Genomic DNA, 53975 nt, shown 5'->3' with positions numbered 1-53975 from the left:
ATGTACGGGATGCTGTCGACCGCGTTGCCCGCCACCGCGGAGGGTTCACAGATGCTGCTCTGGAGCGACCTCACCACGCGGGGCGATTCGGAGCCCGGTACGGCGGGGTTGGTGATCGCGAAGCTGAGGGCCCCGTCCGAGGCCGTCCAGAACCACGCCGTGTCCCCGCCCCCGGCGTTCCAGGTACGAACCGGTCCGCGTGACCCGGCGATGAACTTGAGCGGCGAGGCGGCGCCGAAGACCAGATCGCCGGTTTCGTCGGCGACGACGACGCGGCCGTACTGGTCCACGACATTGACCTCGAGGCGGTAGTCGGGCCCGGTGATGAACGCCGGTGCCGACATGCCGCTCACCGTGTCCCCGGCGACCAGTACATGGCCGGTCTTACGGCCGGTGAGCCGCCAGGTGCTGGTGTTCACTTCCAGGTCGGCCACGTTCAGCGAGTGCCCGCCGTTGATGCCCGTCCACGCGAGCTGCGCGGAAGTACCGCCCGAGAGGGAGGACATGAAGGCGGGGGCGTTCTCCGACGCATCGGCCAGAATCGTCTTCTCCAGCGTGGATCCGGCGAACTGGCTCGGCGGTCCGGTCAGATTGGCGATCGTCAGATTACGGCTGTTGCGGTTGCCGCGCCACGCGATGACGGTCGAGTACAAGAACTGGGCCACGGCGGGTCCGGCCGTGCTCGTCGCCTCCCACCACGTCATCTTGTCGTAGGTGCCGGCCGCCACGACGCGGGCGCCGCCCTGGCGTGATAACGACGGCGACGGTCTGGGAGATCTGCTCGCCCCGGGTCGGGGCGTGGGTCTGGTGCCGGGTGCCCCTTCGGCGTACGCGGGCGCGGCCCAGCCCAGGGCGCCGGCGGCCGCCACCGCTCCGCCGACGGCTTTCATCACGGTACGGCGCGAAGGTAATTGCTCTGTCATGGCTTCTCCCTTGATCGGGCGCCTTGGGATGTCAGGGCAACGATGGCAGGAGCGGGGCGGGGCGAACAGATCGGTTTCCGCTGATGACGTTGTCCGGATTATCCAGCCATGTCAGTTGACTGTCCGGAGTGACTGTCAGTCCTGATCACCGGCGCTCGGCACACTGCCGCACGCGGATGTGGATAATGCCCGTCGTGACTTCAGAGACAGCTCGCCCCAGGTGGCGGTATGCGCTTCGAGCCGGCGCGTTCTTCCTCATGAGCGGAGGCCTTGGGATCTTCGTTTTCGGGATGGTCGCGCACCGGAGGGCTGGGACGCTGCCGTGGGGCGGGTTGCTGTTCGGAGCCGTGGTGGCAGCGGCCCTCAGCGCGCTTTCGGGAGGTCGGCTTCGGCGTTGAGCCCAGCGCCTGGCAATCACACGCAGTGCCGTACCAGACCGCTGGCGCACGCGGGTTGGACTACGCGGTGACAAGCCTCGGCAGCCGACCACGGCGCCCAACTGGACAGTGGCCGACCGGAGTCGACGGGAGGGAACCTGTGCCTTCGTGGCATAGGGCGAGTCTGCGACAAGCGATCTTCTTTGATGCCCTAGGGTTGGGAGCGATTCCCGGTGGCGGTCTTGCTGCCGGGATTTCGCACTTCCGGGCGGGGGTCGATCTTGGGTTACGTACGGCTGCTCCGCCGGGGCCCGGTACTGCTCCTGTGGGGCGCACAGACGTTGTCTGTTTTCGGCGACCGTCTGTATGCAGTGGCGATCATGTGGGTGGCCTGGCAAAAGTCCGGAGCCGGGACCATGGGCCTGGTGGCCATTGCCGAATCCGTCCCGTACGTCATGCTCGGCACCGTCGGCCGCCGCCTGATGGAACACTTCACCACCCTCCGCCGCCTGGCCGTGGTCGATGCGGCCCGTGTCGGGCTGGTCGCCACTCTGCCCTGGGCGTGGGAGCAGTACGGGACCGCAGGCATGCTGGCGCTGGTCGGCGCGCTGGGAACGGCCGGTGCGGTCTTCGACCCGAATCTGGGCTCGCTAGTACCGAGCTTGGTCCAGACGGATGAGGTCCAGGCCGTCAGTGGACTGATGGACTTGACCGGGCGTATCGCGCGAGTGGCAGGTCCCGGGTCGGCCGGGATGCTATTGGCGGTCCTGCCCATGGGAGCCCTGTTCTGGCTGGATGCAGCCACATTCGCTGCATCCGCCCTTGCCCTGCCCCTGCTGGCCCGACATGCCCAGGAAGCCCCGGTTGCTGCTCCGAAACGGGATGCTGCCAGCGTGCCCCGCGCGCGGGTACTGCTGCGACAGCATCCGACCACTGCAGTAGCCATCGCTGTACATGGAACGGGCATCTTTGCTTCCGCGGTCGCTCTCGCACTCCCCGCTCTCCTGGCCGGTCGGCTCCACGCCGGTGCTGCTGCGTACGGCCTTGTCCTGGCCACCACAGGTGCGGGTGCTCTGGTGGGCAACACAGTGGCCGGGAACTGGAAGCTTCCCGAGCCTCTGCCCGTTGTCTACTGCGGGGCTTGGGCGGTCTCCGGTTTGCTGCTGGCCGTTACCGGGTCGGCAGCGTCGCTGCCGGTACTGCTGGCCCTGTCGGCCGCCTCCGGCGCGGTCTCGCCGTTCATGAGCGTTGCGCTCTCTACACACCTCTCGCGCTTCCCTGCCCCCGCTCGGCGGCGCCTGATGACCGTGGACCTGACGGTAATCCGCGCGGCCGGCACCATGTCCATGCTCGCCGTGCCCGCGCTCGCGGCCAGCGCTGTGGAGGCCGGGTACTGGATCGGCGGCTTGGCGACTGCCCTCGTCGCCACCGCGGGGATGGCCATGGCCTGGCGGTCGGCGACCGTCCCCGCCACGGCACCGAGCCTGGCCGTGAAAGCGGCGGAACTTTCCCGGGACTGACGACACAGGCCGGGCCCCGCTCCCCGGAAGGAGCAGGGCCCGGCTGTCGTGCTCACCGCTTGGGGGTCAGGCGCTCAGCGCCACCCAGTGCTCCACGGTGATGTTCTCCAGCGGGATGCCAAGCCGCTTGTAGATTTCCTGGTGCATGCGTCCGAACCAGGCGTCCCGGCGCTCGTCGAAGAACGCCCGGTCGTACCAAGCCACGCCCAGGTACACCGTGCCACCGTCGTTCGGGTTGTCCTTCTCGGCCTCGAAGTACGTGGCCTGCCAGTCCCAGAGCATCAGTTCCTCCGGACGCTCTCGAAGCCGTCGGTCCGACTCCTCCAGGGCCTCGATGCAGCGGCGGGCGGTGGACTCGTCGGGGCAGTAGTACGCGCAGTCGCTGCGTCCGATCGGTTTCTTGTCCCCGCGCCGGGCGGTGTCGGTGTGCTCTCCACGGAAGGTTCACCCAGCCGACGCCCGAGCCCGGCTCCCAGCGCCGATGACGCCGGAGACGGAGAAACGGAGGACGGATCGAGGTCCGGAGGGTCGGGTGGCAAGAGTCCGGACCATAGAGGTTCCAGAAGTCCAGAAATGGACGGAAGCCGGCCGAAAGCCTACGAACTCAAAGTACCCCACGGCCACTATGTGAACGTCGACAGCCGGGCGATATCCGACCAACCTGATGGTCGGGCATGACTTCTACTTCTACACCGGCTTCATCACGTTCTCACCCCCGGTCGAAATGGGCATCATCAGCAAGAACGACATGCCCAGGTGCTCAACCCTCTCGCGACGCGTTCAACGAACTGTCGACCTGCGCACTGTGGGTGACACGGACGGCCTTTGCATCAGAACCCAAGCGGGTCACTGGGTTCTTGCCAGATTCGGAGCCGTAACCCCGCCTCCGGACGGCCCCCTGGCCGGCGGATCGATCACTCTGCGCTTTGAGTTCTTGTAAGCAGTCATGTTCCGCCAGCACGCACCCGCGGGTGGGCTTGGCGTCACCGGACGTGGAGCCGCCGCATATCGCGTGCCAGGAGTCGCCCCGGTTTTCGTGTCGCAATGCTCACTGACCGGAGCTACTGGGTTGATACACGGTGTTCTGACCTCAGGCTCGAGGTCCGTCCAAGTGATCCAGCGCCTTTGCGATGAGAACTCTTGCAGGTCTACCGTAGATGGCCGACCGCTTCAGGAGATCGAAGGCTTTCGCGTATAGAGCAATCTCCCCGGGCTGAGTAATGGAGAACTCTGCAGAATACGTCTCAACAAGCACAAGCTTGTCATCAAACATTGAGAAGGAATTACCAGGCCAAACATGCATGGGAGCATCACCTGGAATGACCCCCAAGCTGAGGCGAGGTAGCCGCATGACCGCGAGCAGCCGGTCCAATTGCCCCCGCATGACACTCCGCCCGCCGATATTGGTGTAGAGGGCCTGCTCGGAGAGCAAGACGTTGAATATCCGATTTCCTCGGTAAAGGTATTGCTGACGCTCCATTCGTTTGGCGACAGCAGCGTCGGTATCGTCCGGAATCTCGTAAAGGTTAACCACCTGTTGAAAAGTTGCCGCCGCATACTCAGCCGTCTGAAGCGTGCCCCACACAACCGTTGGATGAAAGATCTTGAAGATCTTGGTTCGCGCGTAGATCGGAAGGGCCCGACGCTGCCGCGCCTCGGCCCCAGAGTGGAGCTGACGGCGCCACTCCAGCCACAGCTCCTCAATGTGCCGCAATGTGGCGATCAAGTCGCCAATCTGGTCTTCGGTACTGGTCTTTCGACACCAAAGCCGGATGTCTTCTTCACTGGCATTCTGTCGCCCGTTTTCGATCCGGGAGACCTTGGACTCTTGCCACCCGGTAGCTGCGGCGAATGCCCGGCCACTGGCGAATCCCGCGTCCTTACGGAACCCTCGCAGCCGGGCACCCAACGCTTCCCGGGCTTCCCTTGCCCTGTTGCTCACCGGCGGGTTCAGGGCCTGTACTCGCCATGCGGAATGGCGATTGACCAGAGCAGATCGCGAATTCGAGCACACTTCGCAACCGTGGCAGGTTCATCGATCAACTCAGAACCGAGCACCCGGCCGTCCGAGTCGAAGTGGCCGACCGCAAGCAATCGGTCGTCGTACAGCCACCAGTCGTTGCCATCCACCGGGAAGGCAACCTTCTCGGGCACGTGGTGCCGAGCCAGCCAGCGAATGTCTTCACCCGCCGCAATGTTCAAGCCTGTCAGAGAGTGTTCCCAGCCGACGTACTGAGAGTGCGGCTGAGTGACGACGCGCACCCGGCGCACAGTCTTGCCCTCCCCAGTCACACGCTTCATGAGCGTCATCCACGGATCGAGCCAGGCGTAATCGTCAGGCTCCCCGCGCTGCCACCGGGCGTACGGCGTGTCCTCAATGGGCGAACCATAATCGTCCCGCAGCTCCAGGTGGAAGGCATCACCCTTAAAGCTCTCGAAGAGCTTGTCGCGCTCAGCGCTGGTGATCAGGCCCACTGCTCTCCTCCAGTAGGGCAGTGATCGAGGACTTGGGTACCTCGATGCAGGTCTCGTAGTCGGGCATGCGCATCTGGCTGAGGGCCTCGGCGTCAGTCATCGCAGGCCCCTGGAGTACGCACGTTCCCTGTTCCGTCACAAGACTGATGGGTGGCTCGAAGTGCTTGATCCTTCCCGACGGCAAGCCGTCCTTGGTCAGGTGCTCGAAGAGCTCAGGGGGTACCTCCACGGCGGTATGACCGGGCACCTTGTCGAGCTGCATCAGCAGGTCGTTCGCGAAGACCTTCCACCCCTGGATGACATAGCTGTCCCGGTCGGTGGCGTACAGGGTGGGGCTGTCCCCAGGAGTGCTGTTCTTGCCGAGGAACCGTAGCTTCATCGGTGCTCTCCCGTCCGCTGTCTTGCGCCGGATTGCCGAGTGTTCCGATGGTCCAGGCTACCTATCACGCCGTCAACGTGCTCGCCGCAAACTCGCGCAATCTTCTTGGGGGTTGAGTCCCGGCAACCCTACTGTCTTCTTGGCCCCCCGCCCTGGTCACGCCCAGCAGGCCAGCGCTGGGGACAGCCCTCCCCGTTCGCCGTCGGTTCCGACAAGCCGCGTCCTTCGAACGGGGAGGGCTCCGCCAGATCCCTTCGAACTAGAGGTGGACCGCATGGATACAGCGGTAGCGGTACGCGATCCGAAGGAACTGTTGGGTGAGGCGGTCTGGGACAGGGAGATCAGGCTCCTGGCCCGAGACAACCTCATGGACACCGTGATGGCCAGCCGGCTGCTCGGCCAGGCCGTCGCCTACCTGGTCACTGCCATGGAGACCACGGGTGAGGGGCTGGAACTCGGCTGCGGCGAGTTGGTGGACACCGCTGTTCACGCACTCATCCTCGACACAGCGAACTATGCCGAGTTCTGCAACAAGTACAACAGCGGCAAGTTCCTGCACCACATCCCGGAGATCGAGCGCAAAGCGGACGGCACTGTCATGAGGACAGCGGCCGTCGTCGAGCAGCACGGGTTCGAGGTGGATTGGCCACTGTGGGAGCGGGACGCTTCAGCTTGTTCCCCCTGCACCCAGGGAACGAGCTGCCACTAGCACGACCGTACGAGAAGTGGCGGTACCCGTCGGGGTGCCGCCACTTCTCGTACGGGGGAAAGCAGCAGGACACTCCCTGAGCGTAAGGGTCGGAAGGTAGCGTGTGGCTGTCGGAGCCTGACGGTATGGATGCTCACCAACAAGCCGCCAAGGACGTTGCTGCATGAGCGTTGTGAGTTACTGGGACCGCTACGCGGCCGGGGCTGTCGAGAGGATCGGCCCGGTGGAGGTCTCTATTGAGAAGGGCTTCGGGTGGACCCAATACGACCACCACGGCCCTGCCGAAGAGCTGCTCGGTCGGCCCGACAAGTCGTTGGAGCTGGGCTGCGGTTGCGGAGACAACGTGGCCTACCTGGCCCGCAAGGGCATCGACGCAACAGGGGTGGATCTCTCCCCCGCTCAGATCAAGAGCGCCGATGAACGATGGGGCAACGTCCCCGGGGCACACTTCCTGCTCCGTGAGGCCGTGGACTACCTCAAGACCACGGACGAAGCCTACGACGCCATCTACTCCGTCTGGGGTGCCTTCTGGTTCACCGACCCCCACCGGCTCCTGCCTGCCATCCGCCAACGTCTCAACCCGCACGGTGTCTTCGTCTTCTCCCAAGCACCCGCCGTCGACGACTGCTACGGTCCGCAGGGCATGTACGGAAACGGCTTCACCGGCAAGATCCTGCCGGTGCGGCGTTGGGCGTACTCCGCAGAAATGTGGAAAGGCATCCTGATCCACCACGGCTTCCTGGACGTCGAAGCCCGCGTCTTGGAAGCGCCCGACCCCGAAAGCCTCGGGACTCTGATCGTTACGGCTGGGGTCCTGTGACCATTCGGCTGGAGACGTTGCTGCGTGACCAGGGACTGACAGCAGAGGTATCCCGTGATCCACGGCGAGCGCCTGGCGAAAGACCTCCAGCGTGATCACGGCTTCGTCCACATCGGACGCACCAAGGACGGCCAAGCCGTGATCATGCGCAAGGGGAACCGCTGGACCGTCGTCCCCCTGCGGCTGCTCACCCAGGAAGCCATGGACACCATCAAGACCCAGGCCGGGATCAGCTTCTTCTGACCCACAGAACAGCCCCGCCCACGCGTCCCTTCCAGAGGCGCGCGAGCGGGGCTGTTGCTGCGGATGCGGCGATCCCAGCCGTCAGGAAGAAGGAGTCGGCCCTTCCAGATGCTCGCTGATCCACTGCATCGGTCCGGCGTCCATGCCGCGCAGGTACGTCGCTCCGTTGTGCGTACCGCCGTCGATGACGTTCAAGTTCGTGTGGATCGGGCCCTTGTTGCCGTACGTCGAGATGAACTTCTTGACGTCGCTGATCATCTTCGCGTTCTCCTTCGTCCCGTACTGGAACGACAGGTAGACGTCGGGTCCCTTGTGTGCGATCAGCTGCTTGGCCAGGGCCTCGGGGTTGTTCTCCTGGCGCTCCTTCTCGTGTCCCTTCCACAGCGGGGAGTCGGGCACGATGTCGGGGCCGGAGGCTATGACGGCCTTGAACTGGTCCGGCTTCTGCAGCACGGACTTCAGGCCGACGAATCCGCCGGTGGAGGAGCCCATGAAGGCCCAGCCGTCACGCGACTTCAGGGTGCGGAAGTTCGCCTTCATGAGGTCGGGGACGTCCTCCGTCAGCCAGGTGCCCATCTTGGGCTGGCCGGGGATGTCGCTGCCGTCCCAGTAGATGCCGCCGTCGTCCGGGCCGGGGTTGAGGATCGGCATGGCCAGCAGGAAGGGCTTGCCCTTCCCCTCCTCGTACCACTTGCTGACGCTCTTCTCGAGGGAGAGCTTGTCCGGGCCGAACTCGCCGAGCGACCAGTAGTTGCCGTCGTGGCCGGGACCGCCGGGCAGGGCGATCAGCACCGGGAAGCCGCTCTTCGCGAACTTCGGATCCATGTATTCCTTGGGCGCCCAGACCCACACCTTGCCCTTGAACCCCGACTTGGGGCCGGTGATCGAGACGACGCTGACGTGCGTGCCGTCGTCCATCGTCTTCGCGTTCCGGAAGTCGGCCTTGGGGCCTGTGGGCATCAGGGTCTTCGAGTCGCCCCCCTTCCCGCCCTTGTCCCCGTTCGCGCCGTCGGCCTGGTCGTAGCTGACGGGGTCGCCCTTGTCGGTGAAGGGGGGTATCTGGAAGTAGCTCATCACCGGCCAGGCGATCAGGCCGAGCGTGACCACTGACGCGACCACGATGATCCAGCGCCGTGCGCGGCCGGCACGGCGCCTCCCCTGGGACTGGTAGGGCGCGGCGGACGGCGGGTGCGTCTGATGCGTCTGGTGCGTGTTCACACAAGCTCCGGCTGCTGCTGCCCGAGGGGACTACCCGAAGGGCATAACGGATGTTCCGTCCATGGAGATGGACAAAAAGGAGCCGCAGGTTCCCTCGCAGGGAGACTTGACAGGCCCGAGCCCCTGTCGATTGGGGCGGGAACGGCTCGTGAGCGCCTTGGGGCAACGCCCGGGGCCCATGTCGTCGGCGCCGCGGCACGTCACTCGCGGCAGGCCGCCGCCTCAAGGTAGCGAGGTATCACCCGATCGGATGGCGATCACCTCGAACCGCTGAGGCATAACGAAGACCACTTCTAACCTCACGCCAGTGGGACAGCCCTATGAGATCGAAATCGAGCCCGAGGTGAGGGCCTGGCTGGATGCGTTACCAACCGATCACTATCGCGCAGCAGAAAGACACGCGGATCGCTTGGCCAGCGCTCCCACAACCTTGGGCGAGCCCTACTCTCGCCATCTGAGCGGATCGGTCCGCGAACTGCGGATGCACCTCGGTGAGAACGCTTTCCGTCTCACCTACTGGCTGGCGCCTGGGCGACGTATCGTGTTCCTGACTGTTTTCCGGAAGACTCGGATGCGAGAGGACCGCCAGGTTCAGCGTGCCCTCTGGGCGCAGAAGGAGTGCGAGGAGTCGCATCCCCGAGCCGTGGCCACCTACCACCGAATGTTCGAGGAGTCGCCGTGAGCGCCGGCTACCACACTTCCTGGAAGATTCCGGAAGCGCACAGGGCCGATCCGGCGTACATCGAGGCCGGTGCGGCGATCGCGCTGGGCCAAGCGGTCTACGACCGCCGGATGGTTCTGGGTGTCGACCAGGCAGCACTGGCCGAGCGGGCCGGGCTGGCCCTGGAGGACATCGAACGTATCGAAGGCGGCGGCACTACGCCGACCTTGGCGCTTCTGCGCCGCCTTGCGGTGGCACTTGAGGCGAAGCTGGACGTCTCCATCGACACGGAAGAGACCCACGTATCCTTTGTCCCGCATGCCGCATGAGCTGCGGGCTGAAGGCGAGAAGATAGCCCCTGCTCCATGGGGACCCCTCAGCCTCCCCCCACCACCTCACGCGCCAGCCGGACCAGCGCCGGGATCGCCGGATGGGACGGCGCGCCGTGGTGCCAGGCCAGGAGCAGGGGTACCGGTGGGGCGTCGGTCAGGGGGCGGTAGGCGATCGACGGGTGCTTGTGCAGGCCGGGCGTTGCCGAGGTCGAGATGCCCACGGCCCGGCCCACCGCGATGGCCGTCAGCCACTCGTCCGTGTTGGTGACCTCGATCGTCGCCGTGGGGCGCGCAGCCGTGGGCCAGAGGTCCAGGGTGGTGGTGCCCGCCACCGTGTTCAGGGCGATCGGCCACGCCGCGAGGTCCGCCAGCGTGAGGGCGCCGCGGTCGGCGAGGTCGCTGCCTGCGGGCACCACCGCCACCCGCTCCTCCTCCAGCAGCAGCTCCGTGACCAGCCCCGGCGCCGTCACCTCACCACGCAGCAGCGCGACGTCGACCTTGCCCTGAGTGAGCCCGGCCGTGCGGTCGTCGATGCGGCGCAACTCCAATGGCACGTCCGGGTGTTCCTCGTCCCAGCGGCGCAGCAGCGGGATGGTGTGACCCCCGAGCGCGGCCCAGGGGTGACCGAGGCGCAGCGGCATGGTGGGCAGCGAGCGGGGGTCGAGGGCCGTGTCCACGGCGGCCAGCGCGGCGGCCGCCTTCTCGCGGAACCTCCGGCCCGCCGCCGTCAGCTCCAGGTGGTGCGTGGAGCGGTCGATCAGCCGTACGCCGAGATGGGCTTCGAGCTGGCGCAGCGTACGGGACAGGGCGGGCTGGCCGATGTGCAGCCGGGCCGCGGCGCGCGTGATCGTGCCCTCCTCGGCGATGGCGAGGAAGGCCCGCAGATGGCGCAGCTCCATGGTCATGCCTCTGAAGCATAATCGCGGCTCAATCGGCATTTCACGCGGAGCGAGCCGCTCCCTAGCGTGAGGGCATGACAAACATGACGTCCCAGGCGGCAGCCACCGCGGCAGTCGGCCGCATCCGTACGGCCGCCGCGCCTGCCAGTGTCGGCAGCCTCGGCGGCATCGGGCTGGTGCTGGCCGGCACCCTCTCGGTGCAGTTCGGCTCCGCCGTCGCCGCCCTGCTCTTCCCCCGCGCCGGAGCCCTCGGTGTCGTGGCACTGCGGGTGACGATCGCGGCCGTGCTGCTGCTGGCCGTCTGCCGCCCCCGGCTGCGCGGCCACAGCCGTACGGACTGGGCCGTCGTCGGCGCCTTCGGGCTCGCGCTCGGCGGCATGAACATCCTCTTCTACCAGGCGATCGACCGGATCCCGCTGGGCCCGGCGGTGACCCTGGAAGTCCTCGGCCCGCTCCTGCTGTCCGTCGTCGCCGCGCGCCGGGCGGTGAGCCTGGTGTGGGCCGGGCTGGCGCTCGCGGGCGTCTTCCTGCTCGGGCAGGACGACTTCGACCGGATCAGCCCGGCGGGCGCCGCCTTCGCGCTCGGCGCGGGCGCCATGTGGGCGGCGTACATCGTCTTCAACTCCCGCGCCGGGGCGCGCTTTCCGCGGCTGGACGGGCTGGCCGTGGCAATGGGCGTGGCCGCGCTGGTGAGCCTGCCGCTGGGTATCGGCTCCGCGGGCGGCACCCTGCTCGAGCCGGGCGTGCTGGGGCTCGGGCTGGCCGTGGCGGTGCTGTCCTCGGGGGTGCCGTACACGCTGGAGCTGCTGGCACTGCGCCGCCTGCCCGCGGCGACCTTCGCGGTGCTGATGAGCCTGGCTCCGGCGGTCGCGGCGCTGGCCGGGTTCCTGGTCCTGGGGCAGACGCTGTCGGCCCTGCAGTGCCTGGCCATCGCCCTGGTGGTCGCGGCCAGCGCCGGGGCCGTGCGGGCGGGGGCCCGCACTGACCCGTCGGACGCGCCCTAGAGCAGCCCTAGAGCCCCGCCACCACCTCCGCCGCCGCCCGCCCGCACACGCGCGCCGCACCGTGCGTCGCCACATGCAGCGCCCCCTGCGGCGCGGCCTGGTTCAGGCCCATTTCCACCACCACCGTGTCCGGGCGCACCGCGACCAGCGCCGCCAGCGTCTCCGCCATCCATGCGTGCCGGTGGGCGTCGCGCACCACCGCGACGATCCGGCGCCCGGCCGCGGCCCCGAGGATCGCCGGGACGCCCGCCTCCTCCGGGCCGTACCCGCCCGTCTCCGTCCCCGGCAGCAGGCGCTCCAGCTCCGCGCCCACGCCCCACGGGGTCTCGTCGCCCACGGCGATGTTCGCCACGGGGGTCAGGGCGGCCACGTAGACCGGGCCCGTCGGGGGCTCGTACGAGGCAGGGGACGGGGTCACCCGCAGGGCTCGGCGGGCCGCCGTCAGGCCCACTTCCGGGTCGGGTACGAGCCTGTCCACAGTTCCCGAAGCCCAGGCCGCCAGCCTTCGGACCCGTGCCGCCGCGTCCGCCAGCCGCTCCTCCGCCAGCTCGCCGGAGCGGACCGCCCCGACCAGCGCGTCCCGCAGGCGCAGCACCGTCTCCTCGTCGGCCAGCCCGCCGCCCACGCAGATCGCGTCCGCGCCCGCCGCGATGGCCATGACGCTGCCGCGCTCGATCCCGTACGTGCCCGAGATCGCCCGCATCTCCATGCCGTCCGTGACGATCAGCCCGTCGAAGCCCAGGCCGCCGCGCGTGACGGGCGCGCGCAGCAGACCGTGCAGGGCGGTGGGGCTGAGGGTGGCCGGCAGGGCGGGGTCGAGGGCCGGGAGCAGGATGTGGGCGCTCATCACGGCCTTGGTGCCGGCGGCCACGGCCGCGCGGAAGGGCATCAGCTCGCGGGCGTGCAGCGTCTCCAGGTCCGCGTCGATGCGCGGCAGGTCGTGGTGGGAGTCGACCGCCGTGTCGCCGTGGCCGGGGAAGTGCTTGGTGCAGGCGGCAACCCCCGCGGACTGCAGGCCCTCCACATAGGCGGCGGTGTGCCGGGCGACGAGCGCGGGGTCGGCGCCGAAGGACCGTACGCCGATCACCGGGTTGTCCGGGTCGGAGTTGACGTCGCCGGAGGGCGCCCAGTTGAGGTTGACGCCGCACTCGGCGAGGCGGCGGCCCAGCTCGCGGGCGACGGCCCGGGTCAGCTCCGTGTCGTCGACGGTGCCGAGGGCGAGGTTGCCGGGGAAGGAGGAGCCCGTGCGGACCTCCAGGCGGGTGACGTCGCCGCCCTCCTCGTCGATGGCGACGAGGACGTCGTCGCGCTCGGCCCGCAGCTGCGCCGTCAGCGCGGCGAGCTGCTCGGGCGAGGCGATGTTCCGGCCGAAGAGGCCGACGGAGGAGAGCCCCTCGCCGAGGCGGCGCAGCAGCCAGTCGGGGGCGGTGGTGCCGGTGAAGCCGGGCTGGAGGACGGTCAGGGCGTCGCGGGTCAGAGAGTCGCGGATCGGGGTGTCCAGGGTGTCCATGGGAACAGTGCTAGCCCTTCACTGCGCCGGAGGTGAGGCCGCCGACCGCCTTGCGCTGGAGGATGACGAAGAGGACGAGGATCGGTACGGCGAAGAGCGAGGAGGCGGCCATCGTGGCGCCCCAGTCGTCGCCGAAGGTGGTGCGGAAGCTCCGCAGCCACAGCGGGAGCGTCTGCGCCCCGGCGTCCTTGTTGAGGACCAGGACCATCGGGAACTCGTTCCAGACGGTGATGAAGCCGAAGAGCGAGGTGGCCATCAGGCCGGGGGCGAGCAGCGGGAAGACGACCTTGGTGAAGGCCTGGGTGCGGGTGCACCCGTCGACCATCGCCGACTCCTCCAGCTCCTTGGGCACGGCGGCGACGTAGCCGCGCAGCGTCAGCACGGTGAAGGGCAGCACCATGACCGTGTAGATGGCGACGAGCGGCGGCAGGCTGTTCAGCATGTCCGCGTCGCGCACGATCATGTAGTAGGCGATGACCATGACCTCCCAGGGGGCCATCTGGGCCATCATCATCACCAGGATGAAGCTCTTGCGTCCCTTGAAGCGCATGCGGGCGACGGCGAAGGACGCGAGCAGCGCGATGACGAGCGAGAGGCCGACGGCGACCAGCGTCACGGTGAGGGAGTTGCCGACGAGCGTCCAGAAGCCGTCGGCGTGCACCGCCTTGGTGAAGTGGTCGAGGGTGGGGCTGGTGGGGAGCCAGACCGGGGTGTCGCTGACGATGTCCTTGTTCGCCTTGAAGGCCGTGGCGAACATCCAGTAGACGGGGAACGCGAAGACGACGGCGAGGACGACCGCCGTCGCCGTCGGCCAGATGCGACCGGGCAGCGAGCCGGAGCCCGTCCGGCGGTCGGGGGCGGAACGCCTCACAGCTCGTCCTCCTCTTGCTTGAGAACCAGGCGCAGGTAGTAGGCCGTCAGAGCCAGCAGGATCACGACGGTGAGGATGGAGATCGCGGCGCCCATGCCGAAGTGCTGGTTGCCCATGCCCTCGACGAACGCGTAGACCGGCAGGGTCTCGGTGAGCCGGTCGGGCCCGCCCTCGTTGACGGCGAAGACCTGCGGGAACGCCTTGAAGACCCAGATGACCTCAAGGAAGGTCGTGGCGAGGAAGAAGGGCTTGAGGAAGGGGAAGGTCACCGAGGTGAACTGCTTCCAGGCGCCCGCGCCGTCCAGGGACGCCGCCTCGTACAGCTCCTTGGGGATGGTCGTCGTGGCCGCGTAGAGGTTGATCGCCACGAAGGGGATCGACTGCCAGACGATCAGCACGGTGATGACGAAGAAGGTGGACAGCTGGTCGCCGGTCCAGTTGTAGCCGGCCATGGAGTGCCAGCCGAGCTTGTCCAGCAGGTAGTTGACGACGCCGAAGCGCTGGTCGAACAGCCACTGGAACACGGTGGTCGCGGCGATGACGGGCATGGCCCAGGCGAGGACGAGGCCGAACGAGAGCAGCAGGCGCGCCTTCTTGCCGAGCCGGGCGAGCAGCAGGCCGACGAGGCAGCCCAGCACCATGATCAGTACGACGTTGACCGCGGTGAAGGCGACGGAGCGGCCGGTGACGTGCCAGAAGTCGGAACTGCCCAGGATGTTCCTGTAGTTGTCGACCCCGGTCCACTCGGTGACGTGCCGGATCAGCTGGCGCTTGTTGAGGTTCTGGAACGACAGCAGGCCGTTCTTCAGCAGCGTCCAGCCGAGCAGCAGCACGGTGAGGGCGATCGCGGGGAGGATCAGGAGGTACGGGACGCTCCCGGCCGCGCGTCCCCGGCCGCGGCGCGGTGGCGGGTCGCCGCCTTTGCCGATCCGGGGGGCGGGTTCCACCGCCGCCTCTTCGATCTGCGCTGACATCGTCGTCCGCCTTCTCCCCTGTTGAGCTGTTCGACTCGTCGAACGGTGTAACGGTGTAACAGTGTTACGTGGTGTGCGGCGGCGGGATACGCGTACGGGCGGTGGCGCCCGGCCTGTACGCGTACCCAGCCGGCGGGGTCACTGCGTGGCTGCCGCCAACGGCTGCTGCCGCTAGTTACTGCCGCGATTACTGCTTCTGGCTGAGGCGCTTGTTCATGTCGGCCTCGACCTGCTTGGCGGCCTCCTCGGCCGGCTTTCCGTTGAGGACGGCCGTCATGTAGGCCTTGATCGGGTTGGGTGCGTTCTCGACGTTGGCCCACTCGGGGATCAGCGGCGTGGTGCCGCCGCCCTTGGCGGCCGGGGCCGCGGCCTCGGCGGCGGCCTGGCCCTTGAGGTTGGGGAGCAGCGACTCCTTGTTGGGGATGTCGCCGACCTCCTTGGCCAGCGCGCCCTCGTTCTTGTCGGACAGCGCGATCTTCAGGAACTCCTTGGCGAGGTCCTTCTTCTTGCTGCCCTCGGAGATCGCGAGGTTGGAGCCGCCGAGGAACACGCCCTCGGGCTTGTCGGCGGTCTCACCGGGGATGGTGAAGTAGCCGATGTCCTTCCCGATCTCGGGGTTCGCCTTGATGGCGGTCTGGGCCTCCCAGCCCATGCCGATGAACGCGCCGGTCTTGCCCTTGGCGAAGATGTCGGCCTGCTGCGGGGTGGCCTCGTCCTTGTCCTTGGGGGCCTTACTGAAGGCCTGGTACTGCTTGTAGACGTCCATGGCCTTGGCGACCTTGGGGTCGGCGAGGTTGGAGACGTACTTGTTGCCGTCCTTCTTCACCAGGTCGGCGCCGGTGCCGATGGTCAGGCCGTCGAAGAAGTACCAGTTCTGGCCGGGCAGGTAGAGCGGCTCGGCATCGCCCTTCTTCTGGATGGCCTCGAGGTCCTTGAAGAACTCGTCCCGGGTCTTGGGGGTGTCGGTGATGCCCGCGTCGGCCCAGATCCGCTTGTTGTAGATGACCATCCGGTTGGCCGCGTACCAGGGGGCGGCGTACTGCTTGCCCTCGAAGACCGACGGCTTGTTGAGGGACTCGGTCCAGTCGCCGCCGATCTCCTTCTTCAGGTCGTCGAGTTCGGCGAGACCGCCGGTCTCGGCGTAGGAGGGGGTCTGGGTGTTGCCGATCTCGACGACGTCCGGCGGGGCGGACTCGGAGAGGGCGGTGGTGAGCTTCTGCTGGATGCCGTCCCACTTCTGGATCTGGATGTCCAGCTTGGCACCGGTCTTCTGTTCGAACTCGGCCTTGACCTGCTGGGTCCAGCCCGAAGGATTCGAGCCATCCATGAACCAGACGGTCAGGGTCTTGCCCTTGGAACCGCCGGCACCGGTCTCCTTGTCACTGTCGCTGGACCCACAGGCCGCAACACTCACCAGCATGGCCGCGACACCCGTCGCCGCTATGAGCCCACGCTTCACAGCACTCTCCTCAAGGACCGAATGTGGTCTTTAATGGTTTAGACCAGTGCCCGCAGCTTGGCCTAGACCTTTTGGGGTGTCAAGGGTGTATAAGAGTCGCAGTCGGCTCCGTTACCGGACCGACACCTCGAGGTCGACGCGGGTATCTCCGGTCCCCTCGGGCTCTGCCCGTGCCACCATGTGACCGCTAAAGACGGAGGAGCCGGTGACGGCAGCAGGATCATCGGAGTCGGGAAGGCACGCCATGGCGACCGAGGGCGGTACGGCGGAGAGCGGCGCGGGCGGGTCCGCAGGCGGCGCGCGGACCGCGCGCGTACCCAAGTACTACCGGCTCAAACGACACTTGCTGGAAATGACCGAAACCATGCCCCCCGGCACCCCGGTGCCGCCGGAGCGCACCCTGGCCGCGGAGTTCGACACCTCGCGCACGACCGTCCGCCAGGCCCTCCAGGAACTGGTCGTCGAGGGACGACTGGAGCGTATCCAGGGCAAGGGGACATTCGTCGCGAAGCCCAAGGTCTCCCAGGCCCTGCAACTGACCTCCTACACGGAGGACATGCGCGCCCAGGGCCTGGAGCCCACCTCCCAGCTCCTCGACATCGGCTACGTCACCGCCGACGACCGCCTCGCCCAGCTCCTGGACATCGAGCCGGGCGGCCGCGTGCTGCGCATCGAGCGGCTGCGGCTCGCCAGCGGCGAGCCCATGGCGATCGAGACCACCCACCTGTCGGCGAAGCGCTTCCCGGCCCTGCGCCGCAGCCTGGTCAAGTACACCTCGCTCTACACGGCCCTGGCCGAGGTGTACGACGTCCACCTCGCCGAGGCGGAGGAGACCATCGAGACCTCCCTGGCCACACCGCGCGAGGCGGGCCTGCTGAGCACGGACGTGGGCCTGCCGATGCTGATGCTCTCCCGGCACTCGCTGGACGCGGAGGGCCGACCGGTGGAGTGGGTGCGGTCGGTGTACCGGGGCGACCGGTACAAGTTCGTGGCGCGGCTGCAGCGGCCGGTGGAATAAGGGACGGCGGGCAGGCCCTGCGGCCGGGGGTCCGGGCGTTGTCCCCCGGAACAGCACAGCGTGGCGCGGCTGCAGCGGCCGGTGGCGGAGTAGGGCGGAAGTGACGGAAGGGGATGACGGAGTGCTCCGCCCCCCCTCATCCCCGTTCTCCCCCTCCTCCCCTTTCATGACCGTTTGATGAGCGTTCCGCAAACATGGGCGCTCGACCCGGCCCGTTGTCAGTGCCGCCCCCTAGCCTTGGGTCCATGTCACTGAACACGACGACCCCCGAGCAGCTGAACGAGGAGATCCGCACCTTCCTGGCCGTCCGCAGCGGCCGCACACTGACGTACGCCGAGCGCCGGGTCTACGAACGGCTCCGTACGGAGTGGCTGGCGGCGGGCCGCCGGGCGCGGTACGGCAACGTCATCCGGCCCGTCGCCGACGAGACGCACTGCCGCGACTGCCGCACCGAAACCGCAGCCGCAGACCGGGAATCCGGCGCCGTCGCCGCCACCCGGCGCGATATGGCCGCAGTGCGCGCCGCGATGCGAGGCGCGCCCGTCCCCCGGACGGGCTGACCCGCCTCACCCCGCCCGCGAGAACTTCCGCGCCGCCAGTCCCAGGGCCACCGCCGCCAGGAGGCCGACGAAGCCGATCTCCAGCCCCACCGGCGGGGTCCAGCCTGCGATCGACGGGGACTCCGCGTAGCCACCCAGGTCGACGTCGCCCGGGAGCGTGCGGCGGATGCCGTCGATGGCGTACGTCAGGGGGTTGAGCCGGACCGCGATGCCCAGCCAGCCGGGCAGGCCGCCGGGCGGGAACATCGCGCCGGACAGGAACATCAGCGGCATCAGGGCGAGGCTCACCACGACCTGGAAGGTCTGGATCTTCTTGATGGCGACCGCCGCCAGCATGCCGATCGCGGTGAACGCCAGTGCCACCACAAAGACTTCGGCCAGGACGACCAGCAGGGAGAGGTCGTACGGCACTCCGGCCAGCCCGGCGATGAGCAGGACCATCAGCCCGTAGACCGCGCCCGTCGTGGCCCCGCCCAGCGAGAGGCCGAGCAGCAGGCTGCTGCGCCGGACCGGGGCGACCAGGGCCTGGCGCAGGAAGCCCACCTGGCGGTCCCAGACGACCGACACGCCGACGGCGATCGCGGGGGCCTGGGTGGTCATCACCAGGACGCCGGGGAAGAGGAAGCCGCGGTACTGCGCGTAGCCCTCGCCCACGACCCCCGAGGTGTCCAGGCCGGTGCCCAGGACAAGCAGGAACATCAGCGGGGTCACCAGGCCCATGGCCAGCTGGATCTTGTTGCGGCCGAGGCGGATCATCTCGCGGTGCCACAGCATCCTGATCGCCCGCAGGTTCCGGCGGGCGGCCCTGGGGGGCGTCGCGGTGGCCGCGACCGTGTGGGTCAGTGCCGTCACCCCTGCCTCCTCGCGAGGTCGTCGAGCGTCATGGGTCCCGCCTCCTCGTCGCGGATGCTGTGGCCGGTGTAGTGGAGGAAGACGTCGTCGAGGGAGGGCGGGGTGACGGTCACGGAGTGCACCCGCACCCCGGCGTCGCCGCAGAACTTGGGGACGAACGCCGCGCCGTCGTCCACCCGCAGCCGCACCCCGTCGGGGCCGGCCTCGGCCTCCACCCCGTACCGCTCGCGCACCGCCCGCACGGTCGCCTCGTCGTCGTCCGTGCGCAGGACGACGAGGTCGGCCCCGACGACGGACTTCAGCTCGCCCGGAGTGCCCTCGGCGACGACGAAGCCGTCGTCCATGATGGCGATCCGGTCGCAGTTCTCGGCCTCCTCCAGGTGGTGGGTGGTCATGAAGAGCGTGACATTGCGCTCGCGCCGCAGCCGGTGCAGATGCTCCCAGATCGCGACCCGGGTCTGGGGGTCGAGGCCGGTGGTCGGCTCGTCGAGGAAGAGCACGGCGGGGGTGTTGAGCAGGCCCCGGGCGATCTCCAGGCGGCGGCGCATGCCGCCGGAGAAGTCGCGGACCACGTGCTTGCGGCGGTCGGTCAGGCCGACCAGCTCCAGCACGGCGGTGACGTCCGCCGCGCCCTGGCGGCGGGGGATGCCGAACAGCTCGGCGTAGAAGCGCAGGTTCTCCTCGGCCGTCAGGTCCTGGTCGAGGGTGGACTCCTGGAAGACCAGCCCGATGCTGTCGCGGACCTCGTGCGGCTGCGCCACCACGTCGTACCCGGCGACCTCGGCCCGCCCAGCGGTGGGGGCGAGCAGCGTGCACAGCATGTTGATCGTGGTGGTCTTGCCCGCGCCGTTGGGGCCGAGGAACGCGAAGGCGGTACCGGCCGGGACGGTGAGGTCGAGGCCGGCCACGGCGACGTTGTCGCCGTAGAGCTTTCCCAAGTCCTCGGTCCGGACGGCGGCTTCCGCCCCCGGTGTGTTTCGTACAGTCATGCCGTCACCCGCTTCCGCAGCCGTACGGCCAGCACGGTGTGGAAGCGGGACAGGTCGCCCGGCTCCCCCACCGGGACCCCGTCCACCTCGACCCATGCGTGGGCCCCGAACGGCTCGGTGCGGAAGCCCGTGCACCAGTCGGGCCACCGGCCGTGCCCGCGGCACAGCAGGGCCGCGGCGACCGATCGCTGCAGGCAGCCGAGCCCGGCGCAGCGGGTGCTGACCGTCACCGCGGCCTGCCGGGCGTACAGGGCCTGGGCGCGGGTGGCCGGGCGGCTGCCGGTGCTCAGCAGGGTCAGCACTTGCCGCAGCTGGCGCGGCGGCAGCCCGGTCAGCAGCCGGGCCGCGCCGGTGGCGAGCCGGGCCTCCAGCTGCCCGCGCAGGGACAGTGCGTCGGCGCGGCGCTCTCCGATCACGGGGATGCTCATGCCGCCACCACCAGCCTGGCCTTGCCCAGCGCGGCGACGAGCCGCCGTACGTCGTCGAGGGCCCGGTCCGCCGCGTCGGGTGCGTGCCGGGTCAGCTCGGCCGCGGCCTGCTCGGCGGAGCGGCCGTCGAGGAGGAGGCGCAGCGCGGTGGCGCCGGAGCCGTTGAGCTGCCAGTAGCGCCCGTTGCGCTCGTCGAGCAGCACCAGGCCGGACTCGGTGTCGGTGGCAATCACGCTCCGGGCGAGGGAAAGGGTCATCGTGGCACTCCCACGGGTTGCGGGGCGGCGCCGGGCGAGCGCAGCCAGGCCTCGCACGCCACCGTGTTCTCGAACTGGGACAGGTGATGGCTCTCGGGGGACGGTGCGAGGAACGCGGCGCGCAGCGCGGCCGCGTCGACCAGGCCGCGTTCGGCGAGCCGCATGCCGTCGCAGAGGGCGAGGAAGCGGTTCCGGTTGCGGCGCACGCCCTCGTACAGCTCGGCGCTGAACTCGCCCTTGGAGCGGCGGTCGAGGATCTCCGCGGGCACGGTGCCGCGCATGGCCGCGGTGAGCAGGGGCTTGAACCGGCCGCGGGCGGCCCGGTCGGGCAGCCGGACCGACAACGCGGCCTCGACGACGCGGTCGTCGAGCATGGGCGCGTCCCACTCGACGCCCGAGCTGGCCATGGCGCGCCGGGTCTGCCGGATGAGTCTGCCGTCGTAGCCGGTGTACTCCAGCAGCTGGTGGCGGACGCGGTCGGGGTGGAGCGGGGCGGTGCGCGCCTCGGCCGCGTCCCGCAGCAGGTCGCGTACGAGCGCGACGGCGGCGGGCGTGGCCCAGGGTGGCATGCGGGAGCCGCCGGTCCAGCTCAGGTCGAGGAAGGGCGGGCGCGGCGGCGGGTCGGTGAGCCGGTGCGCGCCCGACGCGAGGGAGTGCGCGTAGTCGCTCCGGTCGGCGAGGGCGCGGACGGTGGCGGACAGCGCCCAGCGGTTGAGGAGCCGGTGGCGGTGCACGACCGGCAGGGCCCGGACCGGGTGACGGCGGGCGAGGGACCACAGGTAGGCGGGCAGCGAGCCGAACAGCTCGTCGCCGCCGAGGCCCATCATGTGCAGCGTCGATCCGTCCTCGGCGGCGGCCCGGGACAGGTCCGTCAGGTGGGCCGATCCCGACCCCCACAGGGCGGGCCCCTCGCCGGTGTCCACGGCCTGCGGCCGGTCCGGGTCGACGTCGGCCCAGTTCGCCTCGCGGGACTTGGGGATCCAGTGGTGGCGGGCGTGCGGCAGCAGCTCGACGGCACGGCGGGCCCAGCGGGTGTCCTCGTTGGCCTCGTCCAGGGGTGCGACGTGATAGGTGGAGAGCCGGTCGGTGTGCGCCGCGGCGAGGAAGCACAGGCAGGTGGAGTCCAGGCCGCCGGAGAGGTCGGCGCTCACCCTTCCCGGTCCGTCGGTGCGCAGGGCCACGGCCTCGGCGAGGGCGGCCCGGACCGCCTCGGCGGCCTCGGCGAGCGGGAGTCCGGCCTCGGGCGGCCGCCACCAGGGGAGCTGCCGGGCGCTGCCGTCTGCGCGCAGGTGCAGCCAGTGCCCGGGGAGCAGGGCTTCGATGCCGGTCCACACCGTGCGCCCGGTGAGCGGCCAGGGCGGCAGGGGGTCGAGGAGCCGGAGGGCGACCGCGGCGTCGTCGGTCGCGGCGCCGGTGAGGGCGGCGAGCGCGGCGGGGCTGTCGGCGGCGAGGGTCAGGCCGCGGGTGCGGACGGTGAAGAGCTGCCGTGCGGTGGAGACGGTCCCCTGGGCGCGTACGGCTCCGTCGAGGCTGGCGACGAGGTGGTGGCTGCCGGGTGTGCGGCGTGCCGGCTCGGTCAGCTCGTACGGGGTGGTGGCGCGGGCCAGCGCGCGGGCGAGGGGCGCCGTGTCCTTCGGGGCGCGCCCAAGGAGGGCGAGCCGGTTGGCCCCCTCGGTGATCAGGGTCAGCTCGCGGTCCGTCCACCGGCCCACCAGCCAGGGCCGTCCGGAATGGTGTGCGATGGTACGGGCCCCGGCGAGCGCGGAATTGCCGGCGTTCCCGGCGATCAGGGTCTCTACTTCCGGGCGGTCCGGAAGGACGATGAAGTCCATTTCCCCCTGCCATATGAGTGCGACGGTGGCGGAAGGCCGGACCATGCCGCATTCCGCCACCGTCGGCCGTTCACGACTTACACGGCTTGCACGACTTGCACGGCTTGCACGGCTTGTTCGTCAGAGCCCTGCGCTGCCTGCCCGGGCTCGGGCGGGTGCGTCAGCCGATGCAGATGAACGCACGGCCGCAGCCGAGGAAGTCGCGGCAGCTGCCCCACGGCGAGCAGAGGGTCAGCTCTTCGAAGTCGCCGATTTCGACGAGGGTGGGGGGCTCGTAGACGGTGTTCTCCATGGTGTCCTCCGGAATCGGACTCGGACTCGGATTCGCGTGGCGATGCGAGTCGCCTATGCGATCGAACACCGGGAATTTAGCGTGGATTTGGTCCTCATATGGAAGGGACCACGGGCCTGTCCCGGTCCCTATTCGGGGTCCCGGGTGGGAGATGTTTTCTCCCCAATCCCGCCCCTTCCCGAAACTGGGGGCTCCGCCCCCAGACCCCCGCTCCTCAAACGCCGGAGGGGCTGAAATTGCCCCCGGAACGGGGGGTCTGGGGGGGGCGAAGCCCCCCACGCGGCGGAGCCGCAAATCGATACAGCCGGGAAGGGGCGGGGTGGGGGAACGCCCGCCGCAGGCGCCCCCTACGCGTCCCGCCCCCGCAGCAGCACGTACCCGCCCCCCAGTGCCCCCGCCGCCCACACCGCCAGCACCAGCAGCCCCGCCCACGGCCCCAGTACCGGATCCGCCGCCTCCCCCACCGTCATGACCTGGGAGCCCGCCCGGTCCGGCAGATACCGTGCCGCTTCCCGCAGTCCCGGCACCGCGTTCGCCACCGGCGACAGCACGAACACCACGGAGAACAGGAGGCTCAGCGAGAGCGCGGTCCCCCGCAGCATCGTCGCCACCCCCAGCGAGAACAGGCACATCAGCGTGAGGTACAGCGGTGCCCCGAGCACGACCCGCAGCGCATCACCCTCCTCCAGCGACACCCCGTGCGGCCCCAGCGCCTGCTGCGAGACGAGGAAGCAGGCGAAGGACATGACCAGCGACAGCGGAAACGCCACGGCGGCCGCCGCCGCGACCTTGCTCGCGTAGAAGAGGCCCCGTGACGGCACCGCCGCCAGCGACACCCGGATCATTCCGCTCCCGTACTCGCCGCTGATCAGCAGCACCCCGAAGGCCAGCACCGCAAGCTGCGCGAACTGCACGCCGACGAAGCCGGCGTTGACCGGGTCGAAGTCGGAGACGACCTTGTCGCTGCCCCTGTCGATGGCGTGCCGCACGGAGACGTTGTTGATCAGGGCGATGACGACGGCCACCACCAGTGCCACCGCCAGTGCGGCGACCGTGGACCACAGCGTGCGGATCTTTGTCAGTTCGGCCCGGAAGACGGCCGTGGGAGCATTGCCGCTCATCGGTCCACCGCCCCGCTCCGCACCGCCCGGTATTCCGCCGCATCCGATGTGAGCCGGAGGAAGGCGTCCTCCAGCGAGGCCCGCTCGGTGCTCAGTTCGTCGAGCGTGATGCCGCCGTCGGCGGCGATCCGGCCGACGGCGGAGGTGTCGACCCCCTCGACCGTCAGGGCCCCGTCCCACTCGCGCACCGTCCGCAGCCCGGCCCGCTCGAGCGCCGTCCGCAGCAGACCGGGCTGGGGAGTGCGGATCCGCACGGAGGGGCGGCAGTTGTCGGCGATGAAGTCGGCCATGCTCGTGTCGGCGAGCAGCCGGCCCCGGCCGATGACGATCAAGTGGTCGGCGGTGATGGCCATTTCGCTCATCAAGTGGCTGGAGACGAAGACCGTACGCCCCTCCGCCGCCAGCTTCCTGAGCAGGTTCCTGATCCAGCGCACCCCCTCCGGGTCGAGGCCGTTGGCGGGCTCGTCCAGGATCAGGATGCCCGGGTCGCCGAGCAACGCCGCGGCGAGGCCGAGCCGTTGGGACATCCCCAGGGAGAAGCCGCCCGCCCGCCTGACAGCCGCCGCCTCCAGCCCCACCAGCTCCAGCACCTCGCGCACCCGCCGCTTGCCGATGCGGTTGGTCTGCGCCAACCACAGCAGATGGTGGTAGGCGGCGCGGCTGCGCTGCACGGCCTTGGCCTCCAGCAGCGCGCCGACGCGGCGGAGGGGTTCGCGCAGTTGCCCGTAGTACCGCCCGTCGAGCAGGACCCGGCCCCGGAGGGGGTGGTCGAGGCCGAGCGTGATCCGCATGGTCGTCGACTTGCCTGCGCCGTTGGGGCCGAGGAAGCCGGTGACGGTGCCGGATTTCACGGAGAAGGTCAGGTCGTCGACGGCGACCGTGCTTCCGTAGCGTTTGGTCAGCTCCTGGATTTCGATCACCGTTCGACGATCCCGCAACGGCGGCCCGCTGCCATCGCCCCGGCAGCCGATCGAACACCTCCCACCACGGGCCGAGGACGGGCGCGGAACGGCGCGGCCTCCCCCTGCGGTAGGTCATCCCCGGGGCGGAGGTGCGGGCCGGGGCCGCGCAGTAGGGTCACCGCGTGGTTGACGAAGACCCCGGTGGAGATCCCGGCGGAGACCTCGGTGGACACCCCGGTGAAGCCCCCGGCGGCCGCTCCGGATCCGCCGTCCGCCGGCTGCGCCACCGCGAACTGGTGGCCCTGGACTGCCTGGCCGCGCTCGCGCTCACGGCCCTCTTCCTCGCGGTGTCGCACCCACGGGATTCCGGCCCCGCGCTCCCCTGGGCGGTACGGGCCGTGCTGGCGGCGCTCATGGGCCTGCCGGTGTCCGTCCGCAGGATCCGGCCGCTGCCGGTGTGCGCAGTGGTCACCGGGGCCTCGGCAGTGGGGGCGTTGTCCGGCGCGGTGTCGGAGCCGTTCCTGTCGATCGCGTTCGCGCTGTACTGGGTGGCGGTGACCGCGCCGCGCGTCCGCTGGGTGCCCACCTCGACGATCGGCCTGGTCAGCATCGTCTTCCTGCTCGCCGTCGTGCTGGCCGGGGCGTCCGCGTGGGAACCGCGGAGCCTGCCGGTCCAGGCCGTCGGGGTGGCGCTGGCCGGGGCGGCGTGGACGATCGGGCGCGCGGTCCGGGAACGGCGTGCGTATGCCGCCCGGTCGGCGCGGCAGCTGGCCGACCGGGCGGTCGCGGAGGAGCGGCTGCGCATCGCCCGGGAGCTGCACGACGTCGTGGCCCACCACATCGGGGTGATCGCCGTGAAGGCCGGGGTGGCGCACCACGTCCTCGCAAGGCGCCCGGAGGAGGCGGGCGAGGCCTTGGGCGTCATCGAGACCGCCAGCCGGACCGCGCTCACCGAGATGCGGCACATGCTGGGCGTCCTGCGGTCCGGCGGCGGTACGAACGCGGAGGCGGCCGACCTGCGGCCGTCGCTCGGACTGGCGGATTTGTCCGGGCTCGTCGGGCACGCGGCCACGGCGGGCGTGGACGTCGAGGTGCGGGCGGACGTGCCGGCGGAGCTGCCGGAGCCGGTGGACCTGTCGGCCTACCGGATCGTCCAGGAGGCCCTGACCAATGTCATGAAGCACGCGGGCCCCACGCGCTGCCTGGTGGAACTCTCCTCACAGGGCGGCGAGTTGCGGATCGCCGTGACCGACGACGGCCCACGGGGCCGGCTGTCCCGCCGCACCGGCGGCGGGCACGGACACGATCACGGGCACGGGCACGGTCTGCTGGGCATGCGCGAGCGGGTGGCCCTGCACGGCGGCGAGTTCCGCGCGGGCCCCCGGCCGGAGGGGGGCTTCGCGGTGTGCGTGCGGCTACCCTGCACGCGGCAGGCGGCGGGCTGAGGGGAGGCGGCGATGACCGGACCGGTGCCGGAGGGGGGCGTACCGCAGGCGGAGCCCGCGCCTGTCCGCGTGCTGATCGCGGACGACCAGGCCCTTCTCCGGGGGAGCTTCCGCGTCCTGGTGGAGGCGGAGCCCGGCCTCACCGTCGTGGGCGAGGCCGGTACGGGCACAGCGGCCGTGGAACTGGCCGTGCGCAGCAAGCCGGACGTCGTCCTCATGGACGTGCGCATGCCCGAGATGGACGGCATCGAGGCCACCCGCCTGATCAGCGACTGCCCGGAGACCCGGGACGTCAGGGTCCTGGTCCTGACGATGTTCGATCACGACGCCCATGTGTTCTCGGCGCTGCGCGCGGGCGCGGGCGGCTTCCTCCTCAAGGACACGTCACCGGTCGAACTCCTCCATGCCATACGGGTGGTGGCCTCGGGTGAGAGCCTGCTGGCCCCGACCGTCACGCGGCGGCTGGTGGCCGAATTCTGCCGGCGCCCGGAGCCCGTGCCGGGGGTGCCCGCCGGGCTGGGCGGGCTGACGGCCCGTGAGCACGAGGTGCTCTCCCTGGTCACACGGGGCCTGGCGAACGGCGAGATCGCCCGGCGACTGCACGTCAGCCCGGCCACGGTGAAGACGCACATCGGCCACCTCTTCGACAAGCTCGGCGTCCGGGACCGCGTGCAGCTCGTGATCATCGGCTATGAGACCGGACTGGTCCGGCCGGGCGACCGGGCGTGACCCCACCGAGCTCCCCGCCGCCGCGCGGCGGCGGGGACGGCAGCCCCGCCTCCGCGTCCCGCGCCCGCATGGCCGCGGACGTGCGGTCCTTCACCTCCAGCTTCCGGAACAGCCGGGTGACGTGGTTCTTCACCGTCTTCTCGGAGAGGACGAGGCAGCGCGCGATCCGTCTGTTGTCCCAGCCCTGGGCGATGTATTCGAGAATCTGCAACTCGCGCCCGGTGAGCGAGGGGAAGGCCGCCCGGCCGGGCACGGGGCCGGGCGCGGCGAGGGCGGAGAAGTACGACCCCAGCCGGGCGGCCACGGACGGGCCGAACACGGCACCGCCGTCGGCCACGACGTGAATGGCCCGGAACAGCTCCTCGCGCGTCGCGCACCGGGTGATGTAGCCCTGGGCCCCGGCCCGTACCGCAGCGACGGCCGAGTCCTCGGTGCCGGACGAGGACACCACCAGGACCCGCGGCGCCCGGGCCCACGCTCCGGCCGCGGCGTCGGCCGCCGCCGGGGCGGCTGCCGGCACGCCGGGTCCCAGCTGGCTCGTTATGGTCCGGACCATGTGGACGCAGGCGCCGGGCAGTGGTGCGCCGACCAGGACGACGTCGGCGCCGCCGGGGGTCCTTAGCCGGTCCAGTACGTCGTCTGCCAGGGCCGATTCCTCTCCCACCACCGTCATGTTGTCGGCCTGTGCCACGGCGGCACGGACACCCATGCGGTACATGGGGTCCTCGTCGATCAGAAAGAGCTTTACGGTCACGCCTTACCCCCTGACGTCCAGGCGCGGAACGGCTGAGCTCCGGGACCTCTCCGTGGTGCGGACGTGCTCGGCCACAGCGCCCGACGCCGCCGGAGGAACGTTCACTCCGATCCCCGGGGGTACGTCCGCCCGGAGACAGCAGCGACCGGCGCTTCACCGGGAAGAGGGTGAGGAAGAGAAGAATGTCGGCACGGCGACAACTCGTTCGGTGCGCCGCCCGTGCCCTCGTGGCTCCCCCGTTCGGCCATCGCGCAGAGCAGCTTAGGCGAATGTTTCAGGCCCGTGAACCCTGGACAAGGCCGGATTTCCCGCCTCCGCCGCGGCCCTCGGGTCCGCATCGGCACCGTCTTTCCCAGGAGTTCCGCGGACGACCTGCGCACTCGGCAGGCCCGCCGGTCGAGGAGGCTCATTCCGCACGCCGGCGGATCGGGCCGCGGCCGTCCGGGGCGGGAATGCCGGATTCGACGAGGACCGAATGAATATGGCCTTGTACGACTGCTCGACGGCCGCCGCGCAGTTGCGGGCACGCCGTCATTCCGCCGTGCTTTCGGACGCTCACCCACCCTCGCCCCGGCCGCCCCCCGATGCGGAAGGTTCCGGACACCACCGCGTACGGTGGCGGAATGAGCCACCCCGTCGATCCCGTAGCCGCCGCCGCGACCGCCCTGTTCGACCGTTCCTGGATGCCCACCGGTGACGAGCTGGCCCTGGGCCGGGAGTTCTTCACCCGGCGCGAGGCCCTGGAGCAGCGCCTCCTGCCGGGCATGCCCCCGTGCCCCAAGGCCGAGGGCTGGGTGACCCAGCACGTGCTGTGGCTGGAGGACGTGTGCGCCCTCGCCGACGGCCTTGTGCACGCCTGGCGCGGCTACCTGCCGGGCAGTCACATGCTCGCGGTCCTGGAGGCGTACGCCGCCCAGGCCCGCCCGATAGGCCGGCTCTCGGCCCAGCTGGTCCGGGCCTGGGCCGAGGAGCGGCCGGGCACGTCCACCACGGAGGAGACCAAGTGGTGGGAGGAGTGGCACCTGCCGACGGAACAGCGCGAACAGTTGGACGAGCTGACCCAGCGCCTGATCATGATCGGCGCCCTGATGGTCAAGGCGGTCAGCCAGGGGGAGACGGGGCCACAGTTGGGGGTGTGACGGGGACCTGCGGCTGCTCGCCCGGGGATCCCGCCCCCGAACCCACTGCCGCCTGTCAACCTTCCTTTGCTGAAACCGCCCGAATTGAGTTGGCCGAGCACTTCCCCAGACGCCGCCCGGCGATGCACATGCAAGACTGACTGCATGATGGAGCATGCCCTGCACCTGACCGCCGCCGTCACCCGAGAAGACGAGTGGTACGTCGCCCGCTGTCTGCAGGTGGAGGTGACCAGTCAGGGCGCCACGTTCGAGGAGTCCCTCAGCAACTTGCGCGAAGCCCTGGAGCTGTACTTCGAGGATGCGCCCGCGCCTGAGGCCTATGAGGCCCAGGTCATCACGGCACCGATCGAAGTCCGCGTCGCATGAGCCCGGCACTTCCCCGCGGGCTCTCCGGCGCGGAGATCGGTAAGGCCCTCATGCGCGGGGGCTTCGAGTACGTCTCCAGCCGGGGCAGCCACGCAAAGTACCGGGCCGACGACCGCACCGTGATCGTCCCCCTGCATGCCGACCTGGCACCCGGCACCCTGAAGTCCATCCTCCGGCAAGCGGGCTGGAGCATCGAGACCTTGCTCAGCCACATGTAGCGATTGGGCCCGCCCCGCAGGCAAGGACTCTCGCCTCAGAACGCGTTTGAGATCTGACATGGGACGATTGGTCAGTGACTCGACTCGTGAACCGTGACCGCTCCCTTGAGGAACTTGAGCGCGACTGCTGGTCGGCCCGGTCAGGCGGCGAAACCCGGCTGATGGCGACCGTGCGCGAGCTTCGGCGCAAGCCGATCGGCGGTCTGACGGTCGAGGACATGCGGTTGCTGATCAAGCAGGACGTGGGCCTTGCCTATCTCCTGCCGCTGGCCGTGGAGGTCCTTCGGGTTGACCCACTGGCGGAAGGCGACATGTACGAGGGAGATCTGCTGGCGGCCGTGCTCACCAGGGATACGGAGGTCTGGAGCGAGTCCCCCGAACTCAGGTGGGAGGTCCGCTTGATCGCCTCGGAGTTGGCCGACGTGCCGCCTGCCCTGAAACGCGAGGTCCAGGGGTTCCTGGCTCTGTAGGTCGCCGACAGTGACTGCCGTCGGTGAGGGGCGGGCCGGCTGCCTACGAGGATTGCCGAACGAGCGGTCGTGGGCCGGGGCGCGTCGCAGCGTGGCCCCGGATGAGTCGGCGGACCATCAAACCGATCATGGCCCATCGAATCATCGTCTCGGAGTGAGCCGGGCTGGTCTCGTAGTCCCGGGCAAGGCGCCGGTGGGCGGTGAGCCACGAGAAGGTGCGCTCTACCGCCCACTGCTTGGGCTGGACTTGGAAGCCGCGCTGGTCAGGGTCCTTGCGGACGATCTCCAGGCCGCGGCCGAGGATCTGAGCGGCCCACTCGACCAGGCGGCCGGCGAAACCCTGGTCGCCCCAGACCTTCTTGACGCTGGGGTGGCCGAGCCTGGTTCGCAGCAACGGCCGCTTCGCGCCGTCGCGGTCCTGAATGCTCGCCGCGACGACGTGGACGGCCAGGAGCAGGCCCAGGGTGTCGGTGACGATGAACCTCTTGCGGCCCTTCACCTTCTTGCCCGCGTCGAAGCCCCTGGTGGCAGCCGGGACTGTGTCTGCAGTGCGGACGGACTGCGAGTCGATCAGGCCCGCGCCCGGCTCCCCGTGGCGGCCGTCAGCCTCACGGACCTTGCCGCGCAGGGCGTCATGGACGCGCTCAACGGTGCCGTCGTCGTGCCACCACGTGAAGTACCAATACACCGTCGGCCACGGAGCGAAGTCCTTCGGCAGCTGCCGCCAAGCACACCCCGTCCGCACCACATAGAAGATCGCGTCCACGATCCGCCGCCGGGGATGCTTCTCCCGCCGCCCGCCCTTCGGACCCACCCGCGCCGACGGGAGCAACGGCTCCACCAGCGCCCACTGGTCATCCCTCAGGTCCGACGGATATACCCACCCCCAGCACTGCTCACGGTGAGCTCAACGAACTCTTCAGCAACGGGACACGGCAGATCTCAAACACCGTCTCAGCCCGGAAAGACTTCGGATACACCGGCAGATATCCGGCACTTGGGGTGAACGATTGGTTCCGTCTACTTGTAGGCGGCATCGGGTCTAGGATGACTGCAGTCCGAGCATGCGGGGGCCCTCCAGTTGATATCTGCAGGATTGTTCACCAGCCTTTCGAGCCTTAGCGGAAACCTGCTCACGCTGTACAAGATGAAGCAGGACGGCAGTTATCGCACGCAGCAGACCTTGCTGCACGACTTGCGAGCCGAAGAAGCCGATAATTCCCACCGTCGAACCCTGGAACGAGACGCGATAAATGCGCGAGATCGAGTCCACGAGGCCGCCGTCGGAAACAGGTACGAAATCGAGAGGGACTGGCGGCAGGCCCACATCGGGATTCAAGTCAAGGCCGTCCAGGAACACATGGATCGACAACTGGAGGAATCACCCTTCAGTTACACCCCAGAAGAATTCTACGGAATCGTCCATGAAGCCACCAGGGGCGGTACAATTCCGGCCCTCCTGATCGCTCCTTTCTACCGAGATGATTTGAGCGGACAGGAAAACGATGAGGGGCCGCACTCCTTCCGGGTTGCCATCAGGCAAGCCTGGCTCCAGTCGGAATGGTCCACGGATCTGGTCTGCCTCGACGGCGCACTAAAACGCCCATTGCGCAAGACCGACATGGATATTCTTGTCTTGCAGAGAACGCTTCAGGGCTTGCCTGTGGTGCTGGTATACGGAGGAGTGCAGTCCAACCGGCGGGTCTGGCCGTCTCTTTGCGCCTGGAATATCGTGGACTCGCCGGAGCTACGGTCGGTGCAGGTTAATTTCCCACCGATCTCCCTGCCCACGTCCGACCCTTCTGATCAAGGTCATTCCACACACCGGCTCGCCTTCGAGGACGAACTAGGAGGATCGACCGCGATCACTGCCGGGCTGATCGCAGAATGGTTCCATTTGGTCAAGCACGGCCGCATGCCAAGACTCCACGCGATGCTCCCAGCCAATATGGGAGCAGAACGCAGAGTGATCGCAGCTGGCCTCGCCGCGTCCTTCGAGGTCGCTCTCGAACGTAATCGGATCGACATGGTTTCCGGACGTGTAGGACAGGCTGCCATGTACCTGGAGGCCGGCTTTCGGGGCCACGCTGAAAATTCTGCGCTACTTGCCCTGACCGCTGCAGAAGCCGCCTCGAGAAGTGCCTCCTTTCCGGCTTCCACCAGCGCTCTACGGCAACTTTGCTCGACGCTTGACTCGCTCGGTCGCCCGGCCGAATCGGCCCGCGCCCGGATCGTATTGGAATCCGCTGCACGGAATAACATTCTGCGCAATCTCGGCTGGAGGAATCGTTGAAGAGGCAGCGAATCATAGCAGCGATCGACTTCGGTACCCATGGCACGGGGTATGCCTGGACAACCGTCGAGGACCGGCACAAGGACCCGAAGAAGCGTCTTCCTCATTTCAGGACGCGTTGGCAGGACCTGCCGACGCCATATCCCAAGAACCTCACGGCCATGCTCTTGGATGACAAGGGCAAAGTCGTTTCGTGGGGCTATGAGGCCCGCCGCAAGTGGGCCAACCGTGCGGCACGCGGTGAGACCGCAGGGCACGAATATGTGAGCAGCTTCAAGATGTCGCTCGCCTCAGGAAAGGGCCTCGGTACGGAAGAGATCAGCGGCGGAAAATTCTCACCGGAAAGATCGAGGGAGCTGGTCACGGCGTACCTCGAAAAAATCTACTCAGCCGCGATGGAAGAGATCGAGAAGAGCGGATACTCGAGCGACGAGGTCCGCTGGTGCCTCACCGTTCCGGCCATCTGGGACGACTACCAGAAGCAGCTGATGAGGGAGGCAGCCGTGGCTGCCGGGCTCCCCGAGGACGAGAAGCGTCTGCAGCTTGTGATCGAGCCCGAGGCTGCCGCCTATCACGCGCGGGTTTCCGGGGTCAGGACGGTCCGTGCCAGTGGGCGGCGAGCAAGCCTGATGACCAAGGGGTCGCGTTTCCTGGTCGCCGACTGCGGCGGCGGGACGATCGACATCACCGCCTATCGGACCGACGACAGAAACCGGCTCGAAGAAATCGGTCGAGAGTGCGGCGGTAAGTACGGATCGGAGTACGTCAACCAAGCTTTCTTGGAAAGGATCCTCACCAAACGCCTGGGATCTTTCGACGTCATCGAGAGAATCCAGTCGGAGGCCCCTTCCGCCCTCTTGGAACTCCTGAATTCCTGGGAGAAAGCCAAGATGAACGTCACCGCCTCGGATACGGATGACACCTTTCTCCAGTTGCCAGCCGCGATCTATGTCCTGCTGAGCGAGGAGGAGCGAGCGGCGCTGGGAGATCAGCAGGGCGGTATTACGGACGCCATCGTCGTGACCTCCGACGAGGCACGGGATGTTTTCGAATCCGTCGTCCCCAGCATCCTCGCGCTCGTGGACAAGCAACTGGCCGAGATGCGGGCACAGCGGCGGAACGCGCCTGGCCGGGAACTGGTCATCCTGGTCGGCGGGTTCGGGAACTCCCCTTACCTGCAGGAAAGGCTCCGGGAACACCTGGCGGACCGGGCCGACATCCTGATACCACCCGACCCGCATCTGGCTGTGCTGTTGGGCGCCGTGCACTACACCTACGACCCGCAGACCAAATCTCGGCGCACCAAATACACCTACGGGTGCAATGCGGCTTCGGCTTTCAGAGAAGGCATCGACCCCGAAGAGTACAGAATCACTCTGGAAGACGGCAGGGTGAGGTGTAAAAACCGGTTCAGCACATTTGTGGCAGCCGGGCAGAGCGTCCCTGTTGACGAGGAAGTCGCAGACTCGTTCACCCCTCTCCACTCGGATCAAAGGACTCTGGGATTTACCCTCTATAGAACGGCCTCAAAGAACCCCATATATGTGACGGACGCGGATTGCCAAGAGATCGGTGAGGTGAAGGTCGACCTCTCTAGAGTGATGCATCTGCCACTCGAACAGAGGTCAGTAAGCCTCTCCATGAGGTTTGGTGAGGTCGAGATCAAGGTCTCCGCATTGGTTAAGGAAACCAAAGAGGTCACGATGGCGCATGTCAGTTTTACACCGGCTGAGTAACGACCGCTCACACAGCCAACAGAGGGAGACCAACGAAATGAACGGCGAGAATCACCAAGCAACCCTGGAACAGATGGACCGGAAGCTGGACCATACTCTGAAGCAACTCGGCGAGGTCAGCTCACGGGTCGCGGAACTGGATGAAAAGCTCCACGCCCTACTGGCTCACCTGACACACTCCAGAGATGACCTGACGGGCGCCCAGGACGAAATGCACCGTTCCCTCGCCGAGGAAATCGACGTATTTGTGAGCCAAAAGCTGGTGAAGCTTGCCTATTTGGGTTCTCGCAAGAGAGGGGGCAAGGATTCGCGGCGTCAGATTGCCGAGTTGGTAGGTACCCTGTGCGTATCGTATCTGGGCCCAGCGGAAATAGACTTGCGGCGTGTGCGCAGAACACTGAAGGCGCGGAAGGATGACGACTGCTGGCGCGCCGCCGGGCAGGCCGCCCTTCAGGCCAAGAAAATTCTGGGCTCGGCCAAGACGCGCGGTATTGAATTCGTCTGGGACTACGACTGTGACCCGGGCTTCCCCGTTGACGAATCGACTCAGCGCGTCTGGTCGAGCTGCGACCCAGCCTCGGACGTCAGCTTCGTGGTCGTGCCGGGCTACTTGGCAGACGGTGAGCGCTTCATGCTGCAGCAGGTGTTCACGGACTGCCCCGTGGAGCAAGCGCACTGAGCACCCCGACTCACACCGGCCCGCCCCGCCACGTCGGCAGGGCCCGCTGCCCGACGGCGACCTCGAATGCGGCGCATGCCAGCAGCCGCGTCGAGTCCAGCGTGGGCAGCGGCGACACCTCCGGGGCCACCAGGAGCGGGATCTCCGTACAGGCGAGGGCGACCGCGTCACAGCCGCGCGCGGCCAGCTGTTCGATGATGCGTACGTACTCCCGACGGGAGGTCTCGGTGAACACGCCGTTCAGCAGCTCGGCGAAGATGACCTCGTTGACGATCCGCCGGTCGTCCGCGTCCGCAACCTCCGCGGCGATCCCCCGCCCGGCGAACGCCCTCCGGTACACCGGTCCGTCCATCAGATAGCGCGTACCCAGCACGCCCACTCGCCCGTACCCTTCGCGCGCCGCGCGGTCGGCGATGACCTCGGCGATGTGCAGGCCGGGAAAGGCGAGTTCCGGGCCGGGCCGTTCAAGTGCCTGATGGGCGGTGTTGTCCGGGCAGACGAAGAAGTCAGCACCGGCCCGGGCGAGCCGGCGCACGCTCTCGGCAAGGGTGGAGCGGATGGCGTCGTGGTCTCTCTCGTCCAAGGCGGGCATGCTGCGGGCCAGGGCGATGAAGTCCATTGTCACGTCGGGGTGTTCATGGGGACCGAGTTCCGCGAATCCCTCACGGCAGAAGGTCCGGAAGCAGAGCGCCGCTCCCTCCGCGCTGTGAGCCAGGATGCCCGGGTGCTTCGTGGTGTTCCTTCCCGCCGTCGCCGCACCAGCGTTGCCATTCCGATATGCGGATGGGGGGTGACGTCCGGAGGCTCCCTCCCCTAGATTTCCTGCGCATTACGCAAGTGATCGCGCAGGGACGGAGCCACCGCATGTCGGAACCACCCGAGCAAACACCCGAGTCCAGCCGCAAACCGGTGGTGACCGTGCCCCTGGTCGTCGCGGGCGTATGCCTGGCCATACCGTTCGTGGCGATGCTGTGGGTCGGCTCCTACGCCCGGCTCACGCCGTCCTTGATCGGCATCCCCTTCTTCTACTGGTACCAGATGCTGTGGGTCGTCATATCGACGCTGCTCACGGTCGTGGCCTACCTGATCGTGCGACGGCACGAGCGTCTGCGCAGGGGTGGTGAGCAGCGGTGAAGGACGGCGTCAACGGCGTGGCTCTCGCCGTCTTCATCTTCTTCTTCCTCGCCGTCACGGTCATGGGCTTCATGGCTGCGAAGTGGCGGCGGGCCGGGACCGCAGAAAACATTGACAGCCTCGACGAGTGGGGGCTGGGCGGCCGTTCCTTCGGCACTTGGGTGACCTGGTTCCTGCTCGGCGGCGACCTCTACACCGCGTACACCTTCGTGGCCGTGCCGGCGGCCATCTACGCGGGCGGTGCGGCCGGCTTCTTCGCCGTGCCGTACACGATCCTGTGCTACCCGCTGGTCTTCACCTTCCTGCCCCGCCTGTGGTCGGTGTCCCACCGGCACGGGTACGTCACCTCGTCCGACTTCGTCCGGGGCCGCTTCGGCTCCCGGGGGCTGTCGCTCGCGCTCGCGCTGACCGGCATCCTCGCGACCATGCCGTACATAGCGCTGCAATTGGTCGGCATCCAGGCGGTGCTCGATGTGATGGGCGTCGGCGGCGGGGCGGACGCGAACTGGTTCGTGAAGGACCTGCCCCTGCTCATCGCCTTCGGCGTGCTCGCGGCCTACACCTACTCGTCCGGCCTGCGCGCCCCCGCACTGATCGCATTCGTGAAGGACGCCCTGATCTACATCGTCATCATCGTGGCGATCATCTACATCCCGATCAGGCTCGGCGGCTTCGACCACATCTTCGCGAAGGCGGGCGAGGCCCTCTCCGCCAAGAACCCCGCCACCGGCAAGCCCCGCGGCTCCCTGGCCACCGGCCCGCAGGCGCAGTGGGCGTACGCGTCGCTCGCGCTCGGCTCGGCGATGGCGCTCTTCCTCTATCCGCACTCGGTGACGGCCGTCCTCTCCAGCAAGGGCCGCAACGTCATCCGGCGCAACACCACCATCCTGCCGCTGTACTCCCTGATGCTGGGGCTCCTGGCGATGCTGGGGTTCATGGCCATCGCGGCCGGGGTGAAGGTCAAGAACGGCCAGCTGGCGATCCCCCAGCTGTTCGAGGACATGTTCCCCGACTGGTTCACGGGCGTGGCCTTCGCCGCGATCGGCATCGGGGCGCTGGTCCCGGCGGCGATCATGTCGATTGCAGCGGCGAATCTCTTCACGCGCAACATCTACAAGGACTTCATCAGGCCGGACGCCTCGCCGGAGCACGAGGCGAAGGTCTCCAAGCTGGCGTCGCTGCTGGTGAAGGTGGGCGCGCTGGCCTTCGTCCTCACCATGGACAAAACGGTCGCCATCAACTTCCAGCTGCTCGGCGGCATCTGGATCCTCCAGACCGTCCCTGCCCTGGTCGGCGGCCTCTTCACCCGCTGGTTCCACCGCTGGGCGCTGCTGGCCGGCTGGGTGGCGGGCATGGCGTACGGCACATGGCGGGCGTACGAGACGCCGAGCGCGACGCAGGACCACTTCGGCAACACGAACGTGATCCCGCTGATCGGGGAGAAGGGCTACATCGGACTTACGGCTTTTGTGTTCAATGTCCTCGTAGTCGTGATCATGACTTTTGTCCTCAAGGCGGTGGGCGCGCCGGACGGCGTGGACCAGACGAAGCCGTCGGACTACACGGCCGACGCGGGCGACCCGGGCGTCGAGCCGGAGCTTCCCCCGGCCACGGCGGGGGCGCCCGCGGCGCACTGAGGGGCGCAGCCCGCACCCGCTCCCCGAGCCGGGGGCTTCGTCCAGAGAAATGTCGTCAGACAAATACCGTTCGTCCCGGAACGCCGGACAGGCTGGAATGATCCAGTCCGTCCGGCGTTCGGCGCTCCCCGGGCCGATCACGGAGGCGTCGGGAGAACGCCGCAGCGACCTCCTCGCGGCCCCGGGACACCCCTCCCGGACCCGTCGCCCGAGCCCCCCTCCCAGGGCCCCTCACGCCCCCTCCCAGGCCCCGCGGCGCGCCGCCCCCAACACCCCACCGCAGCACCCCGATAGCACATTCCGCAACCGCTTCATGACGGCCCGACACAACATGTGGGGGTGCCTCCGGAGCCCAGCACTAGATGTATGCTCGTCTCCGCTGTCGTCGCAGGGGAATCCGGTGGAAATCCGGAACTGTCCCGCAACGGTGTATGTGTGCGCATATACCCAGTGCACCTGAAGTCCGACGACCTGCGGACAGCGCGCCCACCACCCGAGCCTGCCCCGGCTCGGCCATGGGCGTTGAATTCGTCCGGGCCTCGCGGGTTGGGCCGGCGGACGCCTACGAGGCATGCCCTGGCACACCCAGGAGACAGGCATGCCCGTATGCGACCGTCGAGCACTCCCGAGCGGCCCACCCGACCGAGCGAGGGAGAGCCCCACCGTGACCATCGCGCCCGCGGATCCATTCTCAGGTCCCGTCTCAGCGAACACGGAAGCGACCGACGGCCCCGGGACCGCGCTGCTGCGCGCCCTGACCGACCTCACCGCCGATCTGCCCGCCACCGACCCGGGCAAGGTCGCCGCCGCCGCCCTGCGCGGCCGCAGCGCGGCTGCGGACGAGGCGGAGCTGCGCTCCCTCGCCACCGAGGCGGCCGCCGGCCTGATCGCCGAGGAGCCCGAGTACTCCAAGCTCGCCGCCCGTCTGCTCACCCGCGCCATCGCCGAGGAGGCGGCCGGCCAGGGTGCGACGTCCTTCTCCGCCTCGGTCGCCGTCGGCCACCGCGAGGGCCTCATCGCGGACGAGACCGCCGCGTTCGTGGCCACCCACGCCGAGCGCCTCGACGCCCTGGTCGACCAGGCCCTGATCGACGGCGCCGACGACCGCTTCGGCTACTTCGGCCTGCGCACCCTGCACAGCCGCTACCTGCTGCGCCACCCGATCCACCGCGACGTGATCGAGACCCCGCAGCACTTCCTGCTGCGCGTCGCCTGCGGCCTCGCCGAGGACCACTCGGAGCGGGCCCTGGAGGACGTCGCGGAGCTGTACCGGCTGACGAGCACCCTCTCGTACCTGCCCTCCTCCCCCACGCTCTTCAACTCCGGCACCCGTCACCCGCAGATGTCGTCCTGCTACCTGCTGGACTCCCCGCTGGACGAGCTGGACTCGATCTACGACCGCTACCACCAGGTGGCGCGTCTGTCGAAGCACGCGGGCGGCATCGGGCTGTCGTACTCGCGCATCCGCTCGCGCGGCTCGCTGATCCGGGGCACCAACGGTCACTCCAACGGCATCGTGCCGTTCCTGCGCACCCTCGACGCCTCCGTCGCCGCCGTGAACCAGGGCGGCCGCCGCAAGGGCGCCGCCTGTGTCTACCTGGAGACCTGGCACGCCGACATCGAGGAGTTCCTGGAGCTCCGCGACAACACCGGTGAGGAGGCCCGCCGCACCCACAACCTCAACATCGCGCACTGGATCCCGGACGAGTTCATGCGCCGTGTCGAGACGGACGCGGACTGGTCGCTCTTCTCCCCGGCCGACACCCCGGACCTGGTCGACCTCTACGGCGACGAGTTCGACGCCGCGTACCGCACGTACGAGGCCGAGGGCAAGGCCGTCAAGACCATCCCGGCGCGGGTGCTGTACGCCCGGATGATGCGCACCCTCGCGCAGACCGGCAACGGCTGGATGACCTTCAAGGACGCCGCCAACCGCACCGCCAACCAGACGGCCGAGAAGGGCGCGGTCGTCCACTCCTCGAACCTCTGCACCGAGATCCTCGAGGTCACCGACGACGGCGAGACCGCGGTCTGCAACCTGGGCTCGGTCAACCTCGCGCAGCACCTCGGTGCCGACGGCGAGCTGGACTGGGAGAAGCTCGACCGTACGGTCCGTACGGCCGTCACCTTCCTCGACCGCGTCGTGGACATCAACTTCTACCCGACCGAGCAGGCCGGCAGCTCCAACAGCCGCTGGCGCCCGGTGGGCCTGGGCCTGATGGGTCTGCAGGACGTCTTCTTCCGCCTGCGCCTGCCCTTCGACTCGGCCGAGGCGAAGGAGCTGTCCACCAAGATCTCCGAGCGGATCATGCTCGCGGCGTACGAGGCCTCCGCCGACCTCGCCGAGCGGCACGGCCCGCACCCGGCCTGGTCCGCGACCCGCACCGCCCGCGGCGTGCTGCACCCGGACCACTACCCCAACGCCGTCGCCGCCTGGGAGGACCGCTGGGAGGCGCTGCGCGCCCGCATCGCCGAGGTCGGCATGCGCAACTCGCTGCTGCTCGCCATCGCCCCGACGGCGACCATCGCCTCCATCGCGGGCGTGTACGAGTGCATCGAGCCGCAGGTCTCCAACCTGTTCAAGCGCGAGACGCTCTCGGGTGAGTTCCTGCAGGTCAACACCTACCTGGTGGACGACCTCAAGAAGCTCGGCGTGTGGGACCGCGCCACCCGCGAGGCCATGACCGAGGCCAACGGCTCGATCCAGGACATGAAGTGGATCCCGCAGGACGTGCGCGACCTGTACCGCACCGCCTGGGAGATCCCGCAGCGCGCCCTGATCGACATGGCCGCGGCCCGTACGCCGTACCTGGACCAGAGCCAGTCGCTCAACCTGTTCATGGCCTCGCCGACCATCGGCAAGCTCAGCTCGATGTACGCGTACGCCTGGAAGCAGGGCATCAAGACGACGTACTACCTGCGCTCCCGCCCGGCCACCCGGATCGCCCGCGCCGCGTCCGGCGGTGCCGCCGCCCCCGCCACCATTCCGGTGCAGCAGGCCGCGCCCGACGCGGACGCCATCGCCTGCTCCCTTGAGAACCCCGAGTCCTGCGAGGCCTGCCAGTAATGTCCGCCGAACGCCAGAAGAACCTGCTCGACCCCGGCTTCGAGCTGACCCTGCGCCCCATGCGGTACCCGGACTTCTACGACCGCTACCGCGACGCGATCAAGAACACCTGGACCGTCGAGGAGGTCGACCTCCACTCGGACGTCGCCGACCTGGCGAAGCTCTCCCCGGGTGAGCAGCACATGATCGGCCGCCTGGTGGCCTTCTTCGCCACCGGTGACTCGATCGTGGCGAACAACCTCGTGCTGACCCTGTACAAGCACATCAACTCGCCCGAGGCGCGCCTCTACCTGTCGCGGCAGCTGTTCGAGGAGGCCGTGCACGTCCAGTTCTATCTGACGCTGCTCGACACCTACCTGCCCGACCCGGAGGAGCGCGCGGCGGCCTTCGCGGCCGTCGAGAACATCCCCTCCATCCGCGACAAGGCGCAGTTCTGCTTCAAGTGGATCAACGAGGTCGAGAAGCTGGAGAGCCTGCAGACGAAGGCCGACCGCCGTCGCTTCCTGCTCAACCTGATCTGCTTCGCCGCGTGCATCGAGGGCCTGTTCTTCTACGGCGCCTTCGCCTACGTGTACTGGTTCCGCAGCCGCGGCCTGCTGCACGGCCTGGCGACCGGCACCAACTGGGTGTTCCGGGACGAGTCCATGCACATGGACTTCGCGTTCTCCGTCGTGGACACCGTCCGCGAGGAGGAGCCGGACCTCTTCGACGACGAGCTGCAGCAGCAGGTCACGGACATGCTGAAGGAGGCCGTCGAGGCCGAGCTGCAGTTCGCCCGCGACCTGTGCGGTGACGGCCTGCCGGGCATGAACACCGACTCCATGCGCGAGTACCTGCAGTGCGTCGCCGACCAGCGCCTGCAGCGCCTGGGCATCGCCCCGGTGTTCGGCTCGGAGAACCCGTTCTCCTTCATGGAGCTGCAGAACGTCCAGGAGCTGACCAACTTCTTCGAGCGCCGCGCGTCCGCGTACCAGGTGGCGGTCGAGGGCACCGTCGGCTTCGACGAGGACTTCTAGTCACACGGTAGGCACATGAGGAAGGGCCCGTACGGAGCGATCCGTACGGGCCCTTCCTCATGTCATGCGTTGATCAGTCGTTGGCGACGACCGGGTAGCGCGGGGTGCCCTCCGCCATCTGCTTCAGCGCGTCCTTGCGGTCCCGCTTCGACAGGCGGTCGATGTACAGGTAGCCGTACAGGTGGTCCGTCTCGTGCTGGAGGCAGCGGGCGAAGTAGCCCGTGCCCTCGACGGCGATCGCGTTGCCGTGCATGTCCTGGCCGCGCACCACGGCGTAGTCCGGGCGCGCCAGGGACGCGTACGCGGTCGGCACCGACAGGCAGCCCTCGTTGGAGTCGTCGAGGACGCGGCGGTCGGCCGGGAGCTCGTCCAGGACCGGGTTGCAGACGGCGCCCACGTGGCGCACGCCCTCGTCGTCCATGCAGTCGTAGACGAAGACCTTGAGGTCGACGCCGATCTGGTTGGCGGCCAGGCCGACGCCCTCGGCGGTGCGCTGGCTGGCGAACATGTCGTCGATCAGCTGCGCCAGCTCGTCGCCGAACTCGGTGACGTCCTTGCACTCCTTGTGCAGGACCGGGTTGCCGACGACGGTGATGGGACGGGAGGTGCCGCGCTCCCGGTGGGCCTGCTCGCGCTCCTCGCAGTCCTCGGTGTCCACGATGAACTCGCTCACCACGTCGTTCGCCGACTGCTCAGTGTCTTGCTGCGCCATGTCCGCCGTATGCCTCTCTCACAACCCGAAAACGCTATCTACAGGTTCATACAGGGTACGGGGAGCGCGGCGCCCCCTCAGCAGACCTCTTCGAGATCCCGCCATTCCCGGGTGTCCGGGCTGTCCGCGACCCAGCCGTCCAGCAGGCCGCGCACCAGGCCGACGGGCGCCGCGATGCCGCACTCGCGCTCGGGCACCCACAGGGAGCCGGAGCCCGCGGTGCGGTGGCCCAGCGGGCCGGGGTGGCCGGGCTCGCTGTGGTCGTGCGGGTCCAGGTGCTCGCCGTCGCCCTCGTCGCTGGGCATCCGGCTCTCCGAGCAGGTGCGGCACAGCAGGCGCACGGACGAGGACCAGTCCTCGGCGGCGAAGCCCGCGTCCGCGGCGAGCCGCTCCAGGGCGTCCCGGTCGGCCTCTGTGGCGGCCTCCAGGAGGACCACCCAGGTGGGCACGGGCGAGGGCGCCCACAGCTCGATCTCGTCGAAGACGGGGTAGGAGGGCCCCGCGGCGGTGACGCGCTCGCCGTGCGGGACGCCGTCGTGCAGCACGACCTCGCCCCAGCGGCGGCCGGAGGACGGCAGCGGGATGGAGAGCACCTCGATCCGCGCCGGGTCCAGTCTGCGGCCCCAGACGACCTCGGCCTCGCCCTCCGGGGAGAGCCGCACGGCCGCGCTGCCCAGCTCCATGCCGGCCGGCTCGCCCGCCGGGCCGCCGTCGCCGGGCACCCGGAGCCCGTAGGCCTGCCAGGCGCGGCGGGCCAGCGGCCAGTCCTGGAGGGCGGTGGCGGCGATGCCCACGTTCCACCAGTCAGGGGCGCCCGCCTCGCGGTCCAGCAGGGCCACGGCGCGCAGGCCGGCGGCGCGGGCCTGCTCCCAGTCGTGCCGGAACTTGTGCAGCAGCGCGAGGTTGAACCAGGACTCGGACAGCCAGGGCTCCATGTCGGCCGCGCGCGTCAGCAGGGCGCCCGCGTCCTCGTACCGGCCGTCGCCGATGAGCGTGAAGGCACGGTCGGTGGCCTGCCGCCACGAGGCGGAAGGCCGGTGCCGTACCTTGCCGAAGATCCTCACGATTCCCGCCTGCCGGTTTCTGCGTGCGACCACGCCGGTTGGACCGGGTGCCGACCGCCGTCCTCACCGACGGCGCGCTGCCACACCCGGACTGCTCCGGGGAGCTTCGCCCACCGGTCCTTCTTGCCGACAACGGCGCCCACGACACCCCCCGATTTCCGCTTTCCCGCCATTCTCTTCGTCTTCTTCGCATCCAACCATGCCCCTTCGGACGCCCGCTCATTACCCGTGGGTTCGGCGGGCCAGTCCGCGTCTCCCGGGGGCTCACGGGCCGGACGGAGCGGGGCGGCCCCGGGCGAGCACCGCGGCGAGCGCCTCCACCACCCGGGGCTCGTGGTCGTACGCGGTGGCCAGCCGGAGCCGCTCCAGCGCGCGCAGGGGGCCGCACGCCGGGTCGGCGGCGAAGTCGTCGTAGGCGTTGACCGTACGGACGATACGGGCCGTGAGCGGCTGGTCCCGGTACGGATCCGCCTGGCGCTCGACCACCAGGGCGACTTCCGGGGCCACCCCGGTCTGCCGCACGACCGCCGCGCCCAGCACGGCGATGCGGCGCCGCTGCTCCTGGGGCAGCGGCTCGGTGGCCCCGGCGGGCAGCGGGTCGGTGAGGGAGAGCTGGCCGACGTCGTGCATGAGCGCCGCGTACTCCAGCACGGTGAGGTCGGCGGCGGACAGGCCCAGCTCACGGCCGACGGCCCGGCTCAGCAGCGCCACCCGGCGGGCGTGTCCGGCGGGGGTGCAGCCGGCGATCTCGGTGGCGCGGGCCAGGGAGGCGACGGTCTGGCGGCGGGTGGCCCGCACGGCCTCGTAGCGGTGCACGGACAGCTGGGTGACCAGCAGCGGGACGCAGAACACGGGCAGCGCCCAGAGCCCGGCGGCGGCCACCGCGAGGGCCAGCACGACGCCGGTCGCGCCGATCGCCGAGCCGATGCCGGGGAGCGCGCGCAGCTCCTCGCGGAGCACCGGGCCGTAGGGGCCGCCGGTGCGGGCCCGGCTGAGGGCGGCGGCGAGCACCGCGTCGCACAGGGCGGTGAGGGCGAGGAGGAGCAGCAGGAACAGGGCGTAGTACGGGCTGTGGCTGGGCCACCGGCCGAGGGCGCCGGCGGCGTGCAGCGGCTGGAAGCAGGTGGCGGCGAAGGCGGCGCTGAGCACCCGGCGGGCCAGCCGGTCGAGCGCGGGCGGGCGGCCGACGGCCCCGGCGAGGGTGGCGCCGAGGACGACGGCGACGACCTGGGGGGCGCCGTGCGAGGTGGGCTCGCCGCCGACCTCGCCGAGCAGCGCGTAGGCGAGGGTCCCGGCGGAGCCGACGGGGGCGGTCTCCCGGGCGCCCGCGGGCGGGCGGGGGCGGCGGGCGGCCTCGCCGAGGGCGATGAGCACGCCGTAGGCGAGGGCGATGTGCGGCTGGGCGACGCCGCGCCAGGCGGTCCAGAGCAGGGCGCCGAGGGCCGCGGCGCCTGCCGCCAGGTGCACGCTGCGGACGGTGCGGGAGCCGGGGGACTCCGCCCGGGACCTGTGGTCCGCGAAGGCCGGGCGGGCCGTCCGGCCGCCCGGCGCCGGACACCGCGCCGCCCCCGCGCTCATCCGGCGTCCCGCGGTGCCCGGGCCGAACAGTGATCAAGAGGGACGTTTCGGCTGGCCGGAACTGCGGGTTCGGCAAGGTCAGGAGTCGACACAGCCGGAGTCGACGCAGCCGAAGCCGACGCAGCCGGAGCCGGAGCCGGCGCCGGGTGCCAGCCGTGGCGGTCGAGGGCGCGGGAGAGGGCGGCGACCATGCGGGGATCGAAGTGGGAGCCCGAGCAGCGGTCCAGCTCGGCGAGGGCGACCGGGACCGGGCGGGCGCGGCTGTAGCAGCGGGTGGAGGTCATCGCGTCGAAGGCGTCGGCCACGGCCACCACCCGGGCGAACTCCGGGATCTGACGCCCCCTCAGTCCATAGGGGTAGCCCGTGCCGTCCAGGCGCTCGTGGTGGTGGAGGATCGCTGTCCGCGCCTCGCCGAGGAAGCCGATGCCGCGCACCATCTCGTGCCCGTACTCGGGGTGCAGCTCGATCAGGCGGCGCTCCTCGGGCGTGAGCGGGCCCTCCTTGCGCAACAGGCGGGTGGGGACGCCCAGTTTGCCGACGTCGTGCAGGGTGCCCGCGAAGCGCAGCGCCTCCAGGCGGTCGCCGGAGATGCCCAGCTCCCGGGCGATCAGGACGGAGGCGCGGCCGACGCGCTCGCTGTGCCCGCGCGTGTAGCGGTCCTTGAGGTCGACGGCCTGCACCAGGGCCCGCACCGTGGCCTGGTGCGCGGCGCGCTCGCGGTGGCAGCGGTCGAGGACCCCGGCGGAGACGGACATGGGCAGCAGCACCAGCAGGGCGGCCGGCGCGCCGTACGGGCTGTGCCAGAGAACCGCCATCACCAGGCCTGTCGGCCCGTGGGCCAGCGGGGGCACCAGGGCGGCGGGCAGCGGGCCCCGCCAGGCCGTGCGCGGGGAGCGGCCCTCGGCGGTGACGAGCACCCCGCCGTCGAGCACCGTGACGACGAGGGCGAGGACCAGCGCCGCGGCCAGCGCGGGCAGCAGGGCGCGGGGGAAGGCGGGGGCGGTGACGACGCGCGGGGCCGACAGCCCGTACACGGCGGACGCGGCGTCGGCCGCCAGCGAGAACTGCGCCGCGTGCCACAGCCGCCGCACCCACACCGGCCGCCGTCCCACCCGGCCCGTGAGCGCGCCCGGCACCGCGACCAGCCCGGCGGCCCCGGGCGGCAGCAGGAAGGCCCCGGCGAGGAGCACCGGCAGCATCAGGGGGCAGCGCGGCAGCCGCTCGGAGACGGCGCAGACCCCGGCGAGCAGCAGGACGGCGCCCCAGGGAACGGCGGCCCCGGCCCGTACGGCGGGCACGGCGCACACCGCGGCGGCGAGCACGGCACACGCGATATACACGCGCGCCGCCGCCGGAAGTGCCCCCATGGCGCATCCTCCCCGGCCTTCGGTCCTGGCGTCTGGATGGGGAGGATAGGCACAGGCGCGACCGCTGAGCGCCGCATCCGGGTATTGCACCGTCCGTTCGGGTGACGTTCCCGGGTGCGGTGGTTTGGATCAGTGGTGCCGAAGAACGGTGCCGCAGAACCGGCGGCGCAGGTTCAGTCCTGCCGGCCGGCGGCCTCGGCCGCCTTGGCCTCGGCCACCACGTCCTGCTCGGGCACTGCCTCCCCGGCGCGGATCAGCTCGATCCGGCCCATGACCTTGGCCCGGAGGTCGGCGGGCACGTCGTCATGCCCGCAGCAGCGCTTGACCAGCTTCTTCACGGCCTGTTCCAGCCCGTACTTCTCGAGGCACGGCGAGCACTCGTCGATGTGCACCTCGAACTTGGCGCAGTCACCTTCGGGCATCTCGTGGTCGAGGAACTCGTAGAGGTGGTCGAGGACTTCAGAGCAGTCCGTCTCGTGCGGGTCTCCGCAGCTCATGAGTCCTAGCCTTTCCGATTGTGCGACTCGCCGGAACCGCCCGGTGCGGGAGCGGACCCGGCCGGGACCAGACCGCGCTCGCGGGCGTAGTCCTCCAGGAGCCCGCGCAGCTGACGACGGCCCCGGTGGAGCCGGGACATCACCGTGCCGATGGGCGTACCCATGATGTCCGCGATCTCCTTGTACGCAAAGCCCTCCACGTCCGCGAGGTAGACCGCGATGCGGAACTCCTCGGGAATGGCCTGAAGGGCCTCCTTGACATCGGAGTCGGGGAGGTGGTCGAGAGCCTGGGACTCCGCGGAGCGCAGTCCGGTGGACATGTGCGACTCGGCGCGCGCAAGCTGCCAGTCCTCGATCTCCTCGGACGCGCTGCGGAGCGGCTCGCGCTGCTTCTTGCGGTACGAGTTGATGAAGGTGTTGGTCAGGATGCGGTACAGCCAGGCCTTGAGGTTCGTGCCGTCACGGAACTGGTGGAAGGACGCGTACGCCTTGGCGTACGTCTCCTGCACCAGGTCCTCGGCGTCGGCCGCGTTGCGCGTCATGCGCAGGGCGGCCGAGTACATCTGGTCGAGGTAGGTCAGTGCGTCGCGCTCGAAACGAGCGTTGCGCTCCACCGTGCTCTCCCCGGAATCCCGCTTCTGGCTGTCATCGGCCCCCGTGGTCCCAGTGACCGGACCCACCTCCTCCAGCACCCTGGCGGCATCCTTGGCGGACCCGCTCGAATCGGAGAATAGACGACGATCCGGTCCGGCCGCCGCTCCGGCCGCCGCCGGCAGGGACACGCCCATGACCGTCCACCCCAGGTCGGGCGACTGCGGGCGGGACGGGCATGCGATCGAACCCATGCGGGGAACCCCATTCCTTGACGTCTTGCCGGTCGTAGCTACAGACGCCTCAACAGAAGTGCCGTGCGGATCATTCCCGCCGGGCCGAACAGTTGCACGCCAGGGGGTGGCCGGTGGCTCCCCGCGGACGCCGCGGAGAGCCACCGGCCACCCCCTGGGGGCGCACTCACACCGTCCGCAGCCACTCCTCCACCGCGGAGACGATCACGGCCAGGGCGTCCTCCTGGGTGATCCCCGCCTTCTTCGGCACCGCGAAGCCGTGGTCCCCGTGGGGCACCTCGACCGGGTCGGTGCCGGGCGGGAACTCCTCGGGCCGGCCGAAGGGATCACGTGCGCCCTGCACCACCAGGACGGGCAGCCCGGCTGCGGTCAGCTCCTCGGCCCGGGACTTCTCCGGCTTGCCCGGCGGGTGCAGCGGGAAGCTCAGCGCGAGCACCGCGGCCGCGCCCAGCCCGGCAGCGGTGCGGCAGGCGACGCGCGCCCCCGCGCTGCGGCCCCCGGCGACGACCGGCAGGCCGGGCGCGGCCAGCGCGGGCCACAGCGCCCGCCACGCCTCGTCCAGCTTCCCCGGCGCGGGCGCCACGCTTCTTTTCCCGCCACCCCGCCCGGCCTTTCCGGCCACCCGCCAGGGCTGCTCCACCAGCGCCACGGTCACCCCGCTCCGCGGCAGCTCGGCGGCGAGCGCCCGCAGGTCGCGGGCCTCGACGCCGCCGCCCGCGCCGTGCCCGAGGGCAAGCACGAGGCGGGCCTTCGGCGCGAGGTGCCAGTGGATGCGGGCGTCGCCGGCCGGGGTGGGCACGTCCTGCACGGTCTCCGCGATTTTCGCGATCTTCGTGGTCACGTGCTCCATCCTGCCGCCCCCGGTGCTCAGAACAGCGTCGACTCCTCCGGCGCCGGCAGCTCCTTCAGCAGCTCCGGGCCGTTGTTGCGGACGTCGCTGACCGCCGTGGCGACCGGGTACGCCCGGACGAGCCCGGACGGCGGCGGGGCCAGCAGCCCGCGCAGCTCCTCCGGTTCCGTGCGCGCCGGGTCCAGCCAGGCGGACCAGCGGTCGGGCGGCAGGACGAGCGGCATGCGCGGGTGGATCTCCGCCAGGGAGCGCGGCCCCGGCTCCGGGCCCGCCCCGGCTCCGGCGAAGGGCTCCGGGTCGGCGTCGGTGGTGATCACCGAGCAGGTCGCCCACCAGGCCTGCGGGTGGTCCGGCGGCAGCGTCGGGTCGCGCCAGAACTCGTACACCCCGGCCATCGCCATCACGGACCCGTCGGCGGGGGTGACGAAGTAGGGCTGCTTGCGGGTGCGCTTGCGGCGGCCCTGCTCCTCCAGCTCGCGCTCGTCGGCGCCGGTGACCCACTCGTAGTAGCCGTCGGCGGGCAGCAGGCAGCGGCGGCTCTCGAAGGCCCGGCGGAAGGAGGGCTTCTCGTGGACGGTCTCCGCCCGGGCGTTGATCATCCGTGCGGCGCCCTCCGGGGACTTGGCCCACGACGGCACCAGGCCCCAGCGCAGTGCGCGCAGCTGGCGAACCGGACGCCGGTCCGCTGCGTCTTTCAAGGGACGTTCGAGCACCGCGTAGACGCTCTTCGTCGGCGCCACGTTCCAGTCCGGAGCCAGCGTCTCCTCCGGTTCCCACTTCTCCACCCCGAAGAGACCGGCCAGGTCCTCCGGCCGCCGGCTCGCCGCATATCGACCGCACATGAGTGCCACACTGCCACGAACCCGCAAGGAGCGGCCCACAGATGGACAGCAGTACCACCGCGACCGACCTGTGGGAGCGCGTCGTCGGCACCCAGCCGCACCCTTCGACCTGGCTCATAGCCGTCACGGGCGTCATCGCCCTGGCCGCCGTCACCCCGTACGGGGTCTGGCGGATCACCCGCAACGCCGTGACCATCGCCCACGAGGGCGGTCATGCGCTGGTGGCCCTGCTCAGCGGGCGGCGCCTGGACGGCATACGGCTGCACTCGGACACCTCGGGGCTGACCGTCTCGCGCGGCCGCCCGACCGGGCCCGGCATGATCCTCACCGCGGCCGCCGGCTACACCGCGCCCTCGCTGCTGGGGCTGGCGGGGGCCGCGCTGCTGGCCGCCGGGCACACCACCGCGCTGCTGTGGGGCGCCGCGGCCCTGCTCGCCGCGATGCTGGTGATGATCCGCAATGCGTACGGGGCGCTCACGGTGGTGCTGGCCGGGGCCGCGTTCGTGCTGGTGTCGTGGCTGTGCGGGCCCCAGGTGCAGGCCGCGTTCGCGTACGGGGTGGTGTGGTTCCTGCTGCTGGGCGGGGTGCGGCCGCCGTTCGAGCTGCAGCGGAAGCGGCGGCACGGGGGCGCCCGGGACTCCGACGCCGACCAGCTGGCCCGGCTGACGGGCCTGCCGCCCGTGTGCTGGCTGCTGCTCTTCCACGTGGTGTCGCTGGCCTCGCTGGCGGCGGGCGGGCGCTGGCTGCTCGGGCTGTGACCGGTGGCCGCGAGCTGCACGGGAGCGGAGCACGAGGAGAACCTCAGTAAGGTAAGGGCATGACCGAGAGCACCGAGCACACCGATCTCTGGCCCGCCCCCCTCGCGACCGGAGCCGTCGACGCGACCGTCACCGTGCCCGGATCGAAGTCGGTCACCAACCGTGGCCTCGTGCTCGCCGCCCTGGCCTCGGAGCCGGGCTGGCTGCGCCGCCCGCTGCGCTCCCGCGACACCCTGCTGATGGCCGAGGCGCTGCGCGCCATGGGCGTGGGCATCGAAGAGACTGTGTCGTCCAGCTCCTCCGTCGCGGGCGGCCCGGACAACACCGGCGAGGCATGGCGGGTGATCCCCGCCCACCCGCACGGCCCGGCCACCGTCGACGTCGGCAACGCCGGCACCGTGATGCGCTTCCTGCCGCCCGTCGCCGCCCTGGCCGACGGCCCGATCCGCTTCGACGGCGACCCGCGCAGCTACGAGCGGCCGCTGCACGGCGTGATCGACGCGCTGCGCGCGCTCGGCGCCCGCATCGACGACAACGACCGCGGCGCGCTTCCCCTGACCGTGCACGGCGCCGGGGCGCTCGAGGGCGGCACGGTGGAGATCGACGCCTCCTCGTCCTCCCAGTTCGTCAGCGCCCTGCTGCTGTCCGCCCCGCGCTTCAACCAGGGCGTCGAGGTGCGGCACGTGGGCGCCGTCCTGCCGTCGATGCCGCACATCCGCATGACCGTGGACATGCTGCGGGCGGCCGGTGCCCAGGTCGACACCCCCGAGTCCGGGGGCGAGGCGAACGTCTGGCGGGTCTCCCCCAGCGCCCTGCTCGGCCGCGACCTGGTCGTGGAGCCGGACCTGTCCAACGCCGCGCCGTTCCTGGCGGCGGCCCTGGTCACCGGCGGCCGGGTCACCATCCCCGACTGGCCCGAGCACACCACCCAGCCGGGCGACCGGCTGCGGCAGATCTTCACCGACATGGGCGGCAGCTGCGAGCTGACCGAAGCCGGGCTGGCCTTCACCGGCACGGGCCGGATCACCGGCATCGACGCCGATCTGCACGAGGTCGGCGAGCTGACCCCGGTGATCGCGGCGGTCGCGGCGCTGGCCGACTCCGAGTCCGTCCTGCGCGGCATCGCCCACCTCCGGCTGCACGAGACGGACCGGCTGGCCGCCCTGGCCAAGGAGATCAACGAACTCGGCGGCGACGTCTCCGAGACCGAGGACGGACTGATCATCCGTCCGCGCCCGCTGCACGGCGGCGTCTTCCACACCTACGAGGACCACCGGCTGGCCACCGCGGCCGCGGTGCTCGGCCTCGTGGTCGACGGCGTCCGGGTGGAGAACGTCGCGACCACCGCCAAGACCATGCCCGACTTCCCGGAGCTGTGGACCGGGATGCTCGGCTCCGTCGCGGGGGCGACGACGACGCCGAGAAGCTGAGAGACCTGGAAGACCCATGCGCCGCTACGGCAAGCACACCGACGAGGACGACGTCCGCGTCCGCCCCAACCGCAAGGGCAACCGCCCCCGCACCAACATCCGCCCCAAGCACGAGGACGCCGCCGAGGGCTTCGTCCTCACCGTGGACCGCGGCCGGCTGACCGTCCTGGTCGAGGACCGGACGGTGATGGCGATGAAGGCCCGCGAGCTGGGCCGCAAGGGAGTCGTCGTCGGCGACCGGGTCGCCGTCGTCGGCGACCTCAGCGGCGCCAAGGACACCCTGGCCCGCATCGTCCGGGTCGAGGAGCGCAGCTCGGTGCTGCGCCGCACGGCCGACGACGACGATCCGTACGAGCGCGTGGTGGTCGCCAACGCCGACCAGCTGGCCATCGTCACCGCCCTCGCCGACCCCGAGCCGCGCCCCCGTCTGATCGACCGCTGCCTGGTGGCGGCGTACGACGCGGGGCTGGAGCCGCTGCTCGTGCTGACGAAGTCGGACCTCGCCCCGGCCGAGAAGCTGATGGAGTCGTACGGGGCGCTGGGCGTCCCGTACGTGGTCACCAGCCGGGACGAGCTGGCCGACGGCGATGCCGCCGAGCAGGTCCGGGAGCGGCTGAACGGCCGGATCACGGCCTTCGTGGGGCACTCCGGCGTCGGCAAGACCACGCTGGTCAACGCCCTGGTGCCGGACCGGCAGCGGGCCACCGGCCGGGTCAACGCGGTCACCGGCCGCGGCCGCCACACCACCACCTCCGCGCTGGCCCTGCCGCTGCCGAGCGGCGACGGCTGGGTCATCGACACCCCGGGCGTGCGGTCGTTCGGGCTGGCCCACATCGACCCGGCGCGCGTCATCCACGCCTTCCCGGATCTGGAGCCGGGCACCGAGAACTGCCCGCGCGCGTGCAGCCACGACGAGCAGGACTGCGCGCTGGACCAGTGGGCCGCGGACGGCCACGCCGAGCCGCAGCGCCTCTACTCGCTGCGCCGGCTGCTGGCGACCCGGGAGCGGCGCGAGGGCGACTGATCGCCTACGTTTGTGATCGTCCACGTTTGCGAGTGACCGTCAGCGGCAAGGGCATGAGGGGCCCGGGGCAGACGGGGCGGTCCACGGACGGGAGGCAATCGGATGGCGATGGCGTGGCTGCTGGTCGTGGTCGCCGGGATCCTGGAAACCGGCTTCGCCGTCTGTCTCAAGCTCTCGCACGGCTTCACCCGGCTCTGGCCGACGATCGCCTTCGCCTGTTTCGCGCTGGGCAGCTTCGGGCTGCTGACGCTCTCTCTGCGGAAGCTCGACGTGGGCCCGGCGTACGCGGTGTGGACGGGCATCGGCGCGGCCGGGACGGCGATCTACGGCATGGTCTTCCTGGGCGACCTGGTGTCCACGCTGAAGCTGGTGTCGATCGCGTTCGTGATCGTCGGGGTCATCGGGCTCCAGCTGTCGGGCTCGGGGCACTGAGCAGGGCCCGGACCAGGCGGGCGATCTCGCCGGCGGCCTCCTCGTCCGTGGCCGCGGGGGCGACGACGTAGGACAGGGTGAGCCGGACCGCCGCCTCGCAGGCCCGGTGCACCGTGTCGCCGGGGTCACCGGGCTCCGGGCCGCCGATCGCCGCGGCCGCGCTGTCGCGGAGCCGCTCGGCGAGGACGGCCGGGGCGGGGGCGCCCCGGTGCGGCCGGGCGCCGGGCGGGGTGCGCGGGCCGGGGACGGGCGGTGCGGCGGCGGGCGGCAGCCGGTCGCCGCGGCAGCCGGTGAGCGCGGCCCGTACGAAGGGGTTCGAGCGGGCTGTGCGCAGGGTCCACACGGCGGCGGCCGCGCAGCAGTCGGCCGCGTCGGCGTCGTCGCGGGCGGCGGTGCCGACGAGGGAGCGTTCCACCCCGGCGAGGAAGGCGTCCGCCTCGCGGCGCACCAGGGCGCGCGCCAGGCCGTCCTTGCTGCCGAACTCGTTGTAGAGCGTCTGCCGGGAGACCCCGGCGGCGGCTGCGACGTCGACCATCCTGACCCCGTGCCAGGGCCGGGCGGCGAGCGCCGTGTAGGCCGCGTCCAGTAACAGCTCTCGTGCCGCGGGCATCGTCGCCTCCCCGGCCGTACGGCCGCACGACGGTAGTGCACGACGGTTGTGGCCGAGGCTCAGAATTGACGCACCGCCGTACGGTGTCAAGAGGCACGGCAGGCCGCGCCGCGCGTGACCTGGCCGTGGCCGCAGGTAGTGTGCAAACCATGTCGGACTACCACGATGATCTGCGTCTGGCCCACGTTCTGGCGGACGCCGCCGACGCGGCCACCATGGACCGGTTCAAGGCCCTCGATCTCAAGATCGAGACCAAACCGGACATGACCCCGGTGAGCGAGGCGGACAAGGCCGCCGAGGAGCTGATCCGCGGCCAGCTCCATCGCGCCCGGCCGCGCGACGCCGTGCTGGGCGAGGAGTTCGGCAGCGAGGGCTCGGGCCCGCGCCGCTGGGTGATCGACCCGATCGACGGGACCAAGAACTATGTGCGCGGGGTGCCCGTCTGGGCCACGCTGATCTCGTTGACGGTGCAGGGCGAGGGCGGCTACCACCCCGTGGTGGGGCTGGTGTCGGCTCCCGCGCTGGGCAGGCGCTGGTGGGCGGCGCAGGGTGCGGGCGCCTACACCGGGCGCAGCCTGTCGTCCGCCTCGCGGCTCCAGGTCTCGCGGGTCGGCCGGATCGAGGACGCGTCGTTCGCGTACTCCTCGCTGTCGGGCTG

General features: G+C 70.0%; 58 protein-coding genes and 1 riboswitch (2 of these 59 running past the window's edge). Of the genes, 27 read left to right on the top strand and 31 right to left on the bottom strand.

All coding sequences use genetic code 11. From position 1 onward, the window contains the following. Positions 1-728: the 5' portion of a hypothetical protein gene (locus AC1Z4A_RS21780; RefSeq protein ID WP_483681278.1), read on the bottom strand. Its footprint begins 238 nt before the window's first position; only the first 728 of its 966 coding nucleotides appear in the window; it begins with the start codon at positions 726-728; its stop codon lies off the left edge, out of view. A gap of 805 nt (positions 729-1533) precedes the next feature. Here AC1Z4A_RS21780 and AC1Z4A_RS21775 point away from each other — a divergent pair. Further along, positions 1534-2820: an MFS transporter gene (locus AC1Z4A_RS21775; RefSeq protein WP_483681277.1), complete on the top strand. Its 1287-nt coding sequence runs from the start codon at positions 1534-1536 to the stop codon at positions 2818-2820. Between the two features lie 66 nt (positions 2821-2886). Here the strand turns inward: AC1Z4A_RS21775 and AC1Z4A_RS21770 are convergent, their stop codons facing one another. The 4 genes from AC1Z4A_RS21770 to AC1Z4A_RS21755 form a co-directional block, all read right to left on the bottom strand. After that, positions 2887-3102, bottom strand: a complete 216-nt coding sequence (locus AC1Z4A_RS21770) for a hypothetical protein (protein WP_483681276.1) — start codon at positions 3100-3102, stop codon at positions 2887-2889. Positions 3103-3910: 808 nt separating this feature from the next. Then, the gene (locus tag AC1Z4A_RS21765; protein ID WP_483681275.1) at positions 3911-4762 is read right to left on the bottom strand and encodes a helix-turn-helix domain-containing protein; all 852 of its coding nucleotides are present in this window, start codon (positions 4760-4762) and stop codon (positions 3911-3913) included. Positions 4763-4770: 8 nt separating this feature from the next. Beyond that, on the bottom strand, positions 4771-5295 hold the full coding sequence (locus AC1Z4A_RS21760) for a DUF6879 family protein (protein ID WP_483681274.1): 525 nt from the start codon (positions 5293-5295) through the stop codon (positions 4771-4773). Beyond that, positions 5273-5674 (bottom strand): hypothetical protein, encoded by a 402-nt coding sequence (locus AC1Z4A_RS21755; RefSeq protein ID WP_483681273.1) that lies wholly within the window; start codon positions 5672-5674, stop codon positions 5273-5275. The genes AC1Z4A_RS21760 and AC1Z4A_RS21755 overlap by 23 nt, the downstream gene beginning before the upstream one ends. Before the next feature lie 274 nt (positions 5675-5948). Here AC1Z4A_RS21755 and AC1Z4A_RS21750 point away from each other — a divergent pair, with 274 nt between their 5' ends. The 3 genes from AC1Z4A_RS21750 to AC1Z4A_RS21740 all read left to right on the top strand — a co-directional run bounded on the left by AC1Z4A_RS21750 (position 5949) and on the right by AC1Z4A_RS21740 (position 7446). Then, positions 5949-6383, top strand: coding sequence for a glycine-rich domain-containing protein (locus tag AC1Z4A_RS21750; RefSeq protein ID WP_483681272.1), 435 nt, complete (start codon positions 5949-5951; stop codon positions 6381-6383). A gap of 163 nt (positions 6384-6546) precedes the next feature. After that, positions 6547-7203, top strand: a complete 657-nt coding sequence (locus AC1Z4A_RS21745) for a class I SAM-dependent methyltransferase (protein WP_483681271.1) — start codon at positions 6547-6549, stop codon at positions 7201-7203. 54 nt (positions 7204-7257) lie between these two features. Continuing rightward, positions 7258-7446 (top strand): hypothetical protein, encoded by a 189-nt coding sequence (locus AC1Z4A_RS21740; RefSeq protein WP_483681270.1) that lies wholly within the window; start codon positions 7258-7260, stop codon positions 7444-7446. An 81-nt stretch (positions 7447-7527) separates the two neighbouring features. Here the strand turns inward: AC1Z4A_RS21740 and AC1Z4A_RS21735 are convergent, their stop codons facing one another. Then, positions 7528-8520, bottom strand: a complete 993-nt coding sequence (locus AC1Z4A_RS21735) for an alpha/beta hydrolase (RefSeq protein ID WP_483683677.1) — start codon at positions 8518-8520, stop codon at positions 7528-7530. 451 nt (positions 8521-8971) lie between these two features. Between AC1Z4A_RS21735 and AC1Z4A_RS21730 the strand changes: the two genes are divergently transcribed. Both AC1Z4A_RS21730 and AC1Z4A_RS21725 read left to right on the top strand, forming a co-directional pair. Continuing rightward, on the top strand, positions 8972-9346 hold the full coding sequence (locus AC1Z4A_RS21730; RefSeq protein ID WP_483681268.1) for a type II toxin-antitoxin system RelE/ParE family toxin: 375 nt from the start codon (positions 8972-8974) through the stop codon (positions 9344-9346). Then, positions 9343-9654: a helix-turn-helix domain-containing protein gene (locus tag AC1Z4A_RS21725; protein WP_483681267.1), complete on the top strand. Its 312-nt coding sequence runs from the start codon at positions 9343-9345 to the stop codon at positions 9652-9654. Before AC1Z4A_RS21730 ends, AC1Z4A_RS21725 begins: the two co-directional genes overlap by 4 nt. A 47-nt stretch (positions 9655-9701) precedes the next feature. Here AC1Z4A_RS21725 and AC1Z4A_RS21720 read toward each other — a convergent pair whose 3' ends face one another. Beyond that, a complete protein-coding gene (locus AC1Z4A_RS21720; protein WP_483681266.1) occupies positions 9702-10562 on the bottom strand; it encodes a LysR family transcriptional regulator in 861 nt (286 codons plus the stop codon). Between the two features lie 77 nt (positions 10563-10639). Between AC1Z4A_RS21720 and AC1Z4A_RS21715 the strand changes: the two genes are divergently transcribed. Next, on the top strand, positions 10640-11560 hold the full coding sequence (locus AC1Z4A_RS21715) for an EamA family transporter (RefSeq protein ID WP_483683676.1): 921 nt from the start codon (positions 10640-10642) through the stop codon (positions 11558-11560). Between the two features lie 7 nt (positions 11561-11567). Here AC1Z4A_RS21715 and AC1Z4A_RS21710 read toward each other — a convergent pair whose 3' ends face one another. From AC1Z4A_RS21710 to AC1Z4A_RS21695, 4 genes are all read right to left on the bottom strand, one after another. Continuing rightward, the gene (locus AC1Z4A_RS21710; protein ID WP_483681265.1) at positions 11568-13070 is read right to left on the bottom strand and encodes a glycoside hydrolase family 3 protein; all 1503 of its coding nucleotides are present in this window, start codon (positions 13068-13070) and stop codon (positions 11568-11570) included. A gap of 10 nt (positions 13071-13080) precedes the next feature. Then, on the bottom strand, positions 13081-13941 hold the full coding sequence (locus AC1Z4A_RS21705) for a carbohydrate ABC transporter permease (RefSeq protein WP_483681263.1): 861 nt from the start codon (positions 13939-13941) through the stop codon (positions 13081-13083). Next, a complete protein-coding gene (locus AC1Z4A_RS21700) occupies positions 13938-14915 on the bottom strand; it encodes a carbohydrate ABC transporter permease (RefSeq protein WP_483681261.1) in 978 nt (325 codons plus the stop codon). The genes AC1Z4A_RS21705 and AC1Z4A_RS21700 overlap by 4 nt, the downstream gene beginning before the upstream one ends. A gap of 187 nt (positions 14916-15102) precedes the next feature. Further along, entirely contained in the window at positions 15103-16374 is a 1272-nt protein-coding gene (locus AC1Z4A_RS21695; protein ID WP_483681259.1) for an extracellular solute-binding protein, read from the bottom strand. Between the two features lie 244 nt (positions 16375-16618). Between AC1Z4A_RS21695 and AC1Z4A_RS21690 the strand changes: the two genes are divergently transcribed. Together AC1Z4A_RS21690 and AC1Z4A_RS21685 are read left to right on the top strand one after the other, a co-directional pair. Then, the gene (locus AC1Z4A_RS21690; RefSeq protein WP_483681257.1) at positions 16619-17392 is read left to right on the top strand and encodes a GntR family transcriptional regulator; all 774 of its coding nucleotides are present in this window, start codon (positions 16619-16621) and stop codon (positions 17390-17392) included. 245 nt (positions 17393-17637) lie between these two features. Next, on the top strand, positions 17638-17952 hold the full coding sequence (locus AC1Z4A_RS21685) for a hypothetical protein (RefSeq protein WP_483681255.1): 315 nt from the start codon (positions 17638-17640) through the stop codon (positions 17950-17952). A gap of 6 nt (positions 17953-17958) precedes the next feature. Here the strand turns inward: AC1Z4A_RS21685 and AC1Z4A_RS21680 are convergent, their stop codons facing one another. The 8 genes from AC1Z4A_RS21680 to AC1Z4A_RS21645 form a co-directional block, all read right to left on the bottom strand. After that, a complete protein-coding gene (locus tag AC1Z4A_RS21680; RefSeq protein ID WP_483681253.1) occupies positions 17959-18804 on the bottom strand; it encodes an ABC transporter permease in 846 nt (281 codons plus the stop codon). Further along, a complete protein-coding gene (locus AC1Z4A_RS21675) occupies positions 18801-19793 on the bottom strand; it encodes an ATP-binding cassette domain-containing protein (protein ID WP_483681251.1) in 993 nt (330 codons plus the stop codon). The genes AC1Z4A_RS21680 and AC1Z4A_RS21675 overlap by 4 nt, the downstream gene beginning before the upstream one ends. Beyond that, the gene (locus tag AC1Z4A_RS21670) at positions 19790-20221 is read right to left on the bottom strand and encodes a lasso peptide biosynthesis B2 protein (protein ID WP_483681249.1); all 432 of its coding nucleotides are present in this window, start codon (positions 20219-20221) and stop codon (positions 19790-19792) included. Before AC1Z4A_RS21670 ends, AC1Z4A_RS21675 begins: the two co-directional genes overlap by 4 nt. After that, positions 20218-20478 carry a lasso peptide biosynthesis PqqD family chaperone gene (locus AC1Z4A_RS21665; protein ID WP_483681247.1) on the bottom strand — a complete coding sequence of 87 codons (261 nt, stop codon included), beginning with the start codon at positions 20476-20478 and terminating at the stop codon, positions 20218-20220. The genes AC1Z4A_RS21670 and AC1Z4A_RS21665 overlap by 4 nt, the downstream gene beginning before the upstream one ends. Continuing rightward, on the bottom strand, positions 20475-22355 hold the full coding sequence (locus AC1Z4A_RS21660; RefSeq protein WP_483681246.1) for an asparagine synthase-related protein: 1881 nt from the start codon (positions 22353-22355) through the stop codon (positions 20475-20477). Before AC1Z4A_RS21660 ends, AC1Z4A_RS21665 begins: the two co-directional genes overlap by 4 nt. A gap of 115 nt (positions 22356-22470) precedes the next feature. Then, complete coding sequence (locus AC1Z4A_RS21655) at positions 22471-22602, bottom strand: lasso RiPP family leader peptide-containing protein (protein ID WP_483681244.1); 132 nt, start codon at positions 22600-22602, stop codon at positions 22471-22473. A 347-nt stretch (positions 22603-22949) separates the two neighbouring features. Then, a complete protein-coding gene (locus AC1Z4A_RS21650) occupies positions 22950-23723 on the bottom strand; it encodes an ABC-2 transporter permease (protein ID WP_483681242.1) in 774 nt (257 codons plus the stop codon). Then, complete coding sequence (locus AC1Z4A_RS21645) at positions 23720-24643, bottom strand: ATP-binding cassette domain-containing protein (RefSeq protein ID WP_483681240.1); 924 nt, start codon at positions 24641-24643, stop codon at positions 23720-23722. Before AC1Z4A_RS21645 ends, AC1Z4A_RS21650 begins: the two co-directional genes overlap by 4 nt. A 164-nt stretch (positions 24644-24807) precedes the next feature. On the opposite strand from AC1Z4A_RS21645, the gene AC1Z4A_RS21640 reads away from it, so the two are divergent. Both AC1Z4A_RS21640 and AC1Z4A_RS21635 read left to right on the top strand, forming a co-directional pair. Further along, entirely contained in the window at positions 24808-26070 is a 1263-nt protein-coding gene (locus AC1Z4A_RS21640; protein WP_483681238.1) for a sensor histidine kinase, read from the top strand. A 12-nt stretch (positions 26071-26082) separates the two neighbouring features. Continuing rightward, positions 26083-26799 carry a response regulator gene (locus tag AC1Z4A_RS21635; protein WP_483681236.1) on the top strand — a complete coding sequence of 239 codons (717 nt, stop codon included), beginning with the start codon at positions 26083-26085 and terminating at the stop codon, positions 26797-26799. Here the strand turns inward: AC1Z4A_RS21635 and AC1Z4A_RS21630 are convergent. Beyond that, complete coding sequence (locus AC1Z4A_RS21630; protein ID WP_483681235.1) at positions 26753-27553, bottom strand: LuxR C-terminal-related transcriptional regulator; 801 nt, start codon at positions 27551-27553, stop codon at positions 26753-26755. The genes AC1Z4A_RS21635 and AC1Z4A_RS21630 overlap by 47 nt on opposite strands. A gap of 623 nt (positions 27554-28176) precedes the next feature. Here AC1Z4A_RS21630 and AC1Z4A_RS21625 point away from each other — a divergent pair. The 4 genes from AC1Z4A_RS21625 to AC1Z4A_RS21610 all read left to right on the top strand — a co-directional run bounded on the left by AC1Z4A_RS21625 (position 28177) and on the right by AC1Z4A_RS21610 (position 29746). Continuing rightward, positions 28177-28692 carry a hypothetical protein gene (locus AC1Z4A_RS21625; protein WP_483681232.1) on the top strand — a complete coding sequence of 172 codons (516 nt, stop codon included), beginning with the start codon at positions 28177-28179 and terminating at the stop codon, positions 28690-28692. Between the two features lie 144 nt (positions 28693-28836). After that, positions 28837-29058: a type II toxin-antitoxin system HicB family antitoxin gene (locus AC1Z4A_RS21620; protein WP_483681230.1), complete on the top strand. Its 222-nt coding sequence runs from the start codon at positions 28837-28839 to the stop codon at positions 29056-29058. Further along, a complete protein-coding gene (locus AC1Z4A_RS21615; RefSeq protein WP_483681229.1) occupies positions 29055-29276 on the top strand; it encodes a type II toxin-antitoxin system HicA family toxin in 222 nt (73 codons plus the stop codon). The genes AC1Z4A_RS21620 and AC1Z4A_RS21615 overlap by 4 nt, the downstream gene beginning before the upstream one ends. 74 nt (positions 29277-29350) lie before the next feature. Further along, positions 29351-29746: a contact-dependent growth inhibition system immunity protein gene (locus tag AC1Z4A_RS21610; RefSeq protein WP_483681228.1), complete on the top strand. Its 396-nt coding sequence runs from the start codon at positions 29351-29353 to the stop codon at positions 29744-29746. A gap of 43 nt (positions 29747-29789) precedes the next feature. Here the strand turns inward: AC1Z4A_RS21610 and AC1Z4A_RS21605 are convergent, their stop codons facing one another. Then, entirely contained in the window at positions 29790-30611 is an 822-nt protein-coding gene (locus tag AC1Z4A_RS21605) for an IS5 family transposase (protein ID WP_483683675.1), read from the bottom strand. A 282-nt stretch (positions 30612-30893) separates the two neighbouring features. Between AC1Z4A_RS21605 and AC1Z4A_RS21600 the strand changes: the two genes are divergently transcribed. The 3 genes from AC1Z4A_RS21600 to AC1Z4A_RS21590 are packed head-to-tail and all read left to right on the top strand — an operon-like array spanning position 30894 to position 34454. Next, positions 30894-32039, top strand: coding sequence for a hypothetical protein (locus AC1Z4A_RS21600; protein WP_483681227.1), 1146 nt, complete (start codon positions 30894-30896; stop codon positions 32037-32039). Further along, positions 32036-33775 carry an Hsp70 family protein gene (locus tag AC1Z4A_RS21595; protein WP_483681226.1) on the top strand — a complete coding sequence of 580 codons (1740 nt, stop codon included), beginning with the start codon at positions 32036-32038 and terminating at the stop codon, positions 33773-33775. Before AC1Z4A_RS21600 ends, AC1Z4A_RS21595 begins: the two co-directional genes overlap by 4 nt. Before the next feature lie 37 nt (positions 33776-33812). Further along, a complete protein-coding gene (locus AC1Z4A_RS21590) occupies positions 33813-34454 on the top strand; it encodes a hypothetical protein (RefSeq protein ID WP_483681225.1) in 642 nt (213 codons plus the stop codon). Between the two features lie 10 nt (positions 34455-34464). Here the strand turns inward: AC1Z4A_RS21590 and AC1Z4A_RS21585 are convergent, their stop codons facing one another. Further along, the gene (locus AC1Z4A_RS21585; RefSeq protein ID WP_483683674.1) at positions 34465-35073 is read right to left on the bottom strand and encodes an aspartate/glutamate racemase family protein; all 609 of its coding nucleotides are present in this window, start codon (positions 35071-35073) and stop codon (positions 34465-34467) included. A 245-nt stretch (positions 35074-35318) separates the two neighbouring features. Between AC1Z4A_RS21585 and AC1Z4A_RS21580 the strand changes: the two genes are divergently transcribed. From AC1Z4A_RS21580 to AC1Z4A_RS21565, 4 genes are all read left to right on the top strand, one after another. Next, positions 35319-35588: a DUF3311 domain-containing protein gene (locus tag AC1Z4A_RS21580; protein WP_483681224.1), complete on the top strand. Its 270-nt coding sequence runs from the start codon at positions 35319-35321 to the stop codon at positions 35586-35588. Then, positions 35585-37225 carry a monocarboxylate uptake permease MctP gene (gene mctP / locus AC1Z4A_RS21575; protein ID WP_483681223.1) on the top strand — a complete coding sequence of 547 codons (1641 nt, stop codon included), beginning with the start codon at positions 35585-35587 and terminating at the stop codon, positions 37223-37225. The genes AC1Z4A_RS21580 and mctP overlap by 4 nt, the downstream gene beginning before the upstream one ends. A gap of 353 nt (positions 37226-37578) precedes the next feature. Next, a riboswitch (cobalamin riboswitch) is annotated at positions 37579-37718 on the top strand. Between the two features lie 171 nt (positions 37719-37889). After that, the gene (locus AC1Z4A_RS21570) at positions 37890-40292 is read left to right on the top strand and encodes a ribonucleoside-diphosphate reductase subunit alpha (protein ID WP_483681222.1); all 2403 of its coding nucleotides are present in this window, start codon (positions 37890-37892) and stop codon (positions 40290-40292) included. Then, positions 40292-41308, top strand: a complete 1017-nt coding sequence (locus tag AC1Z4A_RS21565) for a ribonucleotide-diphosphate reductase subunit beta (RefSeq protein ID WP_483681221.1) — start codon at positions 40292-40294, stop codon at positions 41306-41308. The genes AC1Z4A_RS21570 and AC1Z4A_RS21565 overlap by 1 nt, the downstream gene beginning before the upstream one ends. 73 nt (positions 41309-41381) lie before the next feature. Here AC1Z4A_RS21565 and def read toward each other — a convergent pair whose 3' ends face one another. From def to AC1Z4A_RS21525, 8 genes are all read right to left on the bottom strand, one after another. Continuing rightward, positions 41382-42020, bottom strand: a complete 639-nt coding sequence (gene def, locus AC1Z4A_RS21560) for a peptide deformylase (protein WP_483681220.1) — start codon at positions 42018-42020, stop codon at positions 41382-41384. 77 nt (positions 42021-42097) lie between these two features. Beyond that, positions 42098-43084, bottom strand: coding sequence for a tetratricopeptide repeat protein (locus AC1Z4A_RS21555; RefSeq protein WP_483681219.1), 987 nt, complete (start codon positions 43082-43084; stop codon positions 42098-42100). 264 nt (positions 43085-43348) lie between these two features. Continuing rightward, a complete protein-coding gene (locus AC1Z4A_RS21550; protein ID WP_483681217.1) occupies positions 43349-44662 on the bottom strand; it encodes an HD-GYP domain-containing protein in 1314 nt (437 codons plus the stop codon). Then, positions 44659-46029 (bottom strand): HD-GYP domain-containing protein, encoded by a 1371-nt coding sequence (locus AC1Z4A_RS21545; RefSeq protein ID WP_483681214.1) that lies wholly within the window; start codon positions 46027-46029, stop codon positions 44659-44661. Before AC1Z4A_RS21545 ends, AC1Z4A_RS21550 begins: the two co-directional genes overlap by 4 nt. Before the next feature lie 173 nt (positions 46030-46202). After that, the gene (gene rsrA / locus AC1Z4A_RS21540; protein ID WP_483681213.1) at positions 46203-46526 is read right to left on the bottom strand and encodes a mycothiol system anti-sigma-R factor; all 324 of its coding nucleotides are present in this window, start codon (positions 46524-46526) and stop codon (positions 46203-46205) included. 5 nt (positions 46527-46531) lie between these two features. Further along, positions 46532-47206: a sigma-70 family RNA polymerase sigma factor gene (locus AC1Z4A_RS21535; protein ID WP_483683673.1), complete on the bottom strand. Its 675-nt coding sequence runs from the start codon at positions 47204-47206 to the stop codon at positions 46532-46534. A gap of 331 nt (positions 47207-47537) precedes the next feature. Beyond that, complete coding sequence (locus tag AC1Z4A_RS21530) at positions 47538-48212, bottom strand: alpha/beta hydrolase family protein (RefSeq protein ID WP_483681212.1); 675 nt, start codon at positions 48210-48212, stop codon at positions 47538-47540. Positions 48213-48238: 26 nt separating this feature from the next. Beyond that, positions 48239-49063, bottom strand: a complete 825-nt coding sequence (locus AC1Z4A_RS21525) for an SOS response-associated peptidase (protein ID WP_483681210.1) — start codon at positions 49061-49063, stop codon at positions 48239-48241. 41 nt (positions 49064-49104) lie between these two features. On the opposite strand from AC1Z4A_RS21525, the gene AC1Z4A_RS21520 reads away from it, so the two are divergent. From AC1Z4A_RS21520 to AC1Z4A_RS21505, 4 genes are all read left to right on the top strand, one after another. Next, the gene (locus tag AC1Z4A_RS21520) at positions 49105-49821 is read left to right on the top strand and encodes a M50 family metallopeptidase (RefSeq protein ID WP_483681209.1); all 717 of its coding nucleotides are present in this window, start codon (positions 49105-49107) and stop codon (positions 49819-49821) included. Between the two features lie 59 nt (positions 49822-49880). Continuing rightward, on the top strand, positions 49881-51251 hold the full coding sequence (gene aroA / locus AC1Z4A_RS21515) for a 3-phosphoshikimate 1-carboxyvinyltransferase (protein WP_483681206.1): 1371 nt from the start codon (positions 49881-49883) through the stop codon (positions 51249-51251). A 16-nt stretch (positions 51252-51267) separates the two neighbouring features. Then, positions 51268-52275 carry a ribosome small subunit-dependent GTPase A gene (gene rsgA, locus AC1Z4A_RS21510; protein WP_483681204.1) on the top strand — a complete coding sequence of 336 codons (1008 nt, stop codon included), beginning with the start codon at positions 51268-51270 and terminating at the stop codon, positions 52273-52275. 108 nt (positions 52276-52383) lie between these two features. Next, on the top strand, positions 52384-52707 hold the full coding sequence (locus tag AC1Z4A_RS21505) for a DMT family transporter (protein WP_483683672.1): 324 nt from the start codon (positions 52384-52386) through the stop codon (positions 52705-52707). Here AC1Z4A_RS21505 and AC1Z4A_RS21500 read toward each other — a convergent pair. Next, positions 52673-53317 (bottom strand): TetR/AcrR family transcriptional regulator, encoded by a 645-nt coding sequence (locus AC1Z4A_RS21500; RefSeq protein WP_483681202.1) that lies wholly within the window; start codon positions 53315-53317, stop codon positions 52673-52675. The genes AC1Z4A_RS21505 and AC1Z4A_RS21500 overlap by 35 nt on opposite strands. A gap of 149 nt (positions 53318-53466) precedes the next feature. On the opposite strand from AC1Z4A_RS21500, the gene hisN reads away from it, so the two are divergent. Next, positions 53467-53975 carry the 5' portion of a histidinol-phosphatase gene (hisN, locus tag AC1Z4A_RS21495; protein WP_483681200.1) on the top strand. The gene runs 286 nt beyond the window's last position, so the window shows 509 of its 795 coding nt (coding positions 1-509); the start codon lies at positions 53467-53469; the stop codon falls past the right edge of the window.

The organism is Streptomyces sp. 17_S59 (assembly GCF_056930295.1).
Note: the sequence above shows the minus strand (reverse complement) of the source record. Positions and strands in the feature narration are given on the sequence as shown.

What these genes read in the sequence shown, in the direction of transcription:
- AC1Z4A_RS21655 (WP_483681244.1), bottom strand. Translation starts at nt 22,602, where the DNA reads ATGGAGAACACCGTCTACGAGCCCCCCACCCTCGTCGAAATCGGCGAC.
- AC1Z4A_RS21770 (WP_483681276.1), bottom strand. Translation starts at nt 3,102, where the DNA reads ATGCTCTGGGACTGGCAGGCCACGTACTTCGAGGCCGAGAAGGACAAC.
- def (WP_483681220.1), bottom strand. Translation starts at nt 42,020, where the DNA reads ATGGCGCAGCAAGACACTGAGCAGTCGGCGAACGACGTGGTGAGCGAG.
- AC1Z4A_RS21735 (WP_483683677.1), bottom strand. Translation starts at nt 8,520, where the DNA reads ATGAGCTACTTCCAGATACCCCCCTTCACCGACAAGGGCGACCCCGTC.
- AC1Z4A_RS21565 (WP_483681221.1), top strand. Translation starts at nt 40,292, where the DNA reads ATGTCCGCCGAACGCCAGAAGAACCTGCTCGACCCCGGCTTCGAGCTG.
- AC1Z4A_RS21710 (WP_483681265.1), bottom strand. Translation starts at nt 13,070, where the DNA reads ATGGACACCCTGGACACCCCGATCCGCGACTCTCTGACCCGCGACGCC.
- AC1Z4A_RS21650 (WP_483681242.1), bottom strand. Translation starts at nt 23,723, where the DNA reads ATGAGCGGCAATGCTCCCACGGCCGTCTTCCGGGCCGAACTGACAAAG.
- AC1Z4A_RS21750 (WP_483681272.1), top strand. Translation starts at nt 5,949, where the DNA reads ATGGATACAGCGGTAGCGGTACGCGATCCGAAGGAACTGTTGGGTGAG.
- AC1Z4A_RS21755 (WP_483681273.1), bottom strand. Translation starts at nt 5,674, where the DNA reads ATGAAGCTACGGTTCCTCGGCAAGAACAGCACTCCTGGGGACAGCCCC.
- AC1Z4A_RS21520 (WP_483681209.1), top strand. Translation starts at nt 49,105, where the DNA reads ATGGACAGCAGTACCACCGCGACCGACCTGTGGGAGCGCGTCGTCGGC.
- AC1Z4A_RS21720 (WP_483681266.1), bottom strand. Translation starts at nt 10,562, where the DNA reads ATGACCATGGAGCTGCGCCATCTGCGGGCCTTCCTCGCCATCGCCGAG.
- AC1Z4A_RS21715 (WP_483683676.1), top strand. Translation starts at nt 10,640, where the DNA reads ATGACGTCCCAGGCGGCAGCCACCGCGGCAGTCGGCCGCATCCGTACG.
- AC1Z4A_RS21745 (WP_483681271.1), top strand. Translation starts at nt 6,547, where the DNA reads ATGAGCGTTGTGAGTTACTGGGACCGCTACGCGGCCGGGGCTGTCGAG.
- AC1Z4A_RS21700 (WP_483681261.1), bottom strand. Translation starts at nt 14,915, where the DNA reads ATGTCAGCGCAGATCGAAGAGGCGGCGGTGGAACCCGCCCCCCGGATC.
- AC1Z4A_RS21675 (WP_483681251.1), bottom strand. Translation starts at nt 19,793, where the DNA reads ATGACTGTACGAAACACACCGGGGGCGGAAGCCGCCGTCCGGACCGAG.
- AC1Z4A_RS21620 (WP_483681230.1), top strand. Translation starts at nt 28,837, where the DNA reads ATGATGGAGCATGCCCTGCACCTGACCGCCGCCGTCACCCGAGAAGAC.
- AC1Z4A_RS21635 (WP_483681236.1), top strand. Translation starts at nt 26,083, where the DNA reads ATGACCGGACCGGTGCCGGAGGGGGGCGTACCGCAGGCGGAGCCCGCG.
- AC1Z4A_RS21685 (WP_483681255.1), top strand. Translation starts at nt 17,638, where the DNA reads ATGTCACTGAACACGACGACCCCCGAGCAGCTGAACGAGGAGATCCGC.
- AC1Z4A_RS21660 (WP_483681246.1), bottom strand. Translation starts at nt 22,355, where the DNA reads ATGGTCCGGCCTTCCGCCACCGTCGCACTCATATGGCAGGGGGAAATG.
- rsrA (WP_483681213.1), bottom strand. Translation starts at nt 46,526, where the DNA reads ATGAGCTGCGGAGACCCGCACGAGACGGACTGCTCTGAAGTCCTCGAC.
- aroA (WP_483681206.1), top strand. Translation starts at nt 49,881, where the DNA reads ATGACCGAGAGCACCGAGCACACCGATCTCTGGCCCGCCCCCCTCGCG.
- rsgA (WP_483681204.1), top strand. Translation starts at nt 51,268, where the DNA reads ATGCGCCGCTACGGCAAGCACACCGACGAGGACGACGTCCGCGTCCGC.
- AC1Z4A_RS21665 (WP_483681247.1), bottom strand. Translation starts at nt 20,478, where the DNA reads ATGACCCTTTCCCTCGCCCGGAGCGTGATTGCCACCGACACCGAGTCC.
- AC1Z4A_RS21550 (WP_483681217.1), bottom strand. Translation starts at nt 44,662, where the DNA reads ATGAGCGCGGGGGCGGCGCGGTGTCCGGCGCCGGGCGGCCGGACGGCC.
- AC1Z4A_RS21600 (WP_483681227.1), top strand. Translation starts at nt 30,894, where the DNA reads ATGAAGCAGGACGGCAGTTATCGCACGCAGCAGACCTTGCTGCACGAC.
- AC1Z4A_RS21580 (WP_483681224.1), top strand. Translation starts at nt 35,319, where the DNA reads ATGTCGGAACCACCCGAGCAAACACCCGAGTCCAGCCGCAAACCGGTG.
- AC1Z4A_RS21545 (WP_483681214.1), bottom strand. Translation starts at nt 46,029, where the DNA reads ATGGGGGCACTTCCGGCGGCGGCGCGCGTGTATATCGCGTGTGCCGTG.
- AC1Z4A_RS21585 (WP_483683674.1), bottom strand. Translation starts at nt 35,073, where the DNA reads ATGGACTTCATCGCCCTGGCCCGCAGCATGCCCGCCTTGGACGAGAGA.
- AC1Z4A_RS21525 (WP_483681210.1), bottom strand. Translation starts at nt 49,063, where the DNA reads ATGTGCGGTCGATATGCGGCGAGCCGGCGGCCGGAGGACCTGGCCGGT.
- AC1Z4A_RS21615 (WP_483681229.1), top strand. Translation starts at nt 29,055, where the DNA reads ATGAGCCCGGCACTTCCCCGCGGGCTCTCCGGCGCGGAGATCGGTAAG.
- AC1Z4A_RS21690 (WP_483681257.1), top strand. Translation starts at nt 16,619, where the DNA reads ATGGCGACCGAGGGCGGTACGGCGGAGAGCGGCGCGGGCGGGTCCGCA.
- AC1Z4A_RS21670 (WP_483681249.1), bottom strand. Translation starts at nt 20,221, where the DNA reads ATGAGCATCCCCGTGATCGGAGAGCGCCGCGCCGACGCACTGTCCCTG.
- AC1Z4A_RS21590 (WP_483681225.1), top strand. Translation starts at nt 33,813, where the DNA reads ATGAACGGCGAGAATCACCAAGCAACCCTGGAACAGATGGACCGGAAG.
- AC1Z4A_RS21625 (WP_483681232.1), top strand. Translation starts at nt 28,177, where the DNA reads ATGAGCCACCCCGTCGATCCCGTAGCCGCCGCCGCGACCGCCCTGTTC.
- AC1Z4A_RS21505 (WP_483683672.1), top strand. Translation starts at nt 52,384, where the DNA reads ATGGCGTGGCTGCTGGTCGTGGTCGCCGGGATCCTGGAAACCGGCTTC.
- AC1Z4A_RS21500 (WP_483681202.1), bottom strand. Translation starts at nt 53,317, where the DNA reads ATGCCCGCGGCACGAGAGCTGTTACTGGACGCGGCCTACACGGCGCTC.